Source organism: Solwaraspora sp. WMMA2065 (assembly GCF_030345075.1).
Taxonomy (GTDB): Bacteria; Actinomycetota; Actinomycetes; order Mycobacteriales; family Micromonosporaceae; genus Micromonospora_E.
In genome coordinates, this window is the sequence record NZ_CP128361.1 from 1 (window position 1) to 57,671 (window position 57,671).

General features: G+C 72.0%; 43 protein-coding genes, 3 pseudogenes and 1 riboswitch (1 of these 47 running past the window's edge). Of the genes and pseudogenes, 23 read left to right on the forward strand and 23 right to left on the reverse strand.

Features of this window, described 5'->3' with window-relative positions:
• Positions 1-36: 36 nt before the first annotated feature.
• The 5 genes and pseudogenes from O7610_RS00005 (at position 37) to O7610_RS00025 (ending at position 24,249) form a co-directional block, all read left to right on the forward strand.
• A complete protein-coding gene (locus tag O7610_RS00005; RefSeq protein WP_353850408.1) occupies positions 37-243 on the forward strand; it encodes a nucleotide disphospho-sugar-binding domain-containing protein in 207 nt (68 codons plus the stop codon).
• Positions 230-4,372 (forward strand): annotated as a pseudogene (locus tag O7610_RS00010) (SDR family NAD(P)-dependent oxidoreductase); the annotation flags it as partial. The gene O7610_RS00005 and the pseudogene O7610_RS00010, both read left to right, overlap by 14 nt.
• A gap of 84 nt (positions 4,373-4,456) precedes the next feature.
• A complete protein-coding gene (locus tag O7610_RS00015) occupies positions 4,457-9,220 on the forward strand; it encodes a type I polyketide synthase (RefSeq protein WP_475051078.1) in 4,764 nt (1,587 codons plus the stop codon).
• Positions 9,221-9,228: 8 nt separating this feature from the next.
• Positions 9,229-18,795, forward strand: coding sequence for a type I polyketide synthase (locus tag O7610_RS00020; RefSeq protein ID WP_289213714.1), 9,567 nt, complete (start codon positions 9,229-9,231; stop codon positions 18,793-18,795).
• 21 nt (positions 18,796-18,816) lie between these two features.
• Positions 18,817-24,249 (forward strand): SDR family NAD(P)-dependent oxidoreductase, encoded by a 5,433-nt coding sequence (locus O7610_RS00025; RefSeq protein ID WP_289212414.1) that lies wholly within the window; start codon positions 18,817-18,819, stop codon positions 24,247-24,249.
• On the opposite strand, the pseudogene O7610_RS00030 reads toward O7610_RS00025, so the two are convergent.
• The 4 genes and pseudogenes from O7610_RS00030 to O7610_RS00050 form a co-directional block, all read right to left on the reverse strand.
• Positions 24,238-24,957 (reverse strand): annotated as a pseudogene (locus O7610_RS00030) (MFS transporter); the annotation flags it as partial. The gene O7610_RS00025 and the pseudogene O7610_RS00030 overlap by 12 nt on opposite strands.
• A 77-nt stretch (positions 24,958-25,034) precedes the next feature.
• Positions 25,035-25,163 carry a hypothetical protein gene (locus O7610_RS00035; RefSeq protein ID WP_289212402.1) on the reverse strand — a complete coding sequence of 43 codons (129 nt, stop codon included), beginning with the start codon at positions 25,161-25,163 and terminating at the stop codon, positions 25,035-25,037.
• Positions 25,160-25,812, reverse strand: a pseudogene (locus O7610_RS30515) (nucleotidyl transferase AbiEii/AbiGii toxin family protein). Before O7610_RS30515 ends, O7610_RS00035 begins: the two are co-directional and overlap by 4 nt.
• Positions 25,813-25,814: 2 nt before the next feature.
• Entirely contained in the window at positions 25,815-26,381 is a 567-nt protein-coding gene (locus tag O7610_RS00050; RefSeq protein ID WP_289212404.1) for a hypothetical protein, read from the reverse strand.
• 101 nt (positions 26,382-26,482) lie between these two features.
• Between O7610_RS00050 and O7610_RS00055 the strand changes: the two genes are divergently transcribed.
• Positions 26,483-27,886: an MFS transporter gene (locus O7610_RS00055; protein WP_289212405.1), complete on the forward strand. Its 1,404-nt coding sequence runs from the start codon at positions 26,483-26,485 to the stop codon at positions 27,884-27,886.
• On the opposite strand, the gene O7610_RS00060 is transcribed toward O7610_RS00055, so the two are convergent.
• The 9 genes from O7610_RS00060 to O7610_RS00100 form a co-directional block, all read right to left on the reverse strand.
• Entirely contained in the window at positions 27,855-29,531 is a 1,677-nt protein-coding gene (locus O7610_RS00060; RefSeq protein ID WP_289212406.1) for a glycoside hydrolase family 13 protein, read from the reverse strand. The two genes, O7610_RS00055 and O7610_RS00060, sit on opposite strands and share 32 nt — an antisense overlap.
• Before the next feature lie 136 nt (positions 29,532-29,667).
• Positions 29,668-30,735: a LacI family DNA-binding transcriptional regulator gene (locus O7610_RS00065; RefSeq protein ID WP_289212407.1), complete on the reverse strand. Its 1,068-nt coding sequence runs from the start codon at positions 30,733-30,735 to the stop codon at positions 29,668-29,670.
• Between the two features lie 49 nt (positions 30,736-30,784).
• Entirely contained in the window at positions 30,785-31,753 is a 969-nt protein-coding gene (locus O7610_RS00070; protein WP_281553732.1) for a carbohydrate ABC transporter permease, read from the reverse strand.
• A 5-nt stretch (positions 31,754-31,758) separates the two neighbouring features.
• Positions 31,759-32,823: a carbohydrate ABC transporter permease gene (locus O7610_RS00075; protein WP_289212408.1), complete on the reverse strand. Its 1,065-nt coding sequence runs from the start codon at positions 32,821-32,823 to the stop codon at positions 31,759-31,761.
• 89 nt (positions 32,824-32,912) lie between these two features.
• A complete protein-coding gene (locus tag O7610_RS00080; protein WP_289212409.1) occupies positions 32,913-34,259 on the reverse strand; it encodes an ABC transporter substrate-binding protein in 1,347 nt (448 codons plus the stop codon).
• A 163-nt stretch (positions 34,260-34,422) separates the two neighbouring features.
• Positions 34,423-34,881, reverse strand: a complete 459-nt coding sequence (locus O7610_RS00085; RefSeq protein ID WP_289212410.1) for a TspO/MBR family protein — start codon at positions 34,879-34,881, stop codon at positions 34,423-34,425.
• Between the two features lie 147 nt (positions 34,882-35,028).
• Positions 35,029-35,172, reverse strand: coding sequence for a GPGG-motif small membrane protein (locus tag O7610_RS00090; protein WP_199757467.1), 144 nt, complete (start codon positions 35,170-35,172; stop codon positions 35,029-35,031).
• 49 nt (positions 35,173-35,221) lie between these two features.
• Complete coding sequence (locus O7610_RS00095) at positions 35,222-35,911, reverse strand: metallophosphoesterase family protein (RefSeq protein WP_281555481.1); 690 nt, start codon at positions 35,909-35,911, stop codon at positions 35,222-35,224.
• Between the two features lie 29 nt (positions 35,912-35,940).
• On the reverse strand, positions 35,941-36,231 hold the full coding sequence (locus O7610_RS00100) for a hypothetical protein (RefSeq protein WP_475053662.1): 291 nt from the start codon (positions 36,229-36,231) through the stop codon (positions 35,941-35,943).
• 274 nt (positions 36,232-36,505) lie between these two features.
• Here O7610_RS00100 and O7610_RS00105 point away from each other — a divergent pair, with 274 nt between their 5' ends.
• Both O7610_RS00105 and O7610_RS00110 read left to right on the forward strand, forming a co-directional pair.
• Positions 36,506-37,189 (forward strand): dTMP kinase, encoded by a 684-nt coding sequence (locus O7610_RS00105; protein ID WP_281553736.1) that lies wholly within the window; start codon positions 36,506-36,508, stop codon positions 37,187-37,189.
• Positions 37,190-37,607: 418 nt separating this feature from the next.
• Positions 37,608-38,600, forward strand: coding sequence for a sigma-70 family RNA polymerase sigma factor (locus tag O7610_RS00110; RefSeq protein ID WP_416553775.1), 993 nt, complete (start codon positions 37,608-37,610; stop codon positions 38,598-38,600).
• A 124-nt stretch (positions 38,601-38,724) separates the two neighbouring features.
• On the opposite strand, the gene O7610_RS00115 is transcribed toward O7610_RS00110, so the two are convergent.
• Positions 38,725-39,684 (reverse strand): C40 family peptidase, encoded by a 960-nt coding sequence (locus tag O7610_RS00115; protein ID WP_475054839.1) that lies wholly within the window; start codon positions 39,682-39,684, stop codon positions 38,725-38,727.
• Between the two features lie 10 nt (positions 39,685-39,694).
• A riboswitch (cyclic di-AMP (ydaO/yuaA leader) is annotated at positions 39,695-39,832 on the reverse strand.
• A 569-nt stretch (positions 39,833-40,401) separates the two neighbouring features.
• Here O7610_RS00115 and O7610_RS00120 point away from each other — a divergent pair.
• Positions 40,402-40,836, forward strand: a complete 435-nt coding sequence (locus tag O7610_RS00120; protein WP_289212411.1) for a DUF6232 family protein — start codon at positions 40,402-40,404, stop codon at positions 40,834-40,836.
• A gap of 47 nt (positions 40,837-40,883) precedes the next feature.
• Here O7610_RS00120 and O7610_RS00125 read toward each other — a convergent pair whose 3' ends face one another.
• Positions 40,884-41,765, reverse strand: a complete 882-nt coding sequence (locus tag O7610_RS00125) for a helix-turn-helix domain-containing protein (RefSeq protein ID WP_281553738.1) — start codon at positions 41,763-41,765, stop codon at positions 40,884-40,886.
• A 247-nt stretch (positions 41,766-42,012) separates the two neighbouring features.
• On the opposite strand from O7610_RS00125, the gene O7610_RS00130 reads away from it, so the two are divergent.
• Positions 42,013-42,228: a DUF397 domain-containing protein gene (locus O7610_RS00130; protein ID WP_281553739.1), complete on the forward strand. Its 216-nt coding sequence runs from the start codon at positions 42,013-42,015 to the stop codon at positions 42,226-42,228.
• Positions 42,229-42,353: 125 nt separating this feature from the next.
• On the opposite strand, the gene O7610_RS00135 is transcribed toward O7610_RS00130, so the two are convergent.
• Positions 42,354-42,683: a DUF3817 domain-containing protein gene (locus O7610_RS00135; protein WP_281553740.1), complete on the reverse strand. Its 330-nt coding sequence runs from the start codon at positions 42,681-42,683 to the stop codon at positions 42,354-42,356.
• 25 nt (positions 42,684-42,708) lie between these two features.
• Positions 42,709-43,179, reverse strand: a complete 471-nt coding sequence (locus O7610_RS00140) for a hypothetical protein (protein ID WP_289212412.1) — start codon at positions 43,177-43,179, stop codon at positions 42,709-42,711.
• A 152-nt stretch (positions 43,180-43,331) separates the two neighbouring features.
• Between O7610_RS00140 and O7610_RS30520 the strand changes: the two genes are divergently transcribed.
• Both O7610_RS30520 and O7610_RS00150 read left to right on the forward strand, forming a co-directional pair.
• Complete coding sequence (locus O7610_RS30520; RefSeq protein WP_348650100.1) at positions 43,332-43,688, forward strand: DUF6158 family protein; 357 nt, start codon at positions 43,332-43,334, stop codon at positions 43,686-43,688.
• 3 nt (positions 43,689-43,691) lie between these two features.
• Complete coding sequence (locus O7610_RS00150) at positions 43,692-44,021, forward strand: SRPBCC family protein (protein ID WP_281553742.1); 330 nt, start codon at positions 43,692-43,694, stop codon at positions 44,019-44,021.
• Positions 44,022-44,075: 54 nt separating this feature from the next.
• On the opposite strand, the gene O7610_RS00155 is transcribed toward O7610_RS00150, so the two are convergent.
• Together O7610_RS00155 and O7610_RS00160 are read right to left on the reverse strand one after the other, a co-directional pair.
• A complete protein-coding gene (locus tag O7610_RS00155; RefSeq protein WP_123600344.1) occupies positions 44,076-44,279 on the reverse strand; it encodes a hypothetical protein in 204 nt (67 codons plus the stop codon).
• A gap of 6 nt (positions 44,280-44,285) precedes the next feature.
• Positions 44,286-44,498, reverse strand: coding sequence for a hypothetical protein (locus O7610_RS00160; protein WP_278167595.1), 213 nt, complete (start codon positions 44,496-44,498; stop codon positions 44,286-44,288).
• A 141-nt stretch (positions 44,499-44,639) separates the two neighbouring features.
• Here O7610_RS00160 and O7610_RS00165 point away from each other — a divergent pair, with 141 nt between their 5' ends.
• Positions 44,640-44,930 (forward strand): GlsB/YeaQ/YmgE family stress response membrane protein, encoded by a 291-nt coding sequence (locus O7610_RS00165; RefSeq protein WP_289212413.1) that lies wholly within the window; start codon positions 44,640-44,642, stop codon positions 44,928-44,930.
• Between the two features lie 73 nt (positions 44,931-45,003).
• On the opposite strand, the gene O7610_RS00170 is transcribed toward O7610_RS00165, so the two are convergent.
• Positions 45,004-46,089, reverse strand: a complete 1,086-nt coding sequence (locus tag O7610_RS00170) for a 3-deoxy-7-phosphoheptulonate synthase (RefSeq protein WP_281553744.1) — start codon at positions 46,087-46,089, stop codon at positions 45,004-45,006.
• Between the two features lie 350 nt (positions 46,090-46,439).
• On the opposite strand from O7610_RS00170, the gene O7610_RS00175 reads away from it, so the two are divergent.
• The 7 genes from O7610_RS00175 to O7610_RS00205 all read left to right on the forward strand — a co-directional run bounded on the left by O7610_RS00175 (position 46,440) and on the right by O7610_RS00205 (position 53,248).
• Positions 46,440-47,594 (forward strand): alkaline phosphatase PhoX, encoded by a 1,155-nt coding sequence (locus tag O7610_RS00175; protein ID WP_281553745.1) that lies wholly within the window; start codon positions 46,440-46,442, stop codon positions 47,592-47,594.
• Positions 47,595-47,649: 55 nt separating this feature from the next.
• Positions 47,650-47,883 carry a hypothetical protein gene (locus O7610_RS00180; RefSeq protein ID WP_281553746.1) on the forward strand — a complete coding sequence of 78 codons (234 nt, stop codon included), beginning with the start codon at positions 47,650-47,652 and terminating at the stop codon, positions 47,881-47,883.
• Positions 47,884-47,947: 64 nt separating this feature from the next.
• On the forward strand, positions 47,948-49,240 hold the full coding sequence (locus O7610_RS00185) for a M16 family metallopeptidase (protein ID WP_281553747.1): 1,293 nt from the start codon (positions 47,948-47,950) through the stop codon (positions 49,238-49,240).
• Complete coding sequence (locus O7610_RS00190) at positions 49,237-50,580, forward strand: M16 family metallopeptidase (protein ID WP_281553748.1); 1,344 nt, start codon at positions 49,237-49,239, stop codon at positions 50,578-50,580. Before O7610_RS00185 ends, O7610_RS00190 begins: the two co-directional genes overlap by 4 nt.
• A 457-nt stretch (positions 50,581-51,037) precedes the next feature.
• The gene (locus O7610_RS00195; RefSeq protein ID WP_281553749.1) at positions 51,038-51,349 is read left to right on the forward strand and encodes a TraR/DksA family transcriptional regulator; all 312 of its coding nucleotides are present in this window, start codon (positions 51,038-51,040) and stop codon (positions 51,347-51,349) included.
• A gap of 121 nt (positions 51,350-51,470) precedes the next feature.
• Positions 51,471-52,097 carry a GNAT family N-acetyltransferase gene (locus O7610_RS00200; protein WP_281553750.1) on the forward strand — a complete coding sequence of 209 codons (627 nt, stop codon included), beginning with the start codon at positions 51,471-51,473 and terminating at the stop codon, positions 52,095-52,097.
• A 125-nt stretch (positions 52,098-52,222) separates the two neighbouring features.
• Complete coding sequence (locus O7610_RS00205; protein ID WP_289212415.1) at positions 52,223-53,248, forward strand: aspartate-semialdehyde dehydrogenase; 1,026 nt, start codon at positions 52,223-52,225, stop codon at positions 53,246-53,248.
• A 61-nt stretch (positions 53,249-53,309) separates the two neighbouring features.
• Here the strand turns inward: O7610_RS00205 and O7610_RS00210 are convergent, their stop codons facing one another.
• On the reverse strand, positions 53,310-54,395 hold the full coding sequence (locus O7610_RS00210; protein ID WP_281553752.1) for a PP2C family protein-serine/threonine phosphatase: 1,086 nt from the start codon (positions 54,393-54,395) through the stop codon (positions 53,310-53,312).
• 212 nt (positions 54,396-54,607) lie between these two features.
• On the opposite strand from O7610_RS00210, the gene O7610_RS00215 reads away from it, so the two are divergent.
• Together O7610_RS00215 and O7610_RS00220 are read left to right on the forward strand one after the other, a co-directional pair.
• Entirely contained in the window at positions 54,608-55,024 is a 417-nt protein-coding gene (locus O7610_RS00215; RefSeq protein ID WP_281553753.1) for a CBS domain-containing protein, read from the forward strand.
• A gap of 154 nt (positions 55,025-55,178) precedes the next feature.
• The gene (locus O7610_RS00220) at positions 55,179-56,486 is read left to right on the forward strand and encodes an NAD(P)/FAD-dependent oxidoreductase (RefSeq protein WP_281553754.1); all 1,308 of its coding nucleotides are present in this window, start codon (positions 55,179-55,181) and stop codon (positions 56,484-56,486) included.
• A 15-nt stretch (positions 56,487-56,501) separates the two neighbouring features.
• Here O7610_RS00220 and O7610_RS00225 read toward each other — a convergent pair whose 3' ends face one another.
• Both O7610_RS00225 and O7610_RS00230 read right to left on the reverse strand, forming a co-directional pair.
• Positions 56,502-56,630 carry a hypothetical protein gene (locus tag O7610_RS00225; RefSeq protein WP_281553755.1) on the reverse strand — a complete coding sequence of 43 codons (129 nt, stop codon included), beginning with the start codon at positions 56,628-56,630 and terminating at the stop codon, positions 56,502-56,504.
• Positions 56,627-56,965, reverse strand: coding sequence for a PadR family transcriptional regulator (locus tag O7610_RS00230; protein WP_289212416.1), 339 nt, complete (start codon positions 56,963-56,965; stop codon positions 56,627-56,629). Before O7610_RS00230 ends, O7610_RS00225 begins: the two co-directional genes overlap by 4 nt.
• 149 nt (positions 56,966-57,114) lie before the next feature.
• Between O7610_RS00230 and O7610_RS00235 the strand changes: the two genes are divergently transcribed.
• Positions 57,115-57,671: the 5' portion of an NADPH-dependent F420 reductase gene (locus O7610_RS00235; RefSeq protein ID WP_502959066.1), read on the forward strand. The gene runs 76 nt beyond the window's last position; the window shows 557 of its 633 coding nt (coding positions 1-557); its start codon is at positions 57,115-57,117; the stop codon falls past the right edge of the window.

The window sequence follows — 57,671 nt, forward strand, 5'->3', positions numbered from 1 at the left end:
GGGAACATCTGGGGCGAGGCCGGCATCATGCGCGAGATGGCGGCCCGGGGCGCGGCGCTGGTCGCCGAACCCGGCAATCTCGTGGCCCAGCTCGCCAGAGTGCTCGACGAGCCGTCGTTCACCGACGCCGCCACGCAGTTGCGCAAGGAGATGCTCGCCACGCCCAGCCCGCGCGACATCGTGCCCGACGTCGAGGAGATCGCCGGGGCACGGGCGAAGGGAGACGGCGATGGCCGCCGATGATTCGCGGTTGCTCGACTATCTGCGTCGCGCCACCGCCGAGCTCAAGGAGACGCGTCGGCGGCTGGACGCGGCCGAGCAGCGGGACCGGGAACCGATCGCGATCGTGGGGATGGCGTGCCGGTTCCCCGGTGGGGTGGTCTCGCCGGAGGGGTTGTGGGATCTGGTGGTGGGTGAGGGGGATGCGACTGGTGAGTTTCCGGTGGACCGGGGGTGGGACACGGAGGCGTTGTTCGATCCTCGGCCGGGTCGGGTGGGGCGGTCGTATGTGCGTCGTGGTGGGTTCCTGTATGACGCGGCGGGGTTCGATGCGGGGTTCTTCGGGGTGGGTCCGCGTGAGGCGCGGGAGATGGATCCGCAGCAGCGGTTGTTTCTTGAGGTGTCGTGGGAGGCGTTGCGGCGGGCGGGGGTGGAGCCGGCGTCGTTGGCGGGTAGTCGTACCGGTGTCTACGCCGGGGTGATGCACCACGACTACCCCGAAAGCAGCGGGCTGGGCAGCGCGGTCTCCGGTCGGGTGGCGTACCACCTGGGTCTGGAGGGGCCGGCGGTCGCGGTGGACACGGCGTGTTCGTCGTCGTTGGTGGCGTTGCATCTGGCGGTCAACGCGTTGCGTTCGGGTGAGTGCGAGCTGGCCCTGGCCGGCGGGGTGACGGTGATGTCCACCCCGGAGGTCTTCGTCGACTTCAGTCGGCAGCGTGGGTTGGCGCCGGACGGGCGGTGCAAACCGTTCTCCGACGACGCCGACGGCACCGGCTGGGCCGAGGGGGTCGGCGTCCTCGCCGTCGAACGGCTCTGCGACGCCCAGCGCAACGGTCGACGGATCCTCGCGGTGGTGCGCGGCAGCGCGACCGGTTCGGACGGTGCCAGCAGCGGGATGTCCGCGCCCAACGGTCCGGCGCAGCAGCGGGTGATCCGGCAGGCGTTGACGGCGGCGGGGTTGTCGACGGTGGACGTCGATGTGGTGGAGGCGCACGGTACGGGCACCCGGTTGGGGGATCCGATCGAGGCGCAGGCGTTGTTGGCGACGTACGGGCGGGGTCGGGACGCGGATCGTCCGTTGTGGTTGGGGTCGTTGAAGTCGAACATCGGTCATGCGCAGGCGGCGGCGGGTGTGGGCGGTGTGATCAAGATGGTGATGGCGTTGCGGGCGGGGGTGCTGCCGCGGTCGTTGCATGTGTCGGAGCCGTCATCGCATGTGGACTGGTCGTCGGGTGGGGTGCGGCTGTTGACCATGGCGCGGCCGTGGCCGGACAGGGGTGGGCCGCGTCGGGCCGGGGTGTCGTCGTTCGGCTTCAGCGGCACCAACGCCCACGTGATCCTGGAACAGGCGCCCGACAGCCCCGCCGACACCGCTGCGGTGGCCACCCGCGAGTTCCAGCATGAACGCTTCTGGCGGCTCCCGCTGACCGACACCCTCGCCGCGGCCGGCCTCACCGGCGCCGGACATCCCATGATCGGGGCACTCGTCGAATCCCCCGACTCCGGCGAGATCCATCTCACCGGCCGCCTCAGCGTCGACGCGCAACCCTGGCTGGCCGACCACGTGGTGCACGGTCGGGTCCTGGTGCCCGGCACCGCCTTCGTCGAGCTCGCCATCCGGGCCGGTGACCAGGCGGGAACCAGCGGAATCGACGAGCTGATCTGCGAACGTCCGCTGGTGCTGCCTGAGCACGGCACGGTCGCCGTCCACGTCGTCGTCCGGGCCCTCGACGAGTCCGGCCGGCGCCCCGTCGCGGTGTACTCCCGTACCGACGCGGCCGACCAGCCATGGCAGCGCCACGCCAGCGGCCTGCTCGGCGCTGCCAACCTGGCCGCAACCGGGCCGCGGGCTCCGTGGCCGCCGGCCGGCGCCAGCACCGTGCCCGTCGACGAGCTGTACGACGAACTCGCCGACCTCGGCTACGAGTACGGGCCGGCGTTCCGCGCGACACGTGCCGCGTGGCGTCGTGACGACGAGGTGTTCGCCGAGGTCGCCGTGCCCGAACACGAGCACACCGACGCGACCCGGTTCGGGATCCACCCCGCCCTGCTCGACAGCGCCCTGCACGCGGCGATAGCCGGTGAGCGGGGTGCGCCCGGCGACGGCCACGCCTGGCTGCCGTTCGCCTGGACCAACGTCGCGTTGCACACGGCGGGGGCGGCCGCAGCGCAGGCCCGGGTACGGCACCTGGCCGACGGTTCCCTGTCCGTCACCCTCACCGCCGCCGACGGCGAACCGGTGCTCACCGTCGGCTCGCTGCTCGCCCGGCCCACGTCGGTCGACACCGCCGAAGTGGACTCCACGACCGGGGCCCTGTACCGCATCGGCTGGGACCGTCTCACGCTCGACGCCGCGACCGCACCGCCCGCGGTGACCGTCGGAGGGCCCGCGACCGGACCGGTCGACGCGTCCGGGACGGCGGTGCACGTCACCGACCTGGCGGCGCTGTCGGCCGCACTGGACGACGGTCGACCGGTACCACAGGTCGTGCTGCGCTACGCCGATGCGCCGGCGGTGCCCGACGTGCCAGCCGCTGTCCGCGAGCTGATCCACCAGGTGCTCACCGACCTGCGCACCTGGCTCGCCGACGAGCGGTTCGCCGCCTCCCGGCTCGCGGTCGTGACCCGCGAAGCGGCCATGGTCGAACCGGCAACGGCAACGGCTGCTGCTGCGGCCGCCGACACGGACCTGGACATGGTGGCCGCTCCACTCTGGGGCCTGGTCCGGGCCGCCGCCGCCGAACATCCCGGACGGTTCTGCCTGGTCGACGTCGACGACACCACGACCATGGCGGAGGTCGCCGCCGCAGCGAGCGCCGGCGAACCCGAGGTGGCGCTGCGCTCCGGTGCGGCGTGGGTACCTCGCCTGCGCCGGGTGGAAGTGCCCACCGGGCACGGGCGCCAGCCGGCGTTCGGCGCCGGCACCGTCCTGGTCACCGGAGGTACCGGAGGGCTCGGCGCCCTGCTGGCCCGGCACCTGGTCACCGAACATGGCGTACGCCGGTTGCTGCTGGCCAGTCGACGCGGACCTGCGGCCGCGGGTGCCCAGCAGCTGCGGGCCGACCTCACCGCGCTCGGCGCGCAGGTACGGCTGGTCGCCTGTGACACCGCCGATCGGGATGAGCTCGCCACCCTGCTCGCCAGTGTTCCCGACGCGCACCCGCTGAGCGCGGTGGTGCACGCCGCCGGAGTCGCCGACGGCGGGCTGATCGTCACCCAACGACCCGACCAGGTCGACGTGGTCCTACGCCCCAAAGTAGATGCCGCGTGGCACCTGCACGAACTGACCCGTGACCGCGAGCTGGCCGCGTTCGTCCTGTTCTCCTCCGCCGGCGGCCTGGTCCTGCCGGCGGGGCAGAGCGGCTATGCCGCCGCCAACGTCTTCCTCGACGCCCTCGCCGCCCACCGGCGGGCCACCGGCCTTTCCGCGTTGGCGTTGGCCTGGGGAGCCTGGGCGGGTCCGGCCGGCATGGCGGGCGGCCTCGACGAGCCGGCCCGCCAACGGCTGGACCGACTCGGGGTGCCCGCGTTGCCAGTGGACCGGGCGCTCGCCCTGTTCGACGCCGCGCTGCGCGGTGCCGAGCCGTGCCTGGCGCCGCTGCGGATCGATCCGGTCGCGCTGCGCGAGCGGGCAGCCGACGACCTGCCCGCCCTGCTGCGCGGCGTCGCCGGCCCGACCCGGCGGGTCAGTCGCAGCACGACTCCCGCAGCCGGATCCGGGCCGACGCTACGGCTGCACCACCTGCCGCCCGCGCAACGCGACGAGCAATTGCTCGCTCTGGTCACCCGGCACGTCGCCACCGCACTCGGGCACGATCGGCCGGACGCGGTGGACCCGCACCGCGCCTTCCAGGACATGGGCTTCGACTCGCTCGCCGCGGTCGAACTGCGCAACGCCCTGGCGGCGGCGACCGGGCTGTCACTGGCGGCGTCACTGGTCTTCGACCAGCCGACCGCCGTCGCCGTCGCCCGGCACCTGGCCCAGCAGTTGGAGACGTCCACGGACCCGGTGAAACCACTGCTGGACGAGGTCGACCGGCTGGCGACCACGCTGACGGCGGCCAGCGGGACCGTCAGCGACCGGGAGGCGGTCACCGACCGGTTGGAGGCGCTGCTGCGCAGTTGGCGTGCCAGCGGGGCGGCCGGCCAGCCGGCGGCACCGGACCTGGGTACCGCCAGCGACGAGGAGCTGTTCGCCGCGCTCGACACCGAGTTCGGCGTGACTGGACGGGGGTGAGTGACCATGGCGACCGCCGACGAGCTGCGTGACTACCTGCGGCGCGCCACCAGCGAGCTACAGCAGACCCGACAGCAGTTGCGCGCGGCCGAGGCACGTGACCAGGAACCGATCGCCATCGTGGCGATGGGCTGCCGCTATCCCGGTGGGGTGCGTTCACCTGAGGGCCTGTGGCGGCTGGTCGCCGACGAGGTGGACGCGATCGGGGAGTTCCCCACGGACCGGGGCTGGGACGTCGAGCAGCTGTACCACCCGCAGCCGGGTCAGCCGGGTCGCAGCTACGTACGCCACGGCGGGTTCCTCTACGACGCGGCCGAGTTCGACGCGGCGTTCTTCGGCATCAGCCCTCGGGAAGCGATGCGAGCCGACCCTCAGCGGCGGCTGCTGCTGGAGGTGGCCTGGGAGACGGCGGAGCGGGCCGGCGTCGACCCGACCTCGCTCGCCGGCACGTCCACCGGCGTCTTCGTCGGAGTGATGTACCACGACTACGCCGGTGGCGGCCCCACCGGCAGCCTCGTGTCCGGTCAGATCGCCTACAACCTGGGGTTGGAGGGACCGGCGGTCACCGTGGACACCGCCTGCTCGTCCTCGCTGGTCGCGGTGCACCAGGCGATGGGGTCGCTACGCCGGGGCGAGTGCACCCTCGCGTACGCCGGCGGTGTCACGGTGATGGGCACCCCGGAGCTGTTCGTCGACTTCAGCCGGCAGCGGGCACTCGCGCCGGACGGGCGGTGCAAGTCCTTCGCCGCCGCGGCCGACGGCGCGGCGTGGTCCGAAGGGGCCGGGTTGCTGCTGCTGGAGCGGTTGTCCGACGCCCGGCGCAACCGGCACCCGGTGCTGGCGGTGCTGCGTGGCAGCGCGGTCAACTCCGACGGGGCCTCCAACGGCATGTCCGCGCCGAACGGTCCCGCGCAGCAGCGGGTGATCCGCCGGGCGCTGCGTGACGCCGGGCTGCGGGAGTCCGACGTCGCCGTGGTCGAAGCCCACGGCACCGGCACCACGCTCGGTGACCCGATCGAGGCGCAGGCCCTGCTCGCCACCTACGGCCAGCACCGCGAACAACCGTTGTGGCTCGGCTCCATCAAGTCCAACCTCGGGCATCCTCAGGCGGCCGCCGGGGTGGCCGGGATCATCAAGATGGTACAGGCGATGCGGCACTCGATGCTGCCGCGGACCCTGCACGTCGACCGCCCGACCCCGCAGGTGGACTGGTCGGCCGGCAACGTCGAACTGCTCACCGAGGCCCGCAAGTGGCCGGTGAACGGCCAACCGCGTCGGGCAGGCGTGTCGTCGTTCGGCTTCGGCGGCACCAACGCCCACCTGATCATCGAGGAAGCACCGTCGGCGTCACCAGCGGCACCGCCGAGCACCGCCGGCCCGCTGCTGCCCCTGGTCCTGTCCGCCCGGACCGCCGCCGCGCTGCGCAGCCAGGCCCGGCGGCTGCTGCCGGTGGTCGCTGGCGACGAAGCGCTGTCCGACATCTGCGGCACGCTCGCCACCGGTCGCGCCGCCCTGCCACACCGGGCGGTGGTGCTCGCCGCCGACCGGGCGGCGGCGGTCGACGGGCTGACCGCTGTGGCCCGCGCGTCAACGGCGGCCTCGGTGGCCACCGGGTCCGCCGCGCCGGGCAAGCTCGCGTTCGTCTGTACCGGCCAGGGCGCGCAGCGGCTGGCGATGGGGCGCGAGTTGGCCGCCGCCTACCCGCCCTTCGCGCAGGCATGGGACGACGTCTGCGACCGGCTGGACACCCAGCTGCCCCGGCCGCTGCGTCAGGTCGTCGACGGCGGCGACGAGCAGGCGCTCAACCAGACGGTGTACGCCCAGGCCGGGCTCTTCGCCGTCGAGGTGGCGCTGATCCGGCTGCTCGCCGCCTGGGGGATCCGGCCCCAACTGCTGGCCGGCCACTCCGTCGGCGAGATCAGCGCGGCGTACACCGCCGGGGTCCTCTCCCTCGACGACGCGTGCCGGCTGGTGGTCACCCGGGGAACGCTGATGCAGAAGCTGCCTGCCGGTGGCGCGATGGCGGTGGTCCAGGCGCCGGAATCCGAGGTGACCCCGCTGCTCACCGGCGGGGCGGCGATCGCCGCGGTGAACACCCCCGACTCGGCGGTCGTGTCCGGCCCACGCGAGGCGGTGACCGCCGTGACCGAGCGGCTCGCCGCCGACGGCCGGCAGGTCATCTGGCTGCGGGTGTCGCACGCGTTCCATTCGCCGTTGATGGACCCGGTGCTCGACGAGTTCCAGGCCGCCGTGGCCACTCTCGACCTCCGTCCGCCCCAACTGCCGGTCGTGTCCACCGCCACCGGTCGGCCGGCGTCGGCACAGCTGGCGACCGCGCAGTACTGGGCGAGTCAGATCCGTCAGCCGGTGCGGTTCGCCGACGCCGTGACCGCGCTGCGTGAGCTGGGCGCGACCACCTTCGTCGAGATCGGGCCGGACGCGGCGCTGACCGGTCCGATGCGCGGCTGCCTGGGCGCCAGTCCTGACGTCCGGGTGGTGCCGCTGCTGCGCCGGGGCCGGCCCGAGCCGGAAACCCTGCAGCGGGCCGTGGCCGAACTGCACGTGCGGGGCATCACCCCGGACTGGTCGGCGGTGCTGGGGGGTACGCCGGAGCCGGTCGAACTGCCGACGTATCCGTTCGAACGGCAACGTTTCTGGTGGGTGCCGGCCCCGTACACGCCGCAGACGGAGCCACCGGCAGGGCCGGCGGCCGGGAAACAGTCGACGGACACCGCACCGACGGCCGGCACCGCACAGCCGGCCGACGCCGCACAGCCGGGCGGCAGCGGGGATCAGCCGACCCCGGTCGACTCCTGGCGCTACCGGGTGCGCTGGCAGCCGGTGGCGGACCCGCCGGGCCGGCTCGACCCGCCCGGACCGGGTCAGGAGAACTGGCTGGTCGCCGTACCGGCCGGGTATCCCTGGTCCGACGCGCTCGTCGCCGAACTCGCCACCGACGGCGTCAGAGTCCGTACCGTCGAGGTCGGTGACGGTGACCGGGAGAGCCTGGCCGCACGGCTCACCACACTCGCCGCCGCCGCCCCGCCGCACGGCGTGCTCAGCCTGCTCGCGTCGCACAACGACCCCGATCCGGCACACCCCACCCTGACCGGTGGCAGCCGGGGAACCGTCCTGCTCTGCCAGGCACTGGCCGACGCCGGGATCGAGGCACGCCTGTGGTGTGTCACCCGTCAGGCGGTAGCGGTGGACCGGTTCGACCTCCCGGCCGACCCGCACCAGGCGGCGATCTGGGGTCTGGGTGTCGGACTGGCGATCGACCAGCCGGACACCTGGGGCGGTCTGATCGACCTGCCCGCCCAGCCCGACCGGGAAGCGGTCGCCCGGTGCGTGGCGGTGCTGCGGGCCGGCGGCCCGGAGGATCAGCTCGCGATCCGGCCGGCGGCCACCTTCGCCCGTCGGATGGTGCGTGCCGGGCGTGACCCCGGCACCGCCGAATGGCGACCACGCGGCACGGTCCTGGTCACCGGCGGCACCGGGGGCGTCGGCCGGCACGTGGCACGGTGGCTCGCCGAGCACGGCGCCGAGCACCTGGTGTTGACCAGTCGGCGTGGACCGGAGGCGGCCGGCGCTGCGGACCTGGCCGCCGAGATCCGCGCACTCGGCGTCGAGGTGAGCATCGTGGCCTGCGACGTCACCGACCGGGCGGCACTGCGGCGGCTGCTCGACGGGCTGCCGGCCGTACCGCCGCTGACCGCGGTGGTCCACGCGGCCGGCACGCTGCACGGGCAGCGGCCGCTCACCCAGCTCACCGTCGCCGATTTCGCCGCCGCCGGAGCGGCGAAGATCTCCGGCGCGGTGCATCTGGACGAGCTGACCGCACACCTGCCGCTGGACGCCTTCGTGCTGTTCACCTCCGGCGCGGCGATCTGGGGCAGCGCCCAACAGCCCGGGTACGCCGCCGCGAACGCCTTCCTCGACGCGTTCGCGGTACGCCGCAGGGCTGCCGGTAGACCGGCCACTGCCATCGCCTGGGGGCCCTGGGCCGGTGGCGGCATGGTGGACGAGACGGCCAGCGCCCATCTGCGGCAACTCGGCATCCGTGAGCTCGACCCACGGTTGGCCGCCGGTCGGCTCGTCGAAGCCGGCGGGGAGGAGGCCGCACTGGTGGTGGCCGACGTCGACTGGGCGAGGTTCGGACCGATCCACACGCTTGCCCGGCCCCGACCGCTGGTCGCCGGACTGCTGCCGCCGACCGCCGGATTGGGGCAGCCGGTCGACCCGGCCGAGGCCGGCACGCTCGTGGTCCAGCTCGCCGGACTCGACGACGGCGACCAGTTGCAGGTCCTGTCGAATCTGGTACGGGCACAGGCAGCCGCGGTCCTCGGCCACGGCGACGCCACCGACGTCGCCCCTGGCACCAACTTCAAGGACCTCGGCTTCGACTCGGTCAGCGCCGTCGACTTCCGCGACCGGCTCGGCGTGGCCGCCGGCCTGCGGCTGCCGGCGACCGTCGTGTTCGACCACGCGACCCCGGCGGCGCTGGCCAGCTACCTGCGTGACGAACTGTGCGGACCGGGTTCCGAGGCGGAGCCGGTGCTGGCCACGCTGGACCGGCTGGAAGCCCTGGCCGGACCCCTCACACCGGACGAGATCGCGCGCACCCGCATCACCGGCAGGCTGCAGTCGCTGGTGAGCAGATTGACCGAAGTCGTCGACGGACCCGCCGTCACCACGGTCGTTGATCGGCTCGCGGAAGCGAGTGCCGATGACGTCTTCGACTTCATCGACAAGGAGCTGGGCTGATGGCCACTATGGACGACGACGGTAAGCTGCTGCAGTACCTCAAGCGGGTGACCGCGGAGCTCCATCAGACCCGCCGGCGACTGCACGAGGTGGAGTCGGCGGACCGGGACCCGATCGCGATCGTGGCGATGTCCTGCCGCTACCCGGGTGGCGTCACCAGTCCGGAGGAGCTGTGGCGGCTCGTCGTCGACGAGGTCGACGCGATCGGCCCGTTCCCCACCGACCGTGGCTGGACCACCGGTCCGCTGCCGACCGGTGACGAGGACGGTCCGGCCGACGGCCACGTCCGCGAGGGTGGCTTCCTCGCCGACCCGGCCGGCTTCGACGCCGAACTGTTTGAAATGTCGCCCCGGGAGGCCCTGGCCACCGATCCGCAGCAACGGATCATGCTGGAGCTGGCGTGGGAGACCTTCGAACGGGCCGGGCTCGCCCCGGATTCGCTCGACGGGGCGCAGGTCGGCGTGTTCGTCGGCAGCGGTGCCCAGGACTACTACGACGACTTGTCGGCGGCCGCGACGGAGGCCGTCTCCGCGTACTTCAGCACCGGCAACGCGGCCTCGGTCATCTCGAGCCGGATCTCGTACGCCTTCGGCCTGGCCGGCCCGGCGTTGACCATCGACACCGCCTGTTCGTCGTCGCTGGTGGCGCTGCACGTCGCCGCGCAGGCCCTGCGGCAGCGGGAATGCTCGATGGCGCTCGCCGGGGGCGTGATGGTCATGGCGACTCCGGGCCCGTTCGTCGCCTTCAGCAAGCAACGTGGTCTGGCATCGGACGGGCGGTGCAAACCGTTCTCCGACGACGCCGACGGCACCGGCTGGGCCGAGGGCGCCGGTGTCCTGCTGCTGGAACGGCTCTCCGACGCCCAGCGCAACGGGCATCCCGTTCTGGCCGTCATCCGGGGATCGGCGGTCAACCAGGACGGCGCCTCCAACGGCCTGACCGCGCCGAACGGGCTGGCGCAGCAGCGGGTGATCCGGCAGGCGTTGACGGCGGCGGGGTTGTCGACGGTGGACGTCGATGTGGTGGAGGCGCACGGTACCGGTACCCGGTTGGGGGATCCGATCGAGGCGCAGGCGTTGCTGGCGACGTACGGGCGGGGTCGGGACGCGGATCGTCCGTTGTGGTTGGGGTCGTTGAAGTCGAACATCGGTCATGCGCAGGCGGCGGCGGGTGTGGGTGGTGTGATCAAGATGGTGATGGCGTTGCGGGCGGGGGTGTTGCCGCGGTCGTTGCATGTGTCGGAGCCGTCGTCGCATGTGGACTGGTCGTCGGGTGGGGTGCGGCTGTTGACCCGGGCGCGGCCGTGGCCGGGTACCGACGAACCACGTCGGGCCGGGGTGTCGTCGTTCGGCGTCAGCGGCACCAACGCCCACCTGATCCTGGAACAGGCCGAGCCGGCCGGGGAAAGCGGCACCGGCGACACCGACCTGCCGCAGCCGACCCGCCGGTTCCACCGCAAACGCTACTGGTTGGACGATCGGGCACCGGCCGGAGATCTGGCGACCGTCGGGCTGGACCCCGCCGACCATCCCCTCCTCGCCGCCGTCACCGTCGTGGCCGACACCCAGGGCGCGGTGCTCACCGGGCGCTTGTCCACCGCCACCCACCCGTGGCTGGCCGAACACCGGGTCCACGGCGAGGTGATCCTGCCGGGCACCGCCTTCGTCGAGCTCGCCGTCCGGGCCGCCGACCAGCTCGGTTGCGCCCACATCGCCGAACTCACCCTGCACGCTCCGATGCGGCTGCCGGCCCACGGCGGCGTACGGATCCAGGTCGTCGTCGGTGAACCCGACCAGGCCGGTGCCCGGCGGATCAGCATCCACTCCCGGGCCGAGCAGGCCGTCGCGGCGCGGTCGTGGACCAGCCACGCCACCGGTCACCTCACCACCGCCCCGATCCCGTCCGGGGCCGATCAGCCGGAGGCCGAGCCCAGCTGGCCACCGGCCGGCGCGGAGCCGGTCCCGATCGACACCCTCGACGACACGCTGGCCGGTGCCGGTCTCGACTACGGGCCAGCCTTCCGCGGGTTGCGCGCCGTGTGGCGTCAGGGTGTCCGGCTCTGGGCCGACGTACGGCTGCCCGACCCCGGCGACGCCGACCGCTTCGGCCTGCACCCTGCCGTACTCGACGCCGCCACCCAGGCACTCGCCGTCGACCTGGGCGACGGGCAGGGCCACGCCCGGTTGCCGTTTTCCTGGTCCGGCGTCACCCTGCACGCCACCGGCGCCGCCGAACTGCGGGTCAGGTTCACCCCGACCTCACCGGACACGTACGCCGTGGCGGCCTTCGACCATGCCGGCCACCTCGTCGCCACCGCGACAGCGGTCACCTTCCGGCCGCTCGCCGCCGTCGCGGCGGCACCGGCGCGGACCGCCGACCTGCACCGGCTCGACTGGGTCCCGATCGCGGACCCGGGCCGTGACCGCCCGGCCGAGGGTGTGCACCTGCTCCGCCTCGACGAGGTCTGCGGCGACGACCCGGACACGATCCGTGAGCACTGCCGGCAGTTGCTGGCGACGTTGCAGCACTGGCTCGGTGACGCCACCAACAACGGCACCCGGCTGGCCGTCGTGACCCGGGGCGCCGTACCGGTCGCCGGCACCGGCGGTGATCTCGCCGGCGCGGCCGTCTGGGGGCTGGTACGGTCCGCCCAGGCCGAACATCCGGACCGGTTCCTGCTGGTCGACGCGGACCCGGTGGACCGCACCGACCCGTCCGGCGTCAGCGGCGTGGCCGCCACCGGCGACACGCCGGCCGACGCCGACACCCCCGCCGACGCCGACACCGTCGCTGCGGCGGTCGCGGCGGCGCTCGCCGCAGGGGAACCACAGGTGGCCGTACGCGGTGGCACGGCACACGCGGCCCGGCTGGCCCACCTTCCGGCGGCGGGCAACGCTCGACCGGTGCTCGACCCGGCCGGCACCGTACTGATCACCGGCGGGCCGGGATCGCTGGGTGCCATCGTGGCCCGACACCTGGTCGACCGGTACGCGGTCCGGCACCTGGTGCTGCTGAGCCGCCAGGGTGACCAGACCCCCGGAGCCGCCGCGCTCGTCGCCGAACTCGCCGAACTCGGCGCCCGGGCCCGGGTGGTCGCCTGCGACGTGGCCGACCGCGCCGCACTGGCCCGCGTGCTGACAGAGACCACCGCCCGGCGGCCGCTGACCGCCGTCGTGCACGCCGCCGGGGTGGTCGCCGACGGCGTCGTCACCGCGATGACCCCGCACCGGCTCGACGCCGTACTCGCGCCCAAGGTCGCCGGGGCGCTGCACCTGCACGAGCTGACCGCCGGGATGGACCTGGCCGCGTTCGTGATGTTCTCCTCCCTGTCCGGGGTGCTCGGCGCGCCGGGGCAGGCCAACTACGCCGCCGCCAACTCGGTTCTGGACGCGCTGGCGGCCCGGCGGCACCGGGCGGGGCTGCCCGCCGTCTCCGTGGCCTGGGGCCAGTGGGACACCGACGGCGGTATGACCGGAACGCTCGCTGAGGCCGACCGTGCCCGAATGGCCCGCGGCGGGGTACTGCCGCTGTCCGTGCCCGCCGGGCTGGCGCTGTTCGACGCCGCCGTCGCCGCCACCGCGCCCGCCGTCGTCGCCGCGGCGCTGCAACCGGCCCGGCTGCGTGCCGGCGACGGCGTACCGCCGGTCTTCAGCTCGCTGGTGGGTCCGCTCACCCGGCCGGCAGCGGGCGGCGGCACCGGGGCACTCGCCGCGCGCCTCGCAGAGCTCGCCGAGCGGGAACGGGCGGACCTGCTCCTCGACCTGGTCCGTACCCACGTCGCGACCGTGCTGGGACACGAATCACCGGAGGCGGTCGCCGCCGACCGTGAATTCCATCAGCTCGGCTTCGATTCGCTCACCGCCGTCGAGTTGCGCAACGCGTTGACCGCGGCGACCGGGCTACGGCTGCCGGCCACCCTGGTGTTCGACCATCCCACGGCGAACGCGGTGGCCGAGTACCTGCGCGCCGAACTCGTCGTCGGCGAGAGCCGGCCGGGAGGCGCCCTTGCCGTCGCGTCTTCGGCAGGCACCGACGAGCCGATCGCGATCGTCGCGATGGCCTGCCGCTACCCGGGCGGCGTCAGCTCGCCGGAGCAGTTGTGGACCCTCGTCGCCGACGGGGTCGACGCCATCGGCGAGTTCCCCGCCGACCGTGGCTGGCAGATCGACCAGCTCTACGACGCCAGCGGGGAACGGCCTGGCAGCACGTACGTGCGTACCGGGGGATTCCTCTACGACGCCGCCGATTTCGACGCCGGCTTCTTCGGCATCTCACCTCGCGAGGCGCCGACCGTCGACCCGCAGCAGCGGCTGCTGCTGGAGACCTCGTGGGAGGCCGTCGAACGGGCCGGCATCGACCCGTTGTCCCTGCGGGGCAGCGCTACCGGCGTCTTCGTCGGTGTCCAGTACCACGACTACGTGGCCAGCAGCTCCACCGGCGCGGTGGTGTCCGGTCGGGTGGCCCACCACTTCGGATTCGAAGGCCCGGCGGTCAGTGTCGACACCGCCTGCTCCTCGTCGCTGGTCTCGATGCACTGGGCGGCGCAGTCGCTGCGTACCGGGGAGTGCACGCTGGCGCTGGCCGGCGGGGTCACGGTGATGGCGACCCCGGAGACGTTCGTCGAGTTCAGCCGCCAACGCGGGCTGGCCCGCGACGGTCGCTGCAAGGCCTTCTCCACCGACGCCGACGGCACCGCCTGGGCGGAGGGCGCCGGGGTCCTCGTCCTGGAACGACTCTCCGACGCCCGCCGGCACGGTCACCCGGTGCTCGCCGTGATCCGGGGCTCGGCGGTCAACTCCGACGGCCGGTCCAACGGGCTCACCGCTCCGAACGGACCCGCCCAGCAGCGGGTGATCCGCCAGGCGTTGGCCAACGCCGGTCTGCGGCCGGGCGACGTCGACGTGGTGGAGGCGCACGGCACCGGCACGGCGTTGGGCGACCCGATCGAGGCGCAGGCCCTGCTCGCCACCTACGGGCAGGACCGGGACGAACCGCTCTGGCTGGGCTCGCTCAAGTCGAACATCGGGCACACCCAGGCCGCCGCCGGGGTCGCCGGAGTGATCAAGATGGTGCAGGCGATGCGGTACGCGACGATGCCGCGGACGCTGCACGTGACCGAGCCGTCGACGCATGTCGACTGGGCTGCGGGGAAGGTTCGGCTGCTGACCACGGACCGGCCGTGGCGGCGGACCGGCCAGCCCCGCCGGGCCGCGGTCTCGTCCTTCGGCGTCAGCGGTACCAACGCCCATCTGGTGATCGAGGAGGCAGACCCGCAGGATGCCGCCGTCACCGCCGGTGGTGACGGCGGTAGTGCGGCCGGCAGTGAGTCCGGCGGTGGGGCCGATGGTGGGGCCGATGGTGGGGCCGGCGAGCCGCCGGTGGTGCCGTGGCTGCTGTCCGGCCGTACCCGCCAGGCACTGCAGGCACAGGCGGAGCGGCTGCTGAACCATGTCGACGACACCGACGACGAAGCGGCCGACATCGGCTACTCCACCGTGTTCCGGCCACAGTTGGAGCACCGGGCCGTGCTGCTCGGCGCGGAGCGGGGCGACTTCCTGCTCGGGCTCGTCGCACTCGTCGACGGCGTCGAGGAGGCCGAGTCGGTGACCGGCACGGTCAGCAGCGGCGGCCTCGCCTTCGTCTTCTCCGGCCAGGGCGCGCAGCACCCCCGGATGGGACGGCAGCTCGCGGCCCGGTTCCCGGTGTTCGCGGCGGCGCTGCACGAGGTGACCAGCGAGTTCGACACGCGTCTGGACCCGCCGCTGGGTACGGTGCTCGCCGCCGAGCCGGGCAGCGCCGAGGCCGCGCTGCTCGACCAGACCGCCTACACCCAGGCCGGGGTGTTCGCCGTCGAGGTCGCCATGCTGCGGTTGCTGGAGTCGGTCGGGGTCCGTCCGGACCGGCTCGCCGGACACTCGATCGGCGAGCTGGCCGCCGCGTACGCCGCCGGCATGCTCTCGCTGTCCGACGCGTGCGCCCTGGTCGCCGCCCGGGGCACCCTGATGCAGGCGCTGCCGGCCGGCGGTGCGATGCTCGCCGTGCAGGCCAGCGAGGACGAGGTACGCCCGCTGCTGACCGGCCGGCTGGACCTCGCCGCCGTCAACGCGGCGCAGTCGGTGGTGCTCTCCGGTGCCGAGCAGGAGATCCGGGCCGTCGCCGAAAGGTTCGCCGGGCAGGGCAGGGCGGTGACCCGGCTGCGCGTGTCGCACGCGTTCCACTCGGCGGCGATGGAGCCGATGCTGGCCGCGTACCGCGAGGTGGTCGAGTCGGTCACCTTCCGGCCGCCCAGGGTGCCGCTGGTCTCCACGCTCACCGGCGCGGCGGCGGACCCGGAGCAGTTGTGCTCGGCGGAGTACTGGGTACGGCAGGTGCGCGAGCCGGTGCGGTTCCACGACGCGGTCCGCTGCCTCGAACGCGCCGGCGTCACCCGGTTCGTCGAGGTCGGGCCGGACGCCGTGCTCGTCCCGCTGGTGTCGCGCGGCGTCGCCGCGACGGCCACGCCGCCGACGGTCGCGCCGACGATGCGTCGGGGCCGCGACGAGCCGCGCACGTTGCTGGACACGCTCGCCCGGCTGCACGTGTGCGGCGTCGCGGTGGACTGGTCGGCGGTCCTCGCCGACCTTCCGGTGCGCCGGGTACCCCTGCCCACCTACGCCTTCCAACGCCAGAGGTACTGGCTGGACAGTGTCGCGGGTGCCCTCGCTGACCCGTCTGCCGGTGCTCATCCGCTCGTCGACCGGACGGTAGAACTGCCCGGCTCGGGTGGGTTGATGCTGACCGGCCGGTTGTCCGCCGCGACCCACCCCTGGCTGGCCGACCACGTGGTACACGGACTGACCGTGCTGCCCGGCGCCGGCCTCGTCGAACTCGCCACCCGGGCCGGCGACCAGCTCGGCTGCGGGCGGATCGAACAGCTCGACTTCGAACGTCCGCTGGTCCTGCCGGCCGGCGACAGCGTCGCCGTGCAGGTGGAGGTCGGTGCCGCCGACGAACGTGGGGCACGGCGTGTCCTGGTGCACTCCCGGGCCGGATCCGCCGGAACCGACCCGCCCTGGCAGCGGCACGCCAGTGGGGTGCTGGTGCCGGACACCCCGGCCGCCGACCGGCTGGCACCAGACCCGGAGTTCACCCAGTGGCCGCCGCCGGGAGCCACCCCGGTGTCGCTGGACGGCTGGTACGACGAGCTCGCCGCGACCGCCGGAATCGCCTACGGCCCGGTCTTCCGCGGGGTGCGCGCGGTGTGGCGGCGGGCCGACGAGGTGTACGCCGACGTCGCCCTGCCGGCCGTGGCCGGCACTGACGCCGCCGACTTCAACCTGCACCCGGCGTTGCTGGACGCGGCCTGGCAGTTGGTGGCGCACAGCCCGGTGGCGGCGGCCGGCCCGCTGCTGCCGTTCGCGGTGACCGGGGTGAGCCTGTTCGCCACCGGCGCCGTCGAGGCGCGGGTGCGCGTACGGGTCGCCGCGCCGGCGACGGTGTCGGTCGAGATCGTCGACGGCGCCGGTGAACCGGTCGCCACCGTCGACGCGCTCGCGCTGCGCCCCGCCGGTGACCTGGCGCAGGACCTCGACGACGTGGAGGTGTCCGCCGGTGACGGGTCAGCGGCCAGCCGCGACGGCGGAGGTCCGGGCGACGGGCCAGCGGCGGCGCTGCTGCGGGTCCAGTGGCAGCCGATCGCCGCACCCGACGTGTCGCCGAGCGTCGCCTGGCAGCTGGTCGGCCCGGACCGCTGGACGCTGGCGGCGCCGCTCACCGCGACCGCCGTACCGGACTTCGACGCCGTCGTCGCGTCGGCGGCCGACGGCGACGGCGAGGACCGGCCGGTGTTCCTGCTCAGCTGTGGCGGCGGCCCGGACCCGGACGTCGTGCACGGCGAGACCCGGCGGGCGGTCGACGCGTTGCGTACCTGGCTGGCCGACAGCCGGTTCGACGGGTCGAGGCTGGTGGTGGTGACCGGCGGCGGCGTCCCGGCCGGTGCCGTCGCCGACGTGGACCCGGCCGGTGCCGCCGTCTGGGGCCTGGTACGCAGCGCGCAGGCCGAGCACCCCGATCGGATCGTGCTGGTCGACGTCGAGCCGGACCGGGTCTCGCCCGCGCTGCTGGCCTCGGCGGTGTCCACGGGGGAGCCCCAGGTGGCGGTCCGCGACGAAGCCCTGTACGTGCCCCGCCTGGTGCCGAGCGGTCCGCCGCCGCAGGACGCGCCCCCCACGCCCCCGGACTTCGGCTCGGGCACGGTCCTGGTGACCGGGGCGACCGGCGCCCTCGGCCGGGTGATCGCCCGGCACCTGGTGACCGGTCACGGCGTACGGCATCTGCTGCTGACCAGCCGGCGGGGCATGGCCGCGCCCGACATGACGCGGCTGCGTACCGACCTGCTCGACCTCGGCGCCCAGGTGACGGTCACGGCCTGCGACGTCACCGACCGCGACGAGGTGGCACGGTTGCTCGCCACGGTGCCGTCGGAGCATCCGCTCACCGGCGTCGTGCACGCGGCCGGCGTTCTCGACGACGCGGTGATCGGCTCGCTGACCGCCGACCGGATGTCGAACGTGCTGCGGCCCAAGGTGGACGCCGCGTGGCACCTGCACGAGCTGACCAGGGACACGCCGCTCGCCGCGTTCGTGACGTTCTCCTCCGCCGCCGGGGTCCTCGGCCCACCCGGTCAGGCCAACTACGCCGCGGCCAACGCCTACCTGGACGGGTTGGCCGCCCACCGGCGGGCGCACGACCTGCCGGCCAAGTCACTGGCCTGGGGCCTGTGGTCCACTGCCGACGAGGGGATGGGTGGCGCACTGACCGAAGCCGACCTGCGGCGGCTCGCCGAGACCGGTGTCCACCCGCTCGACGCCGAGACCGGTCTCGCCCTGTACGACCGGGCGGTGGCCCTGCCCGACGCCGTGCTGGTGCCGATCCGGCTCGATCCGGCGAAGCTGGGGCCGGACCGGCCGGCGTTGCTCGACGGCCTGGCCGCGCCCCCGCCGACGGACGATGGCGCGACCGGGACGCGTCGGCGCTCCGCGCGGGACGCGAACGGCGGCGCGCCGACCGGTGGTGGCGGCGGCCGGCTCCGCGAGCAGCTCGCCGGCAAGTCCCGCCCGCAGGCGCAGGAACTGCTGCTGGAGATGATCCGCAGTGAGGCGGCGAAGCTGCTCGGGCACCCGGGGCCGGAGGCGATCGAGCCGGAGCGGGCCTTCAGCGAGCTGGGCTTCGATTCGTTGGCCGCGATCGGGTTCCGTAACCGGTTGACCCTGCTCACCGGCCGGCAGCAGCCGGCGACGTTGATCTTCGACTATCCCAACGCCGCCGCGCTGGCCCGGCAGTTCGCCGCCGACCTCGTGCCGGACACCGTCGACGGCGGCGCTGCGCTGCCCGACGACGAGATCCGGGCGGTGCTGAGCAGCATCCCGCTGGGCCGGCTGCGTGCCGCCGGACTGCTGGAGAGCCTGCTCGCGCTGGCCGGCGCGCCGACGCACCCGGCCGGCACGCCCCACCCGGCGGGCGGCTCCGCGATTGACGAAATGGACACCGAGAACCTCATCAGCATGGCCCTGCAGACGGCCGACTTCGGCGAGTGACGCGAGAGGTGTGAGATAGACATGACGCAGGCGGACCAGAGGATCGTCGACGCTCTCCGCGCGTCGCTGAAGGAGAACGAGCGACTCCGCGAGCACAGCCGCCAGCTCACCGAGGCAGCACACGAGCCGATCGCCATCATCGGCATGGCGTGCCGGTTCCCCGGTGGGGTGACCAGTCCGGAAGGGCTGTGGCGGCTGCTGGTCGACGAGGTCGATCCGATGGGTGGGTTCCCCACCGACCGGGGCTGGGACCTGGACCGGCTCTACGACCCCGACGGCACCCGGCCCAACACGACCTACGTACGGCAGGCCGGGTTCCTCTACGACGCGGGCGACTTCGACGCCGACTGGTTCGGCATCGCCCCCCGCGACGCCCTGCTGATCGACCCCCAGCAGCGGTTGCTGCTGGAAAGCACCTGGGAGGCGTTCGAACGCGCCGGTATCGCCCCGGCGTCGGTACGCGGCAGCCAGACCGGCGTCTTCGCCGGGGTCATGTACCACAACTATCCCGGCAGTTACGGGTCGTCGGGGGTGGTGTCCGGGCGGGTCTCGTACCACTTCGGTTTCGAAGGACCGGCGATCACGCTCGACACCGCCTGCTCGTCGTCCCTGGTGGCGCTCGACCTCGCTGTACAGTCGCTGCGTCGGGGGGAGTGCTCCCTCGCTGTCGCCGGCGGGTCGTCGGTGATGGCCTCCCCGCAGACCTTCGTCGAGTTCAACCTCGAGGACACCCAGTCGCGTGACGGCCGGTGCCGTTCCTTCTCCGACGACGCCGACGGGCCGGCCTGGGCCGAGGGCGTCGGGGTGCTGCTCGTCGAGCGGCTGTCCGATGCGCGCCGCAACGGCCACCGCGTTCTCGCCGTGGTACGCGGCTCCGCGGCCAACTCCGACGGCGCGTCGAACGGGCTGACCGCGCCGAACGGTCCGGCTCAGCAGCGGCTGATCCGGCAGGCGTTGGCCAACGCCCGCATGTCCGCCGACCAGGTCGACGCGGTCGACGGCCACGGTACGGCCACCGAACTGGGCGACCCGATCGAGGTGCAGGCGCTGCTGGCGACGTACGGGCAGGGTCGGGACGCGGATCGTCCGTTGTGGTTGGGGTCGTTGAAGTCGAACATCGGTCACGCGCAGGCGGCGGCGGGTGTGGGTGGTGTGATCAAGATGGTGATGGCGTTGCGGGCGGGGTTGCTGCCCCGGTCGTTGCACGTGTCGGAGCCCTCGTCGCATGTGGACTGGTCGGCGGGTGGGGTGCGGCTGTTGACCATGGCGCGGCCGTGGCCGGGTACCGACGGACCGCGTCGGGCCGGGGTGTCGTCGTTCGGGTTGAGCGGGACGAACGCGCACGTGATCCTGGAGGAGGCGCCGGCGGATCTGGCGGCCGGCCCGGTGCCGGCCGACGGCTCGGTCGAGGATCCACCGGCTGTGCCGTTCCAGCGCAAGCGCTACTGGCTGACCGCCTCCCCGCTGACCGGTGACCCGGTCTCGATGGGGCTCGCCCCCGCCAACCACCCGCTGCTCGGCGCCGCCGTCATGCTCGCGGCCAACGACGGCATGGTGCTCACCGGGCGGCTGTCGGTGGCGAACCAGCCCTGGCTGGCCGACCACCGGGTGGGCGAGACCGTCCTGTTCCCCGGCGCGGGCTTCGTCGAACTCGCCACACACGCCGGGGAACGGGTCGGCTGCGGCCGGATCGCCGACCTCGTCCTGCAGGCCCCGCTGGTGCTGCCGGCCCGGGACGCGCAGCAGATCCAGATCACGCTCGGCGGGCCCGACGACTCCGGAGCCCGGTCGCTGGTCGTGCACAGCAGGACCGACGACGGTACGGACGACAGCCGTTGGACGCCGCACGCGACCGGCACCCTGGTGCCGCGTCGGCCGCCCACCGGTGCCGAGCTGACCTCCTGGCCGCCGGACGGCGCCGAGCCGGTCGACCTGGCCGGCGTCTACGACGAGTTCGCCGAACGTGGACTGGTCTACGGACCGACCTTCCAGGGGCTGCGGAACGCCTGGCGCCGCGACGACGACCTGTACGCCGAGATCAGCGTGCCGGATCAGGCACGGGGCAAGGTGAACCGGTTCGGGCTGCACCCGGCACTACTGGACGCGGCCCTGCAGGCGGTCGGCCGCAGCGGGTTGGCCGGGCAGGAGGCGGCCCTGCCGTTCCAGTGGCGCGACGTCGAGGTGTACGCCGCCGGCGCGGCCAGCGCCCGGATCCGGGTCAGCCGCTCGGCCGACGGCGGCGTGTCGATCCTGCTGGCCGACGGCACGGGTACGCCGGTCGCCTCGGTCGGTTCGCTGGTGCTGCGCCCGGTCGTGGCGGCGGAACTGGCCGCCGCCGACAGTGGGCCGTACCGCGACGCGCTGTTCACCGTCGACTGGACGCCGGTGGCGCTGCCGGCCGGTGCCCCGGTCACCGTCGCCGACCTGGCCGGCGTGACCGCCGGCGCCGAGGTCCCGGCGGTGGTGCTGCACCGTCACGCCGCCGTGTCCGGCGCCGGCGCCGGTACGCCCGAAGCGGTCCGCGCCGGCACCGTGGAGGCGTTCACCGCGCTGCGTACCTGGCTGGCCGAGCCCCGGTTCGCCGGCACCCGGCTGGTGGTGCTGACCCGGCGGGCCGTGGCGCTGCCCGGCGAGGACGTCACCGACCTGGCCGGCTCAGCCGTGTGGGGGCTGATCCGGTCCGCGCAGACCGAGCATCCGGGTCGGATCGTGCTGGTGGACACCGACGCCGAACAGGACGCGGTGACGCTGCTGCCGAAGGTGCTGGCGGCCGGGGAGTCCCAGGTCGTGGTCCGGGACGGGGCGGTACGGGTGGCCCGGCTGCGCAGAGCGGACGCGGCTGCGGCCGACGCGGTACCGGCCGACGTCGCCGCCGGCACGGTGCTGGTCACCGGGGCCACCGGTGGCCTCGGCCGGCTGATCGCCCGGCACCTGGTCACCACGCACGGCGTACGGGACCTGCTGCTGGTCAGCCGGCGCGGTGCGGCCGCCGAAGGCGCCGACGAACTCGTCGAGGAGCTGACCGGGCTGGGCGCCCAGGTCGAGCTGGTCGCCGGCGACGTCGCCGACCGGGACGCGGCAGCGGCGCTTGTCGCCGGACGCCGGCTCACTGCGGTCGTGCACGCCGCCGGGGTGCTGGACAACGGCACGATCGACACGCTGACGCCGCAGCGGATCGACGCCGTGCTGCGGCCGAAGGTCGACGCCGCGTGGCACCTGCACGAGCTGACCGCCGGGATGGACCTGGCCGCGTTCGTGCTGTTCTCCTCCGCCTCCGGCGTGCTCGGCGGGATGGGGCAGGGCAACTACGCCGCCGCGAACACCTTCCTGGACGGGCTGGCCGCCCATCGGCGGGCCAGCGGCCTGGCCGGGGTCTCCCTCGCCTGGGGCATGTGGGGCACCGGCACCGGGATGGCCGGTCACGTCACCGCCGCCGAACTGCCGCAGGTGGCCCGTACCGGGTTCGTCCCGATCAGCGGCGCGGAAGGGCTGGCGCTGTTCGACGCCACCTGGATGTCGCCGGAACCGTTCCTCGCCCCCATCCGGCTCGACCTCACGGTCCTTCGCCGGCAGGGGGACGCGCTGCCGGATCTGTTCCGGGCCCTCGTCCCAGCGCCGCGCCGCGCCGTCGCCGCCCCCGGCGACGCCACCGGCACGTTCAGTCAACGGTTGGCCGCGATGTCGGTCCAGGACCGGGGGAACACCCTGCGGGAGCTGGTTCGCGCGCAGGTGGCGCAGGCGCTCGGGCACAGTGCCCCGGAGAGCATCGAGCTGGACCGGGCGTTCCAGGACCTGGGATTCGACTCCCTCACCGCGGTCGAGCTGCGCAACGGGCTCAGTGTCGCCACCGGGGTCCAGCTGTCGGCGACCCTGGTGTTCGACAACCCGACCCCGATGGCGTTGGTCGACCACCTCGCCGAGGAACTCGTCGGTGACGCGGAGGAACCGTCCGTGGCAGAGCCCGACCAGGCCCCGGTGTCGGCGGACGAACCGATCGCCATCGTCGGCATGAGCTGCCGACTGCCCGGCGCGGTCAGCTCGCCCGAGGACCTGTGGCGGCTGCTGACCGCCGGCGACGACGGGATCTCGTCGTTCCCCACCGATCGGGGCTGGGACATCGAAGGATGGTTCAGCCACGACTCCGGCGCGGGTTCCCGCCAGGGCGGGTTCGTCGCCGACGCCACCCACTTCGACGCCGGCTTCTTCGGCATCAGTGACGACGAGGCGACCGTCATGGACCCGCAGCAGCGGCTGCTGCTGGAGGCTTCGTGGGAGGCGATCGAGCGGGCCGGCATCGATCCGCGTTCGCTGCGCGGCAGCACCACCGGTGTGTTCGCCGGAGTGATGCAGCCCGACTACGACCCCGGCATGTTCGGATCGGTGGAACACGCCGCCGCGTTCCGTGGGGTCGGCCTGTCGCAGAGCATCGTCTCCGGCCGGGTGGCCTACCTGCTGGGCCTGGAGGGCCCGGCGGTGTCGGTGGACACCGCCTGCTCGTCCTCCCTGGTCGCGCTGCACTGGGCTATCCAGGCGCTGCGCCAGGGTGACTGTTCGCTGGCGCTCGCCGGCGGGGTGACGGTGATCTCGACCCCGGCCACCTTCGTCGACTTCGACCAGCAGGGCGGGCTGGCCACCGACGGGCGCTGCAAGTCGTTCTCGGCGGCGGCCGACGGGATCGGCTGGGCCGAGGGCGTCGGTGTGCTCGTGGTGGAGCGGCTCTCCGACGCCCGACGCAACGGCCACCAGGTGCTGGCCGTGGTACGGGGCTCCGCCGTCAACTCCGACGGTGCCTCCAACGGGATGACCGCGCCCAACGGGCCGGCCCAGGAGAAGGTGATCCGGCGGGCGCTGGCGACCGCCGGGCTACGCGCGGACGAGGTCGACGCGGTCGAGGGCTTCGGCGCCGGCACCCGGCTCGGCGATCCGATCGAGGTGCGGGCCCTGCAGGGCACGTACGGGCAGGACCGCGACCGGCCGCTGTGGCTGGGATCGGTCAAGTCGAACATCGGCCACACCCAGTCGGCCTCCGGCGTCGCCGGGGTCGTCAAGATGGTGCTCGCCCTGCGGCACGGCGTGCTGCCGCGGACGCTGCACGCCGACGACCGGTCCCCACACGTGAACTGGGCCGACAGCCAGGTGCGGCTGCTCACCGAGTCGGTGCCCTGGCCGGCGGGCGAGCGTCCGCGCCGGGCCGCGGTGTCGTCCTTCGGGCGCAGCGGCACCAACGCGCACCTGATCCTGGAGGAGGCGGACCCCGCCGTGGCCGGGGCGCAGGCGCACGGTCAGCCGCCCCAACAGGCGCAGCGGCCGGCCGGGCCGATGCTGCCGCTGCTGGTGTCGGCGCGAACCCGGGAGGCGTTGCCGGACCAGGCTGCCGCGCTGGTCGCAGCGCTGCGTGCCGACCCCGACCTCGACCCGGTCGACGTCGGGTACTCCTACGGCGTGGATCGGTAGCGCCACCTGCACCGGTCCGTAGAGGAAGAAGAAGCCGAAGGTCAGGGCGGCCAGGCCCAACAGGGTGCGGTCGCGCCAGATCGCGGTGAAGCCGGCCAGGCTGGACGCCTGCCGCTGCTCGATCGGGGCTCGGGCGGTCCTCGGCACGGCGAGCAGGTAGGTGATCGCGAGGACCGCGAAGGTCGCGGCGGTGACGGCGATGACGAGGACCGGACCGCCGACACCGATGAGGATCGCCGCCAATGCCGGACCGACCAGCATCGACGCCTCGGCGAACAGGCCAATGAGCGCATTGCCTGCCAGCCGGTGTTCCTGTGGCAGCAGTTCGGCAATGAGGGTGAACCGGCCCGCCGATCCCCAGGACCGCAACAGCGAGGAAAGCCCCAACAGCACGGTGTACAGCGCGATGTCGAGTGCTCCGGCGAGGTACACCACCGGGATCATCGCCAGTACCACCGCCCGCAGGACAGCGTCCCACGCCGCCAGTTGGGCACCACTGCGACCGTTCAGCAGTCGGCCGAACAACACGCTGCCGAGCGCACCCGGCAGTGTGTATGCGGCGACCGCCACCGCCACCCAGACACCGGCGCTGCGCTCAGGCGCCAACTGGATCGCGAGCCAACTGACCGCGAGCAGGCTCATGCCCTCGCCCACATACGACAAACCGAACCCGGGAAGCAGCCGGCGCAGGATCCGATGCCTGACCACCGGCCAGTAGGGCGACGACCGGACGAACGACGGCAGGGCTTCCCGAACGGCCATCCCGATAGCATTCCAACCGTCGGTCACACCGCCAGTAGGTTCGCGCCCAGCGGAAAACAGACGCGAGTCGCGTCGCCGGACATATCAATGCCGAAATCCGGTCGCAACGGACGTGTCAACTCGCCGCCGGCCTCGACGACCTTGCGGGTCAAGACGTTGGGTGCTGCCCGTCGAGTAGCTTGCGGCGCCATGCGGCGAACTGATCGCGGAGGTCGTCCAGCGCCTGGTCGGTGACGCCGTACGGAGCGAATTCGTCGGGATCGAGCCGACTGGCTTGTCCCAGCGCGTCGGCGAAGATGCGTCGGTCGAAGCCGCGGTCGGCGTGCTGTGCGAGATCGAGGAGGGCTTCCTGGGTGTAGCGGCCGGATCGGAGCGTGGCGTCGATGTCGATGAAGTCGCGGGCGTATGCTCGCCCGTAGAGAGCGCTCATCTTGTTCGTGACCGCGTCGTCAGGGTGGAGCACCGGTCCAATCGCCATGAGGATGGGTTCGTTGGCGCGCCAGTCCACACCCAGCTCCACCTTCGAGACACGGGTGCTGTCGGAGACCGTCAGCCGGGCGAACGTGTCGTACGTCGCTCAATGTCGACGGTCAGTCCGTCGTCGCGGTAGCCATCCACGACGGCCGTGACTGCGGTGCTGAATTCGTCGCGGCGGTCCCAGGCCGTGAACAGGTCGACGTCCTCACTGGGGCGTTCGAGCAGGCCGGCGGCTTGGACGGCGTAGCCGCCGGCGAGTGCGAAACCGTACCGGCGGGCGGCGGCAAGCCCGGTGCGGGCGAGTCGTTCGTGGAAGGCGTCCACTGCTATGCGGCGTTCGTGTCGATGGCGACAAGTTCGGGGAAGGTCTCCTCCCAGAGTCGCCGCAGTTGGGGCGGCAGCCATAGCGTGGGCCACAGCCGCCGGAGCAGGTCGGCGTTGATCCAGGTGTTCAGGTCGTCGACCGTGGCGGCCTCGGCGAGCACTACCTTGTACATACTGGCGAGGCGAGCGGGCCGGCTCAGGTCGTACTCCGCGTTGCCGGACCAGTCCATATGCCGGGGAAGGGTGACCACGCCTGCGGTCGGGCCGGTCAGCGCGGTGAGGTTGTCGGCCACGATGTAGGGCTTGCGGTCCCCGTAGGGGCGGTAGTCCGCTGGCGGCTGCGGTGCGGTCTTGCGTCGGCTGCGGTTGGCCGCCTGCCGGACCTCCGGTCGCAGGGCCTGGCGGATCGTCTCCCGGCTGTATCCGGTTACCCGCTGCAGGTCCACCGGCCGCCAGCCGGCCGCGTGGAACGCCCGCAACTGCTCGTCTCGTGAGGTCAGAGCGGCCGACCTGGTCGCCTCGTAGGTCGCGACCAACGCACGCAGATCGTCCTCGGAGTGCTGACCCACGCAGAGAAGCCTATCAGGCTGGGCCAAGCGTGCTGGACATTCTGCTCTGCTGACGGTGGCCCGCGCACCGATCGACGGCGCGCTGACTCATACTCATCGGCATGTCGCTGACCGGCGGGCGGGTGCACCGCGTCTACAGCGTCGTCGTGTTCATCGTGCTCGCCTCGCTGGACAACGTGGCGATCGGCCTGGTCCCGCCGCTGTACGGCAGCATCGCCGACACGTACGCCGTACCGGAGGGGGCGATCGGCGCGGTCACCGCCGCGACGTTCCTGGTCAGCGCGATCGCCGCGGTCGGCTGGGCGTACGTCGGCGACCACGGCGACCGTAAACCGCTGCTGATGGCCGGTACGGTGATCTGGGGGCTCGGCGCGGCCGGTACCGCCCTCGCCGGCAGCTACCCGGTGTTCTTCGCCGCGCAGCTCGTCGCCGCCGTCGGCCTCGGCGCGGTCGCCTCGGTCGGCTTCTCCGTGGTCAGCGACCTGATCACCCCCGGCCGGCGGGGCCTGGTGATGAGTTTCTGGGGGCTGTCGCAGGGCGTCGGCACGCTGGCCGGCACCCTGCTCGGCGGGCTGCTCGGGCACGCCGACTGGCGGCGGCCGTTCCTGGTGCTCGCCGCCGCCGGGCTGGTCGCCACGGTCGCGTACCTGTTCACCGTCGACGTGCGGCGCGGGCAGAGCCAGCCGGAGCTGGCCGGCCGGTTCGCCGCCGGTGGTGAGTACGAGCACCGGATCAGCCGGGCCGACCTGCCGACGATCGCCCGGCGGCGGACCAACGTCTGGCTGGTGGCGCAAGGGCTCACCGCCCAGGTGGCGTTCGGCTCGCTGGTCTGGCTGCCGGCGCTGTTCCGGGCCCGCGCCGAGGAGCAGGGCTACACCGCCGGTACGGCGATCATCGTCGGCAGCGTCTTCGCCACGTTGTTCCAACTCGGCGGCGCGCTGTCGATCGTCGGTGGGCTGGTCGGCGACCGGCTGCAACGGCGTACCCCCCGGGGTCGGGCCCTGGTCGCGGCGGTCGGCATCCTCGCCGCGGTGCCGTTCTACCTGGTGTTGTTCTTCGTCCCGATGCGCATCGACGTGCCGGACGGCGCGGGTGCCGGTGCGGTGACCGCCGCCGTGCTGGGCGGGGTGTTCACCGAGCCGACGATCGGGCTGAGCTTCCTCACCGCGCTGCTCGCCCTGGCGTTGACGTCGGCGAACTCGCCGAACTGGTTCGCGTTGATCGCCGACGTCAACCCGCCGGAGCACCGGGGCACCGTCTACAGCCTCGGCAACCTGGTCAACGGGGTGGGGCGGGCGACCGGCAACGCGTTGCTGCCGGTCGCCCTGCGGGCCGTCGGCGGTGTCGTCCCGCCGCCGTTGAACTACGCCGTCGGCCTGGCCGTGTTCCAGCTGTTCTTCATCCCGACCGGGATCATGTACTGGCTGGCGTCCCGGTCGGCGCCGGGCGACATCGCCGACGTGCACACCCTGCTCAGCGAACGCGCTGCCGGGCCCAGACGGTGACGTCGGTCGGCACCCGGCCGCTGCCGGTCAGCGGACCGCTGGCGATCAGCGGCTCGGTGCCCGGCGGCAGCGACACCGGCTCGACACCGAAGTTCGTCACCACGGTCACCTCGTCGACGCAGCAGGCGAGCACGTCCTCCGGCGACTCCAGCCACCGCAGCCGGCCGGCGCCGAGCCCCAGCTCGCGGCGCAGCCGCAGCGCCGTCCGGTACAGCTCGTAGGTCGACCCCGGCACGTCGTGCTGCCGGTCGAGGGCGTACTCGGCCCACACCGGTGGCTGCGGCAGCCAGCTGGCGTCGGTCGGCCCGAACCCGTACGACGGGCTGTCGGCCTCCCACGGGATCGGCACCCGGCAGCCGTCCCGACCCCGCTCGGTGTGGTCGGTGCGCCGCCAGGTCGGGTCCTGCCGGACCTCGTCCGGCAGCGTGGTGTGCTCCGGCAGACCCAGCTCCTCACCCTGGTAGAGGTAGGCCGAGCCGGGCAGCGCCAGCATCATCAGGGTGGCGGCGCGGGCCCGGCGCAGCCCCAGCGCGGTGTCCGGCTGCGGGTCGTTCGCGCCGATGCCGCGCGGCCGGGCCGCGCCGATCGGCAGCGCCAGCCGGGTGGCGTGGCGCAGCACGTCATGGTTGGACAACACCCAGGTGGTGGGCGCGCCGACGGCCTCGGTGGCGGCCAACGACCGTTCGATCACCGTACGCTGCGCCTCGGAGGTCCACGCCGCCTCCAGGTACTCGAAGTTGAACGCCTGGTGCATCTCGTCCGGCCGGACGTACGCGGCGAGCCGCTCCGCCGGCTGCACCCACGCCTCGGCGACCAGGATCTGCTGACCGGGGTGCGCGTCCAGCACCGACCGCCACTGCCGGTAGATCTCGTGTACGCCGTCCTGGTCCCACATCGGCGGCCGGGGCTGGTCGACGTGATTGCCGGAGGTGGTTTCCTCCGGGTAGTGCCAGTCGGCCAGGTCGGCCTGTTTGACCAGGCCGTGCGCCACGTCGACCCGGAAGCCGTCGACGCCCCGGTCCAGCCAGAACCGCAGGATGGCCACGAACTCGTCGCGGACCTGCGTCGAGTCCCAGTTGAGGTCGGGCTGGCCGGCGTCGAACAGGTGCAGATACCACTGGCCCGGCGTACCGTCCGGGTTGTCGGTCCTGGTCCAGGCCGGGCCGCCGAAGACGGACCGCCAGCTGTTCGGCGGCTGGTCCCCATGTGGGCCGCGGCCGTCGCGGAAGATGTACCGGTCCCGGGCCGGGCTGCCCGGCTCGGCGCCGAGCGCCTCGACGAACCAGGGGTGCGCCGACGACGTGTGATTCGGCACCAGGTCGACGATCACCCGCAGCCCCCGGTCGTGGGCCTCGGCGATCAGGCGGTCGGCGTCGGCCAGCCGGCCGAAGATCGGGTCGACGTCGCGGTAGTCGGCCACGTCGTAGCCGGCGTCGGCCTGCGGCGACGGGTAGAACGGTGACAGCCAGATCGCGTCGACGCCGAGGGCGACGAGGTCGTCCAGTCGGGCGACGACGCCGGGCAGGTCACCGATGCCGTCGCCGTCGGAGTCGGCGAACGACCGCGGGTAGATCTGGTAGATGACCGCCTCCCGCCACCATTCGGTGCCGGCACCGTCACGGGTACGGGTCGATGGCGTGTTCACCAGTGTGCTCCTCAGCTCAGCTCGGTTGGCGGGCTTCCCCGCTGCCAGGAACGCTCCTGTCAGCGGGTCGACCGGTGCCTCGTACGTGGGTCTACCAGGTCCGCCGGTGTGGTCACCCGGTTTCCCGGGGTGGCGGTCACCCCGTTTCCCTGGGTGGCGCGGTCGACTCGCGGACCACCAGCCGGGTGGGCAGGATCACCGCGTCGGTCGGCGCGGCGGCGGTGCCGGCAAGTGGGCCGGCTGCGAGCGGGCCGGGCAGCGTTCCGGCGGCCAGTGGGCCGAGCAGCGTGCCGGCGGCCAGTCGGCCCTGCTCGGCGGCGGGTTGGGCGACGGTGGTCAGCCCGACCACCCGGGCCACGTCGTGGTCGTCGATGCCGATCACGCTGACGTCGGCCGGCACCCGCAGTCCGGCCTGCCGCAGTACGGCGATGGCGCCGAGCGCCATCTCGTCGCAGGCGGCGAAGATCGCGGTCGGCACCGGGCCGCGGCGCAGCAGTTCGGTAGTGGCCAGCCCGCCGCCGGCGATGGTGAAGTCGCCCTCCACGTCCAGCGCCGGGTCCGGGGTGAGGCCGGCCGCGACCAGCGCCTCCCGGTAGCCGCGGCGACGGTCCAGGTGGGCGGTGAAGGCCAGTTCTTCGCCGGAGTTGCCGGAGATGTGGGCGATCCGCCGGTGCCCGAGCCCGATCAGGTGGCCGGTGGCGGTCCGGGCGGCGGCCACGTCGTCGATCCGGATGCTGGGCCAGCCGGGTACGCCGGTGCCGGAGCTGACCGTCACCCCCGGCATGCCCAACGCGGAGATGGCGGCGAAGTCGGACCGGTGCAGCGGGGTGGCGACCAGCATCAACGCGTCCACCCGGTGGCGCAGGCTGGCGGTGTGCAGCATCATCCGCTGCCGGGCGTTCTCCCGCCCGCCGAGGTTGTACAGCAGCAGGTCGTAGCCGGCTTCCTGCAGCGTGTTCTCGGCGGCTTCGACGACGGTGCTGAAGAACCAGCGGGTGATCCGGGGCACCACGACGGCGACGGCGCGGGTCTTGCCGCCGGCCAGCCGCGATGCGCTGGGCGAGGCGATGTACCCGAGTTGCGCGGCGGCGTCGAGGACCCGCAGCCGGGTCGCCTCGGTGACCGTCGGCAGGCCCCGCAGGGCCCGCGAGACGGTCGCGGTGGAGACCCCGGCCAGCCGGGCGACGTCGTCGATTCTGGTCATGGATCATCACCTCGCCATCCGCGCGGTCGCGGGCGGCGTCAGCCCTTGGTCAGCCCTTGACGCTGCCGGCCAGCAGCCCTCGGACGAAATACCGCTGCAGGGAGAGGAAGACGATCAACGGCACGATGATCGAGACGAAGGCACCGGACGTCAGGCGTTGCCACTGGTCACCTCGGGTGCCGGCGAGTTCGGCCAGCCGTACCGTCAGTGGCGCCACCCGACTCTCACCACCCGCGAAGATCAACGCGACGAGCAGGTCGTTCCAGACCCAGAGGAACTGGAAGATGCCGAACGCGGCCAGCGCCGGGGCGATCAGCGGCAGCACGATGGTCCGGAATATCTTCGGGTGGCTGGCCCCGTCGACCCGGGCCGCCTCCATCAGGTCCTTGGGCAGCTGCGACACGAAGTTGTGCAGCAGGAACACCCCCAGCGGCAGGGCGAAGCAGGTGTGCGCGAACCAGACCTGGACATAGCGTTCGTAGCTGTCCAGCCCCCAGGGTGGGGTGATGGTGACGCCGCCGATGGTGGTGCCCTGCGAGAAGAACCGCAGCAACGGCACCAGCGCCATCTGCAGCGGCACGATCTGAAGCGCGAAGATGCAGATGTAGATCAGGTCCCGGCCGCGGAAGTTGATCCAGGCCAGCGCATACGCGGCCAGTGCCGCGAAGGCCAGCGGGAACAGCACCGACGGGATGGTGATCACCAGTGAGTTGATGAAGTAGCTGGACAACTGCCCGGACGACGAGGACCGGCCGAACAGTACGTCCTGGTAGTTCTGCAGGGTGACCTGCGGGTTGGTGAAGAAGGTCCACCAACCGGTGGTCCGGATCTCCTCAGCCGGTCGGAACGAGGAGACGAACAGACCGAAGGTCGGAATGGTCCAGATCACCGCGATGACGATCGCGACGATCGTCGCCGTCGGGGTGTTGAGCCGCTTGCGGACCCGGCCGACCCGGGTACGGGGCCGTTCCTCCCCGCTGCTGGCCGGAGCGGCCACGGGGGGCGTGGTGGTGGTCACGGGTGTCACACCTCCCGCTGCTTGCGCAGGTTACGGATCTGGTAGATGACGATCGGGATGACCAGCACGAACAGGAACACCGCCAGGGCCGAGCCGTAGCCGTTCTGGCCGTAACGGAACGCCTGGTTGTACATCTCGTTGGCGATCACACCGGTGTCGTAGTTGCCGTTGGTCATCGTCCGGACGATGTCGAAGACCTTCAGGGTGGCGATCGAGATGGTCACCACCACGACGATCAGCGCCGGGCGGATGCTCGGCATGGTGACCCGCCAGAACATCTGCCAGGCGTTCACCCCGTCTAGGCGGGCGGCTTCGATGATGTCGGCCGGGATCGCCTTGATCGCGGCGGAGAGCACCACCATCGCGAACCCGGCCTGGATCCAGATCATCACCACGATCAGCAGCAGCGTGTTCAGCGGGGCGTTGAGCTGCAGCCAGCGCTGCGGCTCGAAGCCGAACAGGGTGACCAGGTAGTTGAGCAGGCCGTACTGCTCCTGTTCGCCGCCCCGGTACGCGTAGACGAACCGCCAGATGATGCTGGCGCCGACGAAGGAGATCGCCATCGGCATGAAGACCAGCGACTTGGCCAGCGCCTCGAACCGGGCCTTGTCCACCATGATCGCGTAGAGCAGGCCGATCGCGGTCGCCACCGTCGGCACCAGGATCACCCAGATCAGGGTGTTGGTCAGCACCTGGATGATCTCGTCCTGGGAGAACATCCAGCGGTAGTTCTCCAGGCCGACCCAGTTCTCGCTGCGTCCGTCCATGAACGACAGGACGGTGGTGCGCAGGGCCGGAATGACCAGCCCGATGCCGAGTAGCAGCAGGGCCGGCAGCAGAAAGAACAGGCCGAACAGGCCTTCGCCGCCGCGCCGGGGTCGGCCGATCGGCATCGATCCGCCACCACCGCCGGCGCTGGCCGCGATCAGCCGCTGCTCCCGTCGGCGGGCGAACCAGCTCGGCACCGCGTCGAGCAACAGCAGCATGCCGCCGACGATCACCACAAACGCGATCAGGCCGTACAGCAGCATCAACAGCTTCGGGTACTGCTCAGCGAAGTCGAAGTACATCCGCCCTCCCAACGGATCGTCGACCGGAGCCAGCTATGGCGCGGCCGGCCCACCCCCGGTGTGCTCGTGGGTGGGCCGGCCGCGTGGTGTCAGCTGGTCGGCCAGGAGCCTTCGATGTAGTCGAGGGTCTCGGCGGTGCTCTGGCCGCTGAGCCAGTCCACCATGCCGCGCCAGAAGGTGCCCGCGCCGACCGCGGCCGGCATCAGGTCCGAACCGTCGAAGCGGAACGTGGTGTTCTCGTCCTGCAGGATCTCCACGGAGAGCCGGTCGATCGGGTTCTCCACGTTGGCGATGTCCAGCCCGCTGTTGGCCGACACCCAGTTGCCGAGCGAGGCCCGGCTGTTGGCGTACTCCGGCGAGGCCAGGTAGGTCTGCACCGCCTGGACCTCGGGCCGGTCGGCGAAGGCCACGGTGAACTCGCCACCGCCGAGGACCGGCTGGCCGGCGCTCGGGTCGTTGGTCGGGAAGTAGAACGCGAAGACTTCGCCGTCCTCGGCCACCTCGGTGCCCTCCGGCCACTGGTTGGCGTAGAAGCTGGCCTGCCGGTGCAGCGCGCAGTCACCGTCGAGGATCGGGGTGCCGGCATCCTGGAACGAGGTCGCGGTGATGCTGTCCACGCCACCGAAGCCGCCGTTGACGTACTCCTCGTTCTTGAGGATCGAGCCGGCCTGGTCGACGGCCTCGGCGACCCGCGGGTCGTTGAACGGGATGTCGTGGGTGGTCCACTGGTCGTAGACCTCCGGCGTCTGGGTCCGGAGCATGATGTCCTCGATCCAGTCGGTGGCCGGCCAGCCGGTGGCGTCACCGGACTCGACCCCGACGCACCACGGCTTGGTGCCGGTGGTGGCGACCTCGTCGCTGAGCGCGATCAGCTCGTCCCAGGTCTCCGGCACGGTCCAGCCGTTGTCGGCGAACATGCTGGGCGAGTACCAGACGAAGGACTTGACGTTGGAGCCGAGCGGGGCGCCGTAGAAGGTGCCGTCGACCGTGCCGTACGCCAGCCAGTCCTCGCTGTAGTTGGCCTCGGCCATCGCCTTGGTCTCGTCGGAGGCGGCCTGCAGCTGGCCGGCCTCGGCGAACCGCCCGAGCAGGCCGGGCTGCGGGATGAAGGCGATGTCCGGCGGGTTGCCGCCGTCCACCCGCACCTGCAGCTGGGCTTCGAACTCGCCACTGCCCTCGTAGCGGATGTCGATGCCGGTGCAGTCGACGAACTCGCTCCAGGACTGCTCGAGCAGGTCCGCCTCGGCGTCACGGATCGAGGCGTAGATCGTCACCTCGGTGCCGTCGTTGCCCTGGTAGTCACTGTATGGGGCGCATTCCTCGGAATCCGGGTCCGCGCTGGTGCCGCTGTCGGAAACACACGCCGTCGAGGCGAGGGCCAGCCCGAGCACGCTGGCGAGCGCGAAGGCCTGGCGTGGTCTGGTGAAGACCGCCATGGAGCGTTCTCCCTTCCTAGCCGGCGGGCCCCGCGTCCCTGCGGTCTGGCTGCGCCGGTCGGTTGCTGTCTGGGCGTCTTCATATGTAAGCGCTTGCAATGGAAGCGCGTCCAGTCCTGACCAGCTACGAGCCAGTAACGATTCGGAAACCTTGACCCGCTACTCAGCTGTTGAGCTGCCAGATGGACAGGTTCAGCGCGGCGGCGAAGGTGACCCAGCCCCAGTACGGGACCATCAGCAGGGCGGCTGGTCGCCACACCCGCCAGAACAGCACCACGGTGCCACCGACGAGCAGCCAGAGGAGCACGATCTCAGCGAACGCCAGACCGTACCGGCCGGCGGCGAAGAACAGCGGTGTCCAGGCGGCGTTGAGCACCAGTTGGGCCAGCCAACTGGCGATCGCCAGGCCGACGCCGGCGCGCCGCCAGACGGTGAATCCGGCGACGGCGATCAGCACGTACAGGATGGTCCAAACCGGGCTGAACAGCCAGGACGGCGGTGCCCAGGACGGCTGGACCAGTTCGGCGTAACGGGAACCGGCGTCGCGGGCGGCGAACGCCCCGACCGCTGCGGCCGCCGCCACCAGGCCGAGGAACACCGGGAAACCCCACCACGAGCGCATCGCGACTCCAGGAACAGATCAGGCCGGGGCCGCCGGCGCCGGTCCACGGTGGGGAGGACCGGGCCGGTTCCGGCGGCCCCGGCAGGCTCGGGGTCGATGTGGTCAGGTCGATGTCGGTCGAAGGAGCCGGGGGTTCGCCCGGCACCGTCAAGCGAACAGGCTCACGCCGCCGGGACCGACGAGCAGCCCGACGACGATCAGTACGATGCCCCAGAGCAGTTGCCGACGGAACAGCGCGAGAACGCCGGCGACGACCAGGACGACTGCGAGAATCCAGAGAAGTAGCTCCATGGCCGCTGAATACCCTTGCGACCGGCGACGGAAACCTTCACCGGTCTGGTCAAGGGACCGACCCGGCGAGCGAATACACGCTGTACGCCTGTTTGATCACCGGATGGGCGACGTTACGGACCTGTACCCCTCCGGGTGTAGTGCCCCGCTCCGTGCCGAAATGGGCGTGACCGTGCACCGCCAGGTCGGTCGGTGCCGCGTCAATCGCCTCGGCCAGCAGGTAGGAGCCGAGGAACGGGTAGATCTCGGGCGGCTCGCCGGTGAGCGTCTCCGGCACCGGCGAATAGTGGGTCAACGCCACCCGTACATCGCAGTCCAGGTCGACCAGCGCCGCCCCTAGCCGGTCGGCGGCGTCCGCCGTGGTGGCGACGAACGCCTTCATCTCCGGCTCACCGAACCGGCTGGCGCACCGCCCGGCGAACCCGCCGCCGAACCCCTTGACCCCGGCCACCCCGAGCCGGCCGCCGGGGCAGTCCACCACCACGCCGTCGCCGTCAAGCACCGTGACCCCCGCGTCGTTGAGTATCCCGACCAGCTGCGGCACCTGGTCACAGTGGTGGTCGTGATTGCCCAGCACCGCCACCACCGGGACCGGCAGATCCCCGAACTCGTCGGCCACGCACCGCGCCTGCGACTCCGTTCCGTGGCGGGTCAGGTCGCCGGCCAGCAGTAGGACGTCGGCCCGGTCGCCGAGCTGCGCCAACGCCGGCCGGAACCGGCCCAGCACGTCGCTGTCCATGTGCACGTCTCCGACAGCCGCGACGCGGATCACGACAACTCCTCCGCCTCGGTGGGCGCGGTGGTCCGACTGACGACGATGTCGACGATCAGGCGTACGCCGGGAAAGCGCTCGGCCACCAGCCGGACGATCTCCGCCCGCCGGTGGGCGCTCTCGACCTCGCCGCACAGCGCCAGGCTGTGGTCCCGGCGGGAGACACCCACCCCCTGCTCGGCGATGTCGGCGTGCTCGCTGAGCATCCGCTGCACCGCCGCCTCGGTGTAGCCGTCCAGCCGGTCCGGCCCGGTCTGTCGCATCGACTGCCCCGATGTCCGGGTCATTGCCCCACCTCCTGGCTGTCGTCGGGTGCACGTCGGTGGCATACCCGTTCCCGGCCGGTTCGTGCGTGCGGGCGCGGCGCGGCGCGTGGCAGTGGGCGAGCGGGGTGACGACGTGCACGTGCTCGCTACCGTTGGGAAGGTGCTCGTCACAGTGACCCATGCGCCACCGTCACCACCATCACCGTCCCGGCCCGCGTCTCGCCCGCTGTCGCCCGTACAGTCCACGTCGTCAGCCGTGCCGCCATGCCCGCCACCGGACCCCGCAGGGAGCACAGTGGACGCCGATCCGGCCTGGTCGCCGCCGGACGGGCTGCGACGGATCGCGTTGGTGGGCATCGACGGGGTCGGCAAGACCACTCAGGCGCACCTGCTGGCCGAGGCGCTGACCGCCGCCGGCCGGCCCGCCCGGTACTGGCGCAACGCCGGCGGTCGACGCTGGCTCGACCGGTTCGCGGTCCGGATCGGCCGCCCGGATGCCCGGCGGATGGTCGGCCGTGGCGGGCTGATGTTCCTGGAGGCGTTGCTGCGCTGGCTCGCGATCGCCCGGTCGGTGCTCGGCTCGCGTCGAGTGATCGCGGTGATGGACCGGTACGCGGTATGCCAGTACGCCAGCATCCGCACCCACGGCGCCGGCCGCTGGGAACGGCTCGCCCGGCTGGCGTACCGGGTGTTTCCCCGACCGGACGTGACGTTCCTGCTCTGGCTGCCGCCCGCCGAAGCGGCCCGTCGGATCGACGCTCGGGGCACCGACCACGAGTCGCTGGAGTTCCTGGCGACCAGCGCGGCGGCCTACGGGTCGCTGCCGGAGGCCGCCGGGTTCGTGGTGATCGACGCCCGGGGCCCGGCCGCCCAGGTCGCTGCAAAGATCCGGCAGCGGCTGACCGACGGGCGGCTGACCGACGGGCGGCCGGCCGGCGCGTCGTGGTGGCCGGATCAGGACGATTCGCGCGCGTCGTGACCCGATCGTCGGTGCCTGCCCGGGCGGTGATGAACCGTGCAACCCGCTCGGGCCGTACTCCTGGCCAGGACCAACCGGCCGGCGGGCAGTGACGAGGATCGCAGGAGGGGTAGTGACGGGAATCGCTGCGCCTTGCCAGGTGTCGTGGTGTGCTGGAAGCCTGCCACACCCCGCCGACCTCAATGAATCGGGCCGTCGGCCGGCCCGACGCGGCGCGGCGATCGAGGAGCCTGGCAGGAAACGCCAATCCCGTTCACAGCAATTATTCAGGCAATCGTGTCAGCTTCGACTCACGAGACGGAATCCCTGACGCGTCTCATCTGTTGTGTAGGTGTCGGCGCCATACGGCGGGGCCTGCCACATCAGGTTCGCCGGATCGGAGGCAGACGTGACGGGGGAGAGGCTGATGGAGATGCGCATCGCAGGTGACAGGGCACGACGTGGGGTTAACGAGGGGACCGTGAGCAACGTGGAGAAGACGATGGCTTTGCGGACCGACGAGGTCGCCGAGGAGCGGGACCTCGTTGGCGTCTACCTGCATGAGATCTCCCGCACGCCGCTTCTCGACGCGGCCCGGGAAGTCGACCTCTCCAAGGCGATCGAGGCCGGCCTGTACGCGGAACACCTGCTGGAGCAGGGTGTGCCGCGGGCCGGGGTGAGCCGCGAGGAGTTGGAGCGGCTGGTCGTCGAGGGCGAGCGGGCGAAGGACCTGTTCATCCGGGCCAACCTGCGTCTGGTGGTGTCGATCGCCCGCCGCTACGTCCGGTCCGGGATGCCGATGCTGGACCTGATCCAGGAGGGCAACACCGGTCTGGTCCGCGCGGTGGAGAAGTTCGACTACGAGCGTGGTTTCAAGTTCTCCACCTACGCGACCTGGTGGATCCGGCAGGCCATCAGCCGGGCGATCGCCCAGCAGGAGCGGACCGTACGGCTTCCGGTGCACCTTGTCGAGGACGTCAACCGGATGCGCAACGTCGCCCGCCAGTTGACCCGCGAGCTCGGTTCGGACCCCGAGCCGGAGCAGATCGCCGCCTCGCTCGGCGTGCCGGTCGAACGGGTGCACGAGCTGGTGCGGTGGTCGCAGGACACGGTGTCGTTGGACACCCCGGTCGGCGACGACGGCGACACCAACCTGGGCGACCTGGTGGCCGACAGCGACGCCCCGTCGCCGGAGGACATCGTGCTGACCGGGCTGGAGCGGCAGCGGATCGAGGGTCTGCTCAACCACCTGGACGACCGGTCCGCCGGCATCATGCGGGCCCGGTACGGCCTGGAGGACGGGCGGGAGCACTCGCTGACCGAGGTCGCGTCGCGCTTCTCGCTGTCCCGGGAGCGCATCCGTCAGCTGGAGATCCAGGCACTGGGCCGGCTGCGGGAGCTGGCCCGGGCAGAAGGGCTGCAGGCCGCCTGACGAACTGACCGCAGGCGACCTGACCCGCCGACGAACCGACAGACTACCGACGAACTGCCGACGGCCCGGCATCCGCGCTAGCGGATGCCGGGCCGTCGGCAGTTCGTCGGGGCGAGCGACCGGGTCAGCGGACCCGGCCGTAGCCGTACGGTGGCATCATGTCCACGCTGGCCAGCTCGACGGTGCGGCCGAAGGTGGGAGCGTGGATCACCTGTCCACCGCCGACGTACAGGCCGACGTGGGCGAGACCGTTGTAGAACACCAGGTCACCGGGCTGCAGTGCGCCACGGTTGATCTTCGCGACCACGTCCCACTGCATCGCCGCGTTGTGCGGCAGGCTCTTGCCGGCGGTACGCCAGGCGGCGAGCGTCAGGCCTGAGCAGTCGTAGCCGTTCGGGCCGCTGGCGGCCCAGACGTACGGCTTGCCGATGGCTCCGTAGGCGAACTCGACGACCGAGCCGGCGGCACCGGACACCGACGGTACGGTCCCGGTGTACGACGAGCCGGTCTCGCTCGCGGCACCGTACGCCCGTTCCCGCTTGTCCATCAGCTCGTCGATGTCCGCTTCGATGCTCTTCTTGCGGTCGGCGAGCTCCTTGACCTGGGCGTCCTGCTTCTTCAGGGCTGCCTGCAGCTTCTCCTGCTCGGCCAGGTAGGTCAGTTGGGTGCTGGTGAACTCGCTGAGCCGCTGCTGCCGGTCCCGGGCCAGGTGGTCCAGGGTGCCGAGCCGGTGGATGAAGCTGCCGGAGGTGCCGTCGAGCAGGGCGGTCGCGGTGCTCAACCCGCCGGTCTTGTACGCGTTGACCGCGATCTGACCGACCTCGGTCTGCGCTGCCGCGAGTTCGGCCTGCAGCGGGCCGAGCTTGGCGTCGATGTCCTCGGCCGCCGTCCGGGTGGCCTTGGCCTCCTCCCTGAGCCGGTTGTACGACTCGACGACCTTGGCCAGCTCTTCGGATTCCTTGTCGATCTGCTGCGTGAGTTCGCTGACCGTCGGCTGGGCGGTCGCGGCGGTCGCCGGTACCACCAGGCCGAGGCTTACGCCGGTCAGCATCAGGGTGCGCAGCAGAATCCGCGCTGTTGACAAGAACGCAGAACCCTTCTTCCTGGCCGCCTACCGGGTTAGCTGACGGATTCGGGCGGGAAGTTCGCCCTACCGCGGTGGACCGCGGATTCACCCCAGGTGCCGGTGGGTCCCCGGATCGCGACCGTGGAATCACTGGCTGTAACGCCAGGTAATCTCGCTACGGCGATTCGGCGGCACTGGACCGGCATCACCGCTTCCCGGTGACTGGCGACCGGACCAGCCGGTCCAACTTAGCCGCAAGGGTTGCGACCCGGAAAGTGCTGCGATCGTGATCCGCGGCATGGAACTGACTGGGGCCCGGTGACAGTTACTGGATGTGACGGCTGGCTGCTCTGGGCAACATCTCCCTGCCTTCGTGTAATCGGTCGACTGCGGTGCGTCGTCATTGGCGGGCGGTTGATCAACTGCGAATAATGCGTCATTAGTCGGTCTACGCGGTTGTTGTCATTGTGCTATACGGATAAATGGGGATGGAAGGTCTGATTCGTCATCCAGGAAGCGGCCTGCCGTACGTCATTCTGCTAGGTGGCAGAATGACTACCTTCCATCGAGTAGCTTGCTGTTTGCACAATGGACCCGCAAGGTCAGCGCCGCACGAGCCCTTCGGAGGCAGCTATGCGTGCTACTCGCCAGACCCCACCCCGACGCGGTTCCCCGGTACCCGCCCCGTCCGGCCCCAGTGTCGGACGGGCCTTCTACCGGCAGCCCGGTATCTGCGTGACCGGTGAATGGTTCGTCGTGGCCGGCCGGCGGTTCGCCGTCCGCGACCTCACCGAACTCCGGACCGCACGAGGTGCCCGCGACCGTCTCACCGGCCGGGTGATCGTGGTGACCGCCGTGACCCTGACGGCGGTCGCGGTGACCGTCGGCTACACCCGCGGGTTGGATGAGGTCAGCGCGGGTGCCTACCTCGCCATGCTGGCGGCTGCGTTCGTGCCGGTGGCGGTCGCCTGGCTCGGCGACCGGTTGCGGCCGCGGGCGTACGAACTATGGGGCCGCCACCAGGGACTGCTGGTGCTGCTGTTCAGCACCGACGACGAACGCCAGTACGGCCAGGTGAGCCGGGCGTTGATGCGGGCCCGGGAGATGTCCCGGCTGGCCGGTCTGTCCGAGCCGGTCACCATCGAGCCGTGGATGCCCGACCAGCGGTGAGCGGGCCCGGCCGCCGTGGCGGTCGTCGGCGGGCTGGTCAACGTCGGTCAGCCCGCATCCGGCCCGTCCAGTCGACGGGCGAGGTCGTGCAGCATCGCCACCGAGTCGGCCGGCGACAGGGATTCCGCCCGTAGCCGGTCGAACACATGCTGGTACGGCCGGACCTCGTCGGCCCGGTCGATGACCTCCTCGACCAGAGCGCTCTCCACGTACACCACATCGGCGTCGGCCTGGTCGGCGAAGTGCAGGATGACGAACGGACCGAGCACCGTGTTGCTCCCGGCGGTGAACGGCAGCACCCGGACCGTGATGTGGGGCGCCGCGGACATCTTCGCCACGTGCTGGAGCTGCTCGCGCAGCACCCGCGGGCCGCCGGTCATCCGGCGCAGCGCCGCCTCGTCGATGATCACCTCGATCTGCGGCGGGTCCGCGCCGAACAGCACCTCGTGCTGGCGGGCCAGTCGGATCTGCACCCGTCCTTCGATCTCGGCTGCCGGTACGTGGTGCGGGCCGTCGGCCGGGATCACCGCGCGGGCGTACTCCTCGGTCTGCAGCAGGCCGGGGAAGCTGATCGGCTGGAAGTAGCGCAGTGCCGACGCCTCCGCCTCCAGACCGATGTAGGCCGCGTAGGCGGCCGGCACCCGGTCCTTGTATCCGCTCCACCAGGCGCGCCGTCGTGCCGCCCGGGCCAACTCGACGAGATCCTGCACCTGCTGCTGGTCGCGTACGCCGTACAGGTCCAGCAGGGCCTTGACGTCGTTGGTCGAGATGCTGACCGACCCCGACTCGATCCGGATCAGCTTCGACAGCGACCAGTCCATTTGAGCGGCGACGTAGTCCTGGGTCAGCGCGGCGGCCTCGCGTGCCCGGCGTAGCGCCGCACGCAGCCGGCGACGCCCGATGGTCGGGCCCTGGTGTCGGGCAGACATGGGAAACGCTCCGGGGGAGTGCCTAGCAGTGTGCTACCTGGCTGGTTGCCACCCTGTTGCACGCTACACCGCCGCCGTCAGGTCTGCTAAGGACGGCCGGCCCCTCCGCATGGTCCGGACGGCGGTTCCGCCGGCTTTCCCGGTGTCGCCCAGTCGCGTCAGCAAGATCGAGAACTGGTACAGTCCGCCCGATTGCCTGCGTGCTCTGATGGCAAATTTACTGATTTATCCTTATTAAGGAGTCTGGGTGACTGTGACCAGCACTGCCGGTCCGGCGTGGCGTAAGAGTCGCCGCTGCGAGGCGACGACCTGCGTTGAGGTAGCCGAGATCGGCCCGGCGGTCGGGGTGCGCAACTCCACCGACCCCGGAGTGCACCTGGAATTCTCGGCCGCTGCCTGGTCGGCATTCGTCGCCGGGCTGTCCGGTGCACCGACCAGCTCCGGCGGCCACACCACGGGTTGATCCGACGCCGCACATGGCTCGGTACCACGGCCGCCGGCAACGTCGGCCGTACGCCCCGGCCGGGTCGGCCCGACCGGTGCCGGCCCGGCCCGGGGCGCTGTCAGCCGGCCACCGCCCGCCCGGTGTCAGCCGGAGAACACCTTGTCCGGCTCGGTACGCGGTTGCCCGCCCGCCCAACGGACGACCACCCGCTCGGCGTAGAACGACACGAACGGCACCGTCCCGGCCAGCATGATCGCCAGGATCCGGCCGAGTGACCAGTTGGCCCGTCGGGCCAGGTCGAACGCGGCGACCAGATAGACCATGTAGAGGAACCCGTGCGCCGGCCCGACCGTCTCGACCACGATGGCCTGGTCGAACAGGTACTTCAACGGCATGCCGACCACCATCAGCAGGATCAGCACCACGCCGACCACGTACGCGATCAGTCGGTACCGGGTGAGTGCGCCTGACACTGTCGTCCGTCCTTCTCTCTTCCGGTCAGCCCGGGTAGTCGCCAGCCCTGGCGTGCGGGTTCGCGTTCAGCCAGGCCAGGTAGTCGTTGTAGGCGGCCAGGTCCGGATCCTCCAGGCCGGGAGCAACGGTCGCGCCGGCGGTGGACCGGACCCGTACCGGTCGGCCGAACGCCTCGTCCCGGTGCCCGCTCCGCCGCGGTGCCCGGCTGTGCGGTGCCCGGCTGTGCGGTGCCCGGCTGTGCGGTGCCCGGCTGTGCGGCGACGGCGACCCGTCGTTCGAGCCGGGTGCGGCCCGGCGGGCCTGGCGCACCTCGCGGACCCAGATGAACACCACGAACGCCGCGAAAACCGGCCATTCCACCGCGTACGCCCAGCTCAGCGTGTTACCGGCGGCGGCCCGGCTGATCTGCCACCAGCCGAGCGCGAGGAAGCCCGTCACCAGCGCCACCGCCACCAGGTGCCGCAGGATCCACGCCGGGGTCCACAGCTGCCGCATGCAGGGAAGCGTACCGGCCGGCCGTCGGCTTCTCCGACGAGCCGTCGTAGTCAGGTGCGTGACCGCCGGCAAGCCGGGTGCCCGGTGTTTGCCGCCGGCCAGCAGGGGAACCCTACGACGGTAATGCCTCGTCGACTCCCCGGAGGCCGGAGATGACGGATTCAGCGCGGTACGGCAGTTACTCCCCGGCAGCGGCCGGTCGGCCATTCGAACCCCGGCCGGACCATCCGCCCGGTGCCGACCGGCCCTGGTCGGCACCGGGCGGACCGGGTGCCCAGACCTGGGTCGACACGATCGACGAAACCGGGATCGACCCGGTGGAGCTGGCCGACGACGAACTGCTCCGTGAGATCGGCAGCCTGCACCGGACCCGGCTGGACACGCTGCGGCACGGTACCGACGCGGCGCTGGCCAACCACCTGCACCGCACCGCCGACCTGGAGACCGAGTACCTCACCCGGCACCCGGGCCGCGAGGTCGAGGCCGCACGGTTGCGGCACGGGAGGTGAGTCGTGCCCGCGTACGCCGAACGCGGTGTCTCCGCGCCCCCTGAGGTGGCGTTCGGCACCGCGACCGACCCCGACCGCCGGGCCGCCTGGCTTCCGGGGCCGCTGCGTCAGGCGTCGGCGGAACCCGCCCACGGCGACCACCTGCAGGCCCGGTGGTCTACGGCGGGCGGCCCGTGGGCTGCCGTGGTGCAGGTGTACCCGGTGCAGGCGGGTGGTGCCATGCTCCACCTGGAGCTGGATTGCGACCTGCCGCACGAGCAGCTGACCCGGCTCGCCGACGAGACGTTGACCAGCCTGGTCCGGGCGGTCACCGACAACCTGAACGCCGGTTGACGACCGGTCGTCAACGACCGGTCGTCAACGCCGGATGGCCGCCGGGGTGGATTTTCAGTCGGCGGTGAACCCGGGCTTCTCCATCCCGGACCAGCCGCGAGGCGTCTCCGGCTCCCGGTCCCGGTCGGTGCCTTCGATGATGTCGTGGGAGACCGCCGTGTCGTCGTGCTCGCCGGCGAAGTCCGGGTCGTCCTCGGGCGGCTGGCCGTCCGGGGTCTGGCCGAGGGCGGCGGCTGGTCGGTTCTGGTGTTCGTCCATCAGTGATCAGGCGCCTTCCGTGGAGGAATGCAGGACCTCTTCCGCCTCGTCCTGGGCGTATTCGCCTTCTGGCAGGGCGTTGATCCTGGTCAGCAGGTGAGCGGGTAGCTCAGCGGCGACCGCCCGACGGGCGATCTCGGCGCGGCTCACCCGTTCCTTGCCGAGGTAGATGTCGTCGAGCAGCGCGTACAGCTCGGCACGGGACGTCTCATCGGTCACCCTCGCCTGCTACCCCGCACGCGGCACGGCAAACAACGGTCCACGCACCGAGCCGGATCGCCGGTTTCATCCTGGCGACCGTCGGCGTTCCGCCCTCCCGGTCCGATCCGGGCACCTACGCTCGGGCCAGGAGGTGGACTCATGATCGGCACCATCTTGTGGGCGCTCGTCGCCGGCGCGATCATCGGCGCTCTGGGACGTCTGCTGCTACCCGGGCGGCAGAACATCTCGGTCTGGCTGACCATCGGCGTCGGAATCGCCGCCGCCCTGCTCGGCGGTGTGATCGCCGCCTGGCTGGGTATCGGCGAGACCGCCGGGATCGACTGGCTGCGGCACGCGATCCAGGTCGCGCTGGCGGTGTTCTTCGTCTGGATCGCCGCCCGGGTGACCGGCCACCGGCCGACCGACGCCCCACGTCGAGCCACCCGCTGACCTTCGCCCCCTGCCGATCCCGGAGCCGGCCGTCGCGCCGGCTCCGGGCATGGTCACCAGCGAGCGCTGTCGGCTACCGCTGCGCGGCGGCCAGCGCCGCCCGGCGGTCCCCGACCGCCGTCGCCAGCCGCCCCAGGACCTGGGCGGTCTGGTCCCAACCCAGGCAGGCGTCGGTGATCGACTGTCCGTGCACCAGTTCCCTGGTCGGGTCAAGATCCTGCCGGCCGGCCACCAGGAACGACTCCAGCATCACCCCGACGACGCCCCGTTGCCCGGCGCCGAGTTGCCCGGCGACGTCCTCGACGACCAACGGCTGCCGGCGGTGGTCCTTGCCGCTGTTGCCGTGGCTGGCGTCGATGATCAGCCGCTGCGGCAGTCCGGCGGCCCGCAGCAGGTCCAGCGCGGCAGTCACCGACGCGGCGTCGTAGTTGGGCTCACCGGCACCGCCGCGTAACACCAGGTGACAGTCGGCGTTGCCGCGGGTGTGCAGGATCGCCGGCGTCCCGGACATGTCGATGCCGGGGAAGACGTGCGGCACGGCGGCGGCCCGGATGGCGTCCACTGCGGTGGCGACGCTGCCGTCCGGGCGGTTCTTCATGCCGATCGGCATGGACAGCCCGGAGGAGAGCTGCCGGTGCACCTGGCTCTCCACGGTGCGGGCGCCGATCGCTCCCCAGGCCACTGCGTCGGCGATGTACTGCGGGGTGATCGGATCGAGGAACTCGCAGCCCACCGGCAGCCCGGCCCGCAGCACCTCGAGCAGCAGCGAACGGGCGATCCGCAGCCCGGAGTTGACGTCCCCGGATCCGTCCAGGCCCGGGTCGTTGATCAGACCCTTCCAGCCGACCGTGGAACGGGGCTTCTCGAAGTACACCCGCATCACGATCAACAGGTCGTCGGCGTGCCGTTGCGCGGCGTCGGCAAGTAGGTGCGCGTACTCCAGGGCGGCGGCCGGGTCGTGCACCGAACACGGGCCGACCACGACCAGCAGCCGGTCGTCGTGTCCGTCGAGCACGCCGGCGACGGCTCGTCGGCCGTCCAGCACCCGCGCGCTGAGCTGGTCGTCGAGGGGCAGCTCGTGGTGCAGCAGGGCCGGAGTGGTGAGCGGGACGACCCGGTCGATGCGCTGATCGGCGACGCGGCCGATGGAGGTGCTCATGTGGTGCCTTTCCTTCCGCCAGCCTCCCTGGGGAGCCGGCGCCCCCAGCCGAGCCGGCTGCTCGTTGGCATACGAAAGGGCAGGGGCTCGATGCCCGCTGCCCTTGGCCGGCTCTGGTGGGGTGACGTCAGGTCAAGGCTGAGCCACCGGCACCAGGGCCGGCTGCCTAAACCATCGATACGTGCGCGTCACGACCCACACTGTACCGGATCGGCCGCTGAGCGGCACCCCTGCCGGACGGCACCACCGGACTTCGGCCGGTCCTCGCCACCCGTTAACCCCGGTCGACATCCGTGGCCACCAGCGCCATCTAGCTTCATCGATTGCCACAAGTATCGATGGAGGTCGAGATGGATCGTCGTAGCGTACTGCGTGCCACGGTGGTCGGCGCTGGTGCCGCCGCCTTCTCCGGCAGTCTCTGGACCGGCGCCTTCGCCGCACCGGCGCAACCCGGCGCCAGCCCGTACGGGCCACTCGGCAGTCCCGACGCCAACGGCATCGCGCTACCCGCCGGCTTCACCAGCCGGGTCGTGGCCAGGTCGCGCCAGCGGGTCGGCGACACCTCGTACGTCTGGCACGACGCACCGGACGGTGGTGCCTGCTTCACCGCCGGGACCGGCTGGGTGTACGTCTCCAACTCGGAGATCTCCCGTACCGGCGGTGCCTCGGCGATCCGGTTCGACTCCACCGGCGACGTGGTCTCGGCGTACCGGATCCTGGCGAACACCAACCGCAACTGCGCCGGTGGCGCCATGCCCTGGGGCACCTGGCTCTCCTGCGAGGAGGTGGCCCGCGGGTACGTCTACGAGACGTACCCGCTCGGCGGCACCGGCGCGGTGCGGCGCCCGGCGATGGGCCGGTTCTGTCACGAGGCCGCCGCCGCCGATCCGGTCCGCGGCGTGATCTACCTGACCGAGGACGAGAGCAACGGCTGCTTCTACCGGTTCCGGCCGGACACCTGGGGCGACCTGTCCACCGGCACCCTCGAGGTGCTGGTGGCCGGCAGCGGTACCAGCGGGCCGGTCAGTTGGGCCCGGGTGCCGGACCCGGACGGCGGCCCGATCGCCACCCGCTTCCAGGTATCCGGCGCGAAACGGTTCAACGGCGGGGAAGGATGCCACTACGCCGACGGCGTCTGCTGGTTCACCACCAAGGGCGACAACCGGGTCTGGGCGTACGACGCGGTCGCCCAGCGGATCGACCTGGCCTACGACGACTCGCTGATCTCCGGCACCCCGCCGCTGACCGGCGTCGACAACATCGTCGGTACGCCGGGCGGTGACCTGTACGTCGCCGAGGACGGCGGCAACATGGAGATCTGCCTGATCACCCCGGACGAGCGGATCGCGCCGTTTCTGCGGATCAGCGGCCAGTCGTCGTCGGAAATCTGCGGTCCGGCGTTCTCCCCTGACGGCGGCCGGCTGTACTTCTCGTCGCAGCGCGGCACCTCGGGTGCGTCCTCCGGCGGCATCACCTACGAGGTACGCGGCCCGTTCCGCTCCTGACCTACGCGGCGGCGGAATGCATGACTCGGCCGTCGCCCGGGTAGTCACTCGGTCCATGAACACTGACACCGACGACGACCCGTTCACCGGCTCACCACCACCGGGCGCCGCCACCACGGGTCAGGCGGAAGCCGAAGCGGAGCGGATCGAATCGCGCGCCGGCCACCTGCTGCCGGAGGAGGAGGCGGCCGGCAGCGACGACCCGGTGCGTCAGGCCGCCGCCATCCTGGACGACTCCGACCGGCGCGAGCAGCCGCGTCCGCAGCCGGGCAGCGAGCCGCCCGGCTGACCCCGACGGCACCCGGCCGGCCCGGTGCGTCCGGCCGGGCCCCCGATCGGATAACGTCGGGCGCATGTCGCCCAACGGGTACCCCTGGCCGATCGAGACCACCCGGCTGGACAACGGCCTACGGGTCGTCGTCAGCCCTGACCCCAGCGCACCGGTGGTCGCGGTCAATCTCTGGTACGACGTGGGTTCGCGTCACGAGCCCGCCGGCCGGACCGGATTCGCCCACCTCTTCGAACACCTGATGTTCGAGGGATCGGTCAACGTCGCCAAGACCGAGCACATGAAGCTGGTGCAGGGCGCGGGTGGCTCGCTCAACGCCACCACCAACCCGGACCGGACCAACTACTTCGAGACCGTCCCCGCCGAGCACCTGGCCCTCGCACTCTGGCTGGAAGCCGACCGGATGGGCGGCCTGGTGCCGGCGCTGACCCAGGAGACGTTGGACAACCAGCGCGAGGTGGTCAAGAACGAGCGGCGGCAGCGCTACGACAACGTGCCGTACGGCGACGCCTGGCTGCGGCTGCTGCCCCTGCTCTACCCGCCGGGGCACCCGTACCACCACGCCACGATCGGCTCGATGGACGACCTGAACGCCGCCGACCTGGCCACCTTCCAGGCGTTCCACGAGATGTACTACGCGCCGAACAACGCGGTGCTGACCGTGGTCGGCGACACCGACGCCGACGAGGTGTTCAGCCTGGCCGACAAGTACTTCGGCGGGATCGCCGCGCGGCCCGACATCCCACCGGCGCCGGACGGGCGTACGCCGGCACCGCTGGCCGGCCCGGTCACCGAGACGGTCACCACCGACGTGCCGGCAGCCCGGCACTACTTCACCTACCGCACCCATCCGTTCGGGACCTCGGCCTACGACGCGGCGACCGTGCTCGGCACAGTGCTGGGCAGTGGCCGGGGCAGCCGGCTCTACCAACGGCTGGCCGACGGTGCCCGGATCGCGCAGCCCGACTACCTGGGCGCGTACGGCGTCGACCTGGCGCACGCGCCGGCGCCGCTGATCATCACCGCGACCGCCCAGCCGACGGTGACCGCCGAGCGGCTCGCCGACGGCCTGTCCGAGGTGCTCGACGAGGTGGCCCGCGACGGCGTCACCGAGGCTGAGGTCGACCGGGCCAAGGCGCTGCTCACCACCGGTTGGTGGCGTCAGGTCGCCAGCTTCGAGGGCCGGGCCGACACCCTCGGCCGCTACGCCACCCAGTTCGGCGACCCGGCCCGCGCCGGGGAGCGGCTGCCGGGCTGGCTGGCGGTCACCGCCGAGGCGGTCAACGACGAGGCCGCACACCTGTTGCGGCCGGACAACCGGGTCCAGCTCAGCTACCTGCCGGAGGGCGACCAGTGACGATCATCGCGCAGCGTCCCGGACCGGGCGCCGCCCGGCCGTACCGTTTCCCGGACGTGGTCCGGCGCAGCGTGGCCGGTGGCGAGATCGTCGCCGCCCACCTGCCCGGCCACCGACTGGCGGTGGCGACCCTGCTGCTGGACGCCGGTGCCAGCCGGGAACCGGTCGGCCGGGAAGGGCTGGCCGGAGTTCTCGCCAAGGCACTCGAAGAGGGCACCGAGACCCGGGACTCGGCCGCGTACGCCCTGGTCCTGGAAAGTCTCGGCACCGAGTTGTCGATCTCCGTCGACTGGGACTCGTTCCGGGTGGGCGTGCAGGTCAGCACCGACCGGCTCGGCGCGGCCGTCGAGCTGCTCACCGAGGCGGTCCGGACCCCCCGGCTGGATCCGTCCGATGTCGAGCGGGTCCGCGACGACGAGGCGACCGCGCTGCGGATGTACTGGGCCAACCCGGGGCCGCGGGCGGAAGCCGCGCTGCGCGCCGACCTGTTCGGTGCCGACCAGCGGCACGGCCGGCCGATGAGCGGCGACCCCGAATCGGTGGCGGCGGTGACCGTGGCGGACGTCGTCGACTTCCACAGTGCGTGGTTCACCCGGCCCGGCACCCTGCTGGTCGCCGGCGATCTGGACCTGATCGACCTGGACGCGCTCGGCGTGGCCGCCTTCGCCGGGGCGACCGGCTCGCCGTCACAGCCCGGACCACCGTTGCCGGTCACCTTGCGGGACCATCGGCGGATCATCCTGGTCGACCGGCCGGGCGCGGTGCAGTCCACGTTGCGGCTCGGCCACCCGGCACCGCACCGGGCCCACCCCGACTACGTGCCGATGACCCTGGCCAGCACCGTCCTCGGTGGAGCCTTCACGTCGCGGCTCAACCACCTGATCCGTGAGGTACGCGGCTACACGTACGGCATCAGGTCGGACTTCGGGATGTCCCGCCGGTTCGGGCGCTTCGCGGTCAGCTCCAGTGTGCAGACCGGGGTCACCGCGCCCGCCCTGATCGACTCGGTCGGTGAGGTGTCCCGTACCCAGGCCGACGGGGTGACCGAGGGGGAGCTGGCGGTGGCCCGGTCGTGGCGGGCCGGTCAGCTCTCGGTCGAGCTGCAGACCCCGCCGGCCATCGCCAGCGCACTGGGGACCCTGGTCGTGCACGGGCTGCCCGACGACTACCACGCCCGGCTGCGCGACGAGCTGCTGTCGGCGACGGTCGAGCAGGTCTCCGCCGCCGCCGCCACCCACCTGCAGGCCGAAGGGCTGACCCTGGTGGTCGAGGGTGACGCGGCGAAGATCCGCGACGAACTGACCGCCTCCGGCCTGGGGGAGCTGCACGACGCCGACTGATCCGCACCGGGCCAGGGGTGTCGTCGCCGGGCCCGGGGTGTCGGGCTCAGCGGCGTTGCAGCAGGCGCAGGGTGCGGAGCGGGTGCGGTCCGCTGGAACCCTACGCGCCGCTGCGGTTCGATCCGCCCCGTCAGGGCCGCCAGGTCCGCGTCGCCTGTCTGGTATGTCCGGTTAGGCGGTTAACGTGTTGGCTTCCCTGCGGTAGTGTCCTACGGTTGCCGGATGATCACTCCTGCGCAGCGCGACGGAGCCGTGACTGTCACGGCTCCGATCGTCGTGCGCACCTTCGCGCCGAGTGCCGTCGCGCCGGGCGTCCTCGTGTCCGGCGTCGCTGGTCGGCCGGGCCTGCCGCGCCCTACCGGCCGGGCGCCTCCGGAGCGCCGTCGCACCATCACGACGACGGCCACCAGGGGCGAAGCGGATCAGCTTCGGCCCTTTTCTGTTGTGAGGAGACCCGATGAGCACCGAACTGCACGGCACCCGCGGCACCGAATGGATCGAACAGGTACGGGTGCAACTGGCCGACCAGTTGGACACGCACCGGGCCCAGCTGACCGAGCTCACCGCCGACACCGGCGACCCGGGTGAAGCGCACACCCGGGCCGCGCTGGTCGTCGCCGCCCGGCGCGGCTACGACCAGACCGTCGAGGCGTTGAACCGGATCGCCGAGGGTCGTTACGGCCGCTGCGACCGGTGCGGCGGCGAAATTCTCCGGGAACGGCTGGAGATTCTGCCGCACGCCCGGTACTGCGTGCCCTGCACGCGCTGACCGCCGCCTTGCCCGCCTACCGCCTCGCGGTCGGTAGGCGGGCAAATACATTCGAACCCACGGCGGTGTGTCGTCCGTTGTACCCGGGTGTCCGCAATGTGCCGCAGAGAGGCGAGCGCTGATGCCCCAGCTCCACACGTCGGTGATGATCCGCTACGCGACCTACACCGACACCCCGCAAGTGGCCAAGACACTGGTGGAGGCATTTCTGGACACCCCCGAGTCGTCCTGGCTGATCCCGGACCCGGTCGCCCGTCGGCAGGTGTACCAGCGGTTCTGTCCGGCGTTGATCGACTACGGGCTGCGCCAGGGCAGCATCTACCGGACCGAGGACTACAGTGCGGTGGCGGTTTGGCGCCCGTGCAGCCTGATCCTGCCGAACCCGGTGGAGTACGAGCAGCTGCTCGACGACACCTGCGGTGAATACGCGTACCGGTTCCGGTTGCTGGACAACGCACTCGCCGAACGACACCCGGTGGGCGAGCACCACTACCTGGCGTACCTCGGGGTCACCCCGGACCGGCAGGGCTACGGCCTCGGTACGGCGTTGCTGAACCACCGGCACGCCATCTTCGACACCGCCGGCAGCGCCGCCTACGTGGTGGCCAGCAGCCCCGGCGCCCGAGATCTGTACGCCCGGCTCGGCTACCGGCTCACCGCCACGGCTCCGTTCCACCTGCCCGACGGCGGCCCGCTGCTCTGGCCGATGTGGCGCCAGCCGCAGCTGGCCCGCCGGTACCTGAACTGATCGCGTGTACCTGAACTGACTGCGCGGGGGTACGCCGACGGGTCGGAAGGTGACGCCGGACAACTCGGTTCCGTCCCGGCCCGGCCCGTCGGTAACCTTCGCAGCATGAGGATCGGGGTTGTGACATGAGGATCGGAATAGTCGGCGCGACCGGGCAGGTCGGTGGCGTCATGCGGCAGGTGCTGGAGCAGCGGGCGGTGCCCGTAGACGAGTTGCGGCTGTTCGCCTCGGCCCGCTCAGCCGGTCGGACCCTGCCGTGGCGCGGCAGCGGGATCGTCGTCGAGGACGCCGCCACCGCCGACTACCGCGGCTTGGACATCGCCCTCTTCTCGGCCGGCAAGGCCACGTCGAAGGAGCTGGCGCCACGGGTCGCGGCGGCCGGTGCCGTGGTGGTCGACAACTCGTCGGCCTGGCGGATGGATCCGGACGTACCGCTGGTGGTCGCCGAGGTCAACCCGCAGGCGGCCGCCGACCGCCCGAAGGGCATCATCGCCAACCCGAACTGCACCACGATGGCGGCGATGCCGGTGCTGCGCCCGCTGCACGAGGAGGCCGGCCTGGTCAGCCTGGTCGTCTCGACCTACCAGGCGGTCTCCGGCGCTGGTCTGGCCGGTGTCGCCGAGCTGGACGAGCAGGTCCGCAAGGTCGCCGAAGGGGCGGCGGCGCTCACCTTCGCCGGCGGCGCGGTGGAGTTCCCGGCGCCCCGGTCGTTCGCCGCGCCGATCGCGTTCAACGTGCTGCCGCTGGCCGGTTCGATCGTCGACGACGGCTCCGACGAGACCGACGAGGAGCAGAAGCTGCGCAACGAGAGCCGCAAGATCCTCGGCATCCCCGAGCTGCGGGTGAGCGGGACCTGCGTCCGGGTGCCGGTGTTCACCGGCCACTCGCTGCAGATCAATGCCCGGTTCGCCCGGCCGATCGACCCGCGACGGGCGGCTGAGCTGCTGGCTGACGCGCCCGGTGTGGCGCTGTCCGACGTGCCGACGCCGCTGCAGGCCGCCGGCCAGGACCCGACGTACGTCGGCCGGATCCGGGTCGACGAAACTGTCGAGCACGGCTTGGCGCTGTTCTGCGCCAACGACAACCTGCGTAAGGGCGCAGCCCTCAACGCGGTGCAGATCGCCGAGCTGCTGATCGCTGCGGCGGCCTGAGCCCGGCACCGCAACAGTCAGCACCGCAACAGTTACCGCCGCAACGCCGGGCGGGTCGTCGTCAGTCGGCGGCGACCCGTTCGGCGAGCAGCATCGCGGCGTCGTCGCTGATCTGACCGCCGGCGTGCCGCTGCAGCTCGGCGACGACGCGGTCCAGCACCTCCTGCCGGTCCGGCAGCTCCAGGCACGCGGTCACCCGGTCCGAGGCGAGGAACTCGCCGCGTCCGTTGCGGGCCTCCACCAACCCGTCGGTGTAGAGCAGCAGCCGGTCCCCGACCTGCCAGGGTCGGGTCACCCGGAGCGGCTCCGGCGCGTGGCGGCGCAGCCCCAACGGCGGGTGCCGGTCACCGGGCTCCAGGATCTCCAGCGTCCCGGTGGCGGGACGCAGTGCCGGTGCCGGATGGCCACAGTTGATCACGGTCAGCGTGTCGTCGGTGAGCTGCACCAGGGCGGCGGTGACGAACTGCGCCGGCTGGCCGGTACCCACTCCGTCGCGGTACACCGCCTGGTCCAGGTCGGCGGCGACGGCGGACAGTTCCGGCTGTACGAAGGCGGACTGTCGGAAGGCACCCATCACGGTGGCCGACATCTGGACCGCCTGCAGGCCCTTGCCGCACGCGTCCCCGATGATGATCCTGGTCCCGTACGGGCTGTCCACGACGGCGAACAGGTCACCGCCGACGTTGGCTGCCTCGGACGCGGACAGGTACCGGGCGACCAGGGCGACATCGCCCAGCTGCGGCGGCGGTGCGCGTAGCACCGCCCGCTGCGCAACCTCGGCGATCTCGGTCATCCGGCGCAGCCGGGCCTCCCGCAGGTTCCGGGACCGGGCCACGTAGATCGACACGATGCCGACCGCGAAGACGACACTGCTGCGCAGCAGATGGTCCAGGCTGCCGAACATGCCGCTGGGCAGCCCGGCGACCAACGCGACGAAGCAGGCGACTGCGGTGACCAGTGCGGTCCGTCGGGTCTTCTCGACGGCGGCGGCGAGCAGCGGGGCCAGCGACAGGAATCCGAGCACGACCGCGCTGGTCTGGGTCAGCACGTCGATGACGGTGATGACCGCGATCAGCGCCAACGCCAGCGGCATTCCACGCCAGCGTTCCGTGCGGTGCAGCAACGACCGGTCGGCCGGGTGCGGCACCCGCGAATCCGGCGAAAGAGGCTTACGCCAGCTGACCCGGCGTGCCCACACGGCGTGCTCCCTACCCGGCCTGCCCGCCCGTGCACCTCGTGCCGGCGCAGCCGTTTCGACCTGCGAGCGTAGCCGATTCCACCGACCGGGGGAGGGCGCTGGTTTTTCGTTCCCGACCCCGGGTACCCCGAAGACGGCGCCGACACCGAGAGGAGTGCGTGATGACGACCGTCGGAGAGTTCATGACGGCCCGCCCGTTCACCATGGACGCCAGCGACATGTTGACGGCGGCGGCGCGGCAGATGCGGGACGCCGACATCGGCGACATCATCGTCACCAACGGGAGCGATATCCGAGGAATCGTGACCGACCGGGACATCACGGTCCGGGCGGTGGCATCCGAGATGGATCCGTCGATGACCCAGCTCAGCCAGATCATCACCGAGGACGTCGTGGTGGTGTCGCCGTACGACGACGCCGTCGCGGCCGCCGAGCTGATGCGGACCTACTCGGTACGGCGACTGCCGGTGGTCGACGACGGCCGCCTGGTCGGCGTGGTCTCCATGGGTGACCTCGCCGTCGAGTGGGAACCGGATTCGGTGCTGGCCGACATCAGCACCGACGACCCGAACAACTGACCACCGGACCGCTGCCGCGCCCACCGGGCCGGCTGGCGGCGCCGGAAACCCTCTGGTGGGTGTCCCCGACAGGTCTGCCCGGTCTCCCCGGCGCCCGGGTCCGGCAGACACGGGGACACCCGTCTGCGCCCACCCACCCAGATCGGAGTGCAGCATGAAGCGACCACGGATCGTCATCGCGGGTGCCGGCTTCGCCGGCTACCAGGCTGCCCGTACCCTGTCCCGGCTGGCCCGGGGGTCCGCCGAGATCGTCCTGATCAACCCGACCGACTACTTCCTGTACGTGCCGCTGCTGCCCGAGGTCGCCTCGGGTGTGCTGGAGCCCCGCCGGGTCACCGTCTCGCTGCCGGACACCCTGCCCGGCGTACGGGTGGTGCTCGGCGAGATCGACCAGATCGACCTGCCGGGCCGGCGGATCTGTTATGTCGACGGTGAGGGCGACCGGGCCGAGCTGAGTTACGACCGGCTGATCGTCTCCATCGGCAGTGTCAACAAGCTGCTGCCGATCCCCGGCGCCAACGAGCACGCGCACGGCTTCCGGACCCTGCCGGAGGCGCTCTACCTGCGCGACCACCTCACCCGGCAGATCGAACTCGCCGACTTCAGTGACGATTCGGCCGAGCGGGCCGCCCGATGCACCTTCGTCGTGGTCGGGGCCGGATACACCGGAACCGAGGTCGCGGCGCACTGTGTGACCGCCACCGACCTGCTGGTCCGCCGGCATCCCCGGCTGGCCGGCCAGCAGGTGCGCTGGCTGCTGCTCGACCTGGCCGACCGGGTGCTGCCCGAGCTGGACCAGCGGATGTCGGTCACCGCGCAGAAGGTCCTCGACGCGCGGGGCGTCGAGACCCGGTTCGGCACCTCGGTCCGCGAGGCGACCAGCGACGGGGTGCACCTGTCCGACGGGGAGTTCATCCCGACCCGGTCGCTGATCTGGTGTGTCGGGGTGCGCCCCGATCCGGTGGTGGACGATCTGGGACTGACCACTCTGAAGGGCCGGCTGGTGGTCGACGAGTTCCTCGCCGTACCGCAACATCCGGAGGTGTACGCGTGCGGTGACGCCGCCGCGGTGCCCGACCCGAACCGGCCGGGCGAGGTCACCCCGATGACCGCTCAGCATGCCGTCCGGCAGGGCAAGCTGGCCGCGCAGAACGTCGCCGCGTCGTACGGGCACGGTTCGTTCCGCCCGTACCGGCACAAGGATCTGGGGTTCGTGGTGGACCTCGGCGGCGCGCAGGCGGCGGCGAATCCGCTGCACGTGCCGATCTCCGGCCCGCTGGCCAAGGCGGTGACCCGGGGCTACCACCTGGCGTCGATCCCGGGCAACCGGATCCGGGTGGCGGCCGACTGGACGTTGGAGTCGTTGCTGTCGCGCCAGGGTGTGCAGCTCGGTCTGGTGCCGCCGTCGGCGGTGCCGCTGGACACCGCGTCGCCGGAGCTGGTGCACCCGGTCGGCCGCTGATCCGGTACGGGGCTGTCAGCCGAACCGTAGGTGGGGTCGGGGGTGGGCCGCGGCCTCCGCGACGACGTGTCCGGCCAACTCGCGGTCGATGCCGTGCCGGTGCAGTTCGCCGGTCAGTGCGGCCAGCCAGGTCTGCTGGTTCACGAGGTGGTCACCTCCTGCAGGATCGTGTCGACACCGGTGGCGAAGGACCGCCAGTCGGCGGTGGTCTGGCGCAGCCGCTGCGCACCGGACTCGGTCAGCCGGTAGTACTTGCGGGCCGGGCCGCTGCTGCCGGCGCGCCACCGGGCGTCGACCAGGCCGGTCCGTTGCAGCCGGAGCAGTACGGGGTAGAGCGTGCCGCCCTTGATCGGCCCGAGCCCGGCCGCCTGCAGCGACTGGGCCAGCTCGTAGCCGTACGACTCGTGCCGGTGCAGCGCCGCGAGCACGCAGAGGTCGAGCACCCCGCGCAGCCACTGGCCCCGCCGTTCCTGATCCACGGCCAGATAGATAGCAGCGCTATCTAGATAGCGCTGCTATCTATCCCCGGTCCGCTGTTTCGTACAGTGCCGTTTCCGGTGCGCCGCTGTTTCCGTGCCGGGCCGGCGGGTACCCGATCGACAGTGGCGACCCGTCGGAGAGGGAGACAATGATGGACATCGGCATCATCGGCGCCGGCAACGTCGGCTCGGCCCTGGCCCGGCGGCTGACCGAGGTCGGTCACCAGGTGACGATCTCTGCGTCCAGCCCGGATTCGCCGCGGCTGGCCGAGGCCACCGCCGGCACCGGGGTGACCGCCGGTGACGCGGCCCAGGCCGCCGACGCCGAGCTGGTCGTACTGGCGGTGCCGTTCACCGATATCGGTGACACGCTCACCGGGCCGGTCGCCGACGCGCTGGCCGGCAGCACTGTGATCGACGTGACCAACCCGCTCGGTCCGGACCACATGTCGCTGCGGATCGGGCACGACACATCCGCCGCCGAGCAGGTCGCCGCGATGGTTCCGGCGGCCAACGTGGTGAAGGCGTTCAACACCGTGCTCGCCCCGAACCACGCCCGGCCGGTGCTCGGCGGCGTACGGCAGTCGGTGCCGGTCGCCGGCGACGACCTGGCCGCCAAGAAGACCGTCCAGGAACTCGGCACCCAGCTGGGCTTCGACACGGTCGACGCCGGCCCGCTGTCCAGCGCCCGCTACCTGGAGCCGGT

Bases quoted from the DNA above. Each gene is read 5' to 3' on its own strand.
- O7610_RS00005 (WP_353850408.1), top strand. From the start codon at position 37: ATGGCGGCCCGGGGCGCGGCGCTGGTCGCCGAACCCGGCAATCTCGTG.
- O7610_RS00020 (WP_289213714.1), top strand. From the start codon at position 9,229: ATGGACGACGACGGTAAGCTGCTGCAGTACCTCAAGCGGGTGACCGCG.
- O7610_RS00025 (WP_289212414.1), top strand. From the start codon at position 18,817: ATGACGCAGGCGGACCAGAGGATCGTCGACGCTCTCCGCGCGTCGCTG.
- O7610_RS00055 (WP_289212405.1), top strand. From the start codon at position 26,483: ATGTCGCTGACCGGCGGGCGGGTGCACCGCGTCTACAGCGTCGTCGTG.
- O7610_RS00065 (WP_289212407.1), bottom strand. From the start codon at position 30,735: ATGACCAGAATCGACGACGTCGCCCGGCTGGCCGGGGTCTCCACCGCG.
- O7610_RS00075 (WP_289212408.1), bottom strand. From the start codon at position 32,823: ATGTACTTCGACTTCGCTGAGCAGTACCCGAAGCTGTTGATGCTGCTG.
- O7610_RS00080 (WP_289212409.1), bottom strand. From the start codon at position 34,259: ATGGCGGTCTTCACCAGACCACGCCAGGCCTTCGCGCTCGCCAGCGTG.
- O7610_RS00085 (WP_289212410.1), bottom strand. From the start codon at position 34,881: ATGCGCTCGTGGTGGGGTTTCCCGGTGTTCCTCGGCCTGGTGGCGGCG.
- O7610_RS00090 (WP_199757467.1), bottom strand. From the start codon at position 35,172: ATGGAGCTACTTCTCTGGATTCTCGCAGTCGTCCTGGTCGTCGCCGGC.
- O7610_RS00095 (WP_281555481.1), bottom strand. From the start codon at position 35,911: ATGGACAGCGACGTGCTGGGCCGGTTCCGGCCGGCGTTGGCGCAGCTC.
- O7610_RS00100 (WP_475053662.1), bottom strand. From the start codon at position 36,231: ATGACCCGGACATCGGGGCAGTCGATGCGACAGACCGGGCCGGACCGG.
- O7610_RS00125 (WP_281553738.1), bottom strand. From the start codon at position 41,765: ATGTCTGCCCGACACCAGGGCCCGACCATCGGGCGTCGCCGGCTGCGT.
- O7610_RS00140 (WP_289212412.1), bottom strand. From the start codon at position 43,179: ATGCGGCAGCTGTGGACCCCGGCGTGGATCCTGCGGCACCTGGTGGCG.
- O7610_RS30520 (WP_348650100.1), top strand. From the start codon at position 43,332: ATGACGGATTCAGCGCGGTACGGCAGTTACTCCCCGGCAGCGGCCGGT.
- O7610_RS00155 (WP_123600344.1), bottom strand. From the start codon at position 44,279: ATGGACGAACACCAGAACCGACCAGCCGCCGCCCTCGGCCAGACCCCG.
- O7610_RS00165 (WP_289212413.1), top strand. From the start codon at position 44,640: ATGATCGGCACCATCTTGTGGGCGCTCGTCGCCGGCGCGATCATCGGC.
- O7610_RS00170 (WP_281553744.1), bottom strand. From the start codon at position 46,089: ATGAGCACCTCCATCGGCCGCGTCGCCGATCAGCGCATCGACCGGGTC.
- O7610_RS00175 (WP_281553745.1), top strand. From the start codon at position 46,440: ATGGATCGTCGTAGCGTACTGCGTGCCACGGTGGTCGGCGCTGGTGCC.
- O7610_RS00180 (WP_281553746.1), top strand. From the start codon at position 47,650: ATGAACACTGACACCGACGACGACCCGTTCACCGGCTCACCACCACCG.
- O7610_RS00185 (WP_281553747.1), top strand. From the start codon at position 47,948: ATGTCGCCCAACGGGTACCCCTGGCCGATCGAGACCACCCGGCTGGAC.
- O7610_RS00195 (WP_281553749.1), top strand. From the start codon at position 51,038: ATGAGCACCGAACTGCACGGCACCCGCGGCACCGAATGGATCGAACAG.
- O7610_RS00200 (WP_281553750.1), top strand. From the start codon at position 51,471: ATGCCCCAGCTCCACACGTCGGTGATGATCCGCTACGCGACCTACACC.
- O7610_RS00205 (WP_289212415.1), top strand. From the start codon at position 52,223: ATGAGGATCGGAATAGTCGGCGCGACCGGGCAGGTCGGTGGCGTCATG.
- O7610_RS00215 (WP_281553753.1), top strand. From the start codon at position 54,608: ATGACGACCGTCGGAGAGTTCATGACGGCCCGCCCGTTCACCATGGAC.
- O7610_RS00220 (WP_281553754.1), top strand. From the start codon at position 55,179: ATGAAGCGACCACGGATCGTCATCGCGGGTGCCGGCTTCGCCGGCTAC.